The 57671-nt window shown below is 52.1% G+C and carries 49 protein-coding genes, 1 other RNA gene and 3 pseudogenes (2 of these 53 running past the window's edge); 21 read left to right on the plus strand and 32 right to left on the minus strand.

The features are described 5' to 3' along the window. From MON37_RS11705 to MON37_RS11715, 3 genes are all read left to right on the plus strand, one after another. A protein-coding gene (locus tag MON37_RS11705) for a hypothetical protein (RefSeq protein ID WP_039410300.1) crosses the window boundary here: on the plus strand, nucleotides 1–386 show its 3' portion. Its footprint begins 4 nt before the window's first position; the window shows 386 of its 390 coding nt (coding positions 5–390); the start codon falls outside the window, past its left edge; the stop codon is at nucleotides 384–386. Nucleotides 387–521: 135 nt separating this feature from the next. Further along, a complete protein-coding gene (locus MON37_RS11710; protein ID WP_242883537.1) occupies nucleotides 522–1487 on the plus strand; it encodes an IS30 family transposase in 966 nt (321 codons plus the stop codon). Nucleotides 1488–1538: 51 nt separating this feature from the next. Further along, a complete protein-coding gene (locus MON37_RS11715) occupies nucleotides 1539–2075 on the plus strand; it encodes a suppressor of fused domain protein (RefSeq protein WP_039410876.1) in 537 nt (178 codons plus the stop codon). Nucleotides 2076–2135: 60 nt separating this feature from the next. On the opposite strand, the gene MON37_RS11720 is transcribed toward MON37_RS11715, so the two are convergent. Further along, nucleotides 2136–3101 carry an IS30 family transposase gene (locus tag MON37_RS11720; RefSeq protein ID WP_242883537.1) on the minus strand — a complete coding sequence of 322 codons (966 nt, stop codon included), beginning with the start codon at nucleotides 3099–3101 and terminating at the stop codon, nucleotides 2136–2138. Nucleotides 3102–3250: 149 nt separating this feature from the next. Beyond that, nucleotides 3251–5398: a YccS family putative transporter gene (gene yccS, locus MON37_RS11725; RefSeq protein ID WP_039407084.1), complete on the minus strand. Its 2148-nt coding sequence runs from the start codon at nucleotides 5396–5398 to the stop codon at nucleotides 3251–3253. A gap of 205 nt (nucleotides 5399–5603) precedes the next feature. Here yccS and MON37_RS11730 point away from each other — a divergent pair, with 205 nt between their 5' ends. From MON37_RS11730 to MON37_RS11745, 4 genes are all read left to right on the plus strand, one after another. After that, nucleotides 5604–5798 (plus strand): hypothetical protein, encoded by a 195-nt coding sequence (locus tag MON37_RS11730; RefSeq protein ID WP_156122124.1) that lies wholly within the window; start codon nucleotides 5604–5606, stop codon nucleotides 5796–5798. A 47-nt stretch (nucleotides 5799–5845) separates the two neighbouring features. Then, complete coding sequence (gene pyrB / locus MON37_RS11735; RefSeq protein WP_003758865.1) at nucleotides 5846–6766, plus strand: aspartate carbamoyltransferase; 921 nt, start codon at nucleotides 5846–5848, stop codon at nucleotides 6764–6766. A gap of 9 nt (nucleotides 6767–6775) precedes the next feature. Further along, entirely contained in the window at nucleotides 6776–7234 is a 459-nt protein-coding gene (gene pyrI / locus MON37_RS11740; protein ID WP_039407081.1) for an aspartate carbamoyltransferase regulatory subunit, read from the plus strand. A 299-nt stretch (nucleotides 7235–7533) separates the two neighbouring features. Beyond that, a complete protein-coding gene (locus tag MON37_RS11745) occupies nucleotides 7534–8946 on the plus strand; it encodes an OmpP1/FadL family transporter (RefSeq protein ID WP_039407078.1) in 1413 nt (470 codons plus the stop codon). Between the two features lie 94 nt (nucleotides 8947–9040). On the opposite strand, the gene MON37_RS11750 is transcribed toward MON37_RS11745, so the two are convergent. Next, on the minus strand, nucleotides 9041–9526 hold the full coding sequence (locus MON37_RS11750; protein ID WP_039407075.1) for a dihydrofolate reductase: 486 nt from the start codon (nucleotides 9524–9526) through the stop codon (nucleotides 9041–9043). A gap of 209 nt (nucleotides 9527–9735) precedes the next feature. On the opposite strand from MON37_RS11750, the gene MON37_RS11755 reads away from it, so the two are divergent. After that, nucleotides 9736–10626, plus strand: coding sequence for a DegV family protein (locus tag MON37_RS11755; RefSeq protein ID WP_039407072.1), 891 nt, complete (start codon nucleotides 9736–9738; stop codon nucleotides 10624–10626). Nucleotides 10627–10927: 301 nt separating this feature from the next. Here the strand turns inward: MON37_RS11755 and prfB are convergent, their stop codons facing one another. From prfB to metG, 11 genes are all read right to left on the minus strand, one after another. After that, complete coding sequence (gene prfB, locus MON37_RS11760) at nucleotides 10928–12031, minus strand: peptide chain release factor 2 (protein WP_039407069.1); 1104 nt, start codon at nucleotides 12029–12031, stop codon at nucleotides 10928–10930. Nucleotides 12032–12165: 134 nt separating this feature from the next. Continuing rightward, nucleotides 12166–13515, minus strand: coding sequence for a calcium-binding protein (locus MON37_RS11765; RefSeq protein WP_242883689.1), 1350 nt, complete (start codon nucleotides 13513–13515; stop codon nucleotides 12166–12168). 30 nt (nucleotides 13516–13545) lie between these two features. Continuing rightward, nucleotides 13546–14403 carry a hypothetical protein gene (locus MON37_RS11770; RefSeq protein ID WP_039407067.1) on the minus strand — a complete coding sequence of 286 codons (858 nt, stop codon included), beginning with the start codon at nucleotides 14401–14403 and terminating at the stop codon, nucleotides 13546–13548. A gap of 41 nt (nucleotides 14404–14444) precedes the next feature. Then, nucleotides 14445–14669, minus strand: coding sequence for a hypothetical protein (locus MON37_RS11775; protein WP_039407063.1), 225 nt, complete (start codon nucleotides 14667–14669; stop codon nucleotides 14445–14447). Between the two features lie 20 nt (nucleotides 14670–14689). Next, nucleotides 14690–15559 carry a hypothetical protein gene (locus MON37_RS11780; protein WP_039407060.1) on the minus strand — a complete coding sequence of 290 codons (870 nt, stop codon included), beginning with the start codon at nucleotides 15557–15559 and terminating at the stop codon, nucleotides 14690–14692. A 72-nt stretch (nucleotides 15560–15631) separates the two neighbouring features. Then, nucleotides 15632–17329: a type IV secretory system conjugative DNA transfer family protein gene (locus MON37_RS11785; RefSeq protein ID WP_039407058.1), complete on the minus strand. Its 1698-nt coding sequence runs from the start codon at nucleotides 17327–17329 to the stop codon at nucleotides 15632–15634. Between the two features lie 116 nt (nucleotides 17330–17445). After that, nucleotides 17446–18699 (minus strand): UDP-N-acetylglucosamine 1-carboxyvinyltransferase, encoded by a 1254-nt coding sequence (gene murA / locus MON37_RS11790; protein WP_039407055.1) that lies wholly within the window; start codon nucleotides 18697–18699, stop codon nucleotides 17446–17448. A gap of 204 nt (nucleotides 18700–18903) precedes the next feature. Then, a complete protein-coding gene (locus MON37_RS11795; protein ID WP_039407052.1) occupies nucleotides 18904–19368 on the minus strand; it encodes a GNAT family N-acetyltransferase in 465 nt (154 codons plus the stop codon). Nucleotides 19369–19414: 46 nt separating this feature from the next. Beyond that, complete coding sequence (locus MON37_RS11800) at nucleotides 19415–19624, minus strand: hypothetical protein (protein ID WP_039407050.1); 210 nt, start codon at nucleotides 19622–19624, stop codon at nucleotides 19415–19417. Nucleotides 19625–19860: 236 nt separating this feature from the next. Then, a complete protein-coding gene (locus tag MON37_RS11805) occupies nucleotides 19861–20391 on the minus strand; it encodes a hypothetical protein (protein WP_039407087.1) in 531 nt (176 codons plus the stop codon). A gap of 81 nt (nucleotides 20392–20472) precedes the next feature. After that, entirely contained in the window at nucleotides 20473–22527 is a 2055-nt protein-coding gene (gene metG / locus MON37_RS11810) for a methionine--tRNA ligase (protein ID WP_039407048.1), read from the minus strand. Nucleotides 22528–22771: 244 nt separating this feature from the next. Between metG and MON37_RS11815 the strand changes: the two genes are divergently transcribed. Beyond that, complete coding sequence (locus tag MON37_RS11815; RefSeq protein ID WP_039407045.1) at nucleotides 22772–24796, plus strand: OPT family oligopeptide transporter; 2025 nt, start codon at nucleotides 22772–22774, stop codon at nucleotides 24794–24796. Between the two features lie 792 nt (nucleotides 24797–25588). Here the strand turns inward: MON37_RS11815 and MON37_RS11820 are convergent. The 3 genes from MON37_RS11820 to MON37_RS11830 form a co-directional block, all read right to left on the minus strand. Then, complete coding sequence (locus tag MON37_RS11820; RefSeq protein ID WP_039407041.1) at nucleotides 25589–26020, minus strand: hypothetical protein; 432 nt, start codon at nucleotides 26018–26020, stop codon at nucleotides 25589–25591. Between the two features lie 9 nt (nucleotides 26021–26029). After that, the gene (locus tag MON37_RS11825) at nucleotides 26030–26560 is read right to left on the minus strand and encodes an outer membrane protein assembly factor BamE (RefSeq protein WP_003743151.1); all 531 of its coding nucleotides are present in this window, start codon (nucleotides 26558–26560) and stop codon (nucleotides 26030–26032) included. A 336-nt stretch (nucleotides 26561–26896) separates the two neighbouring features. Beyond that, nucleotides 26897–27529: an MBL fold metallo-hydrolase gene (locus MON37_RS11830; RefSeq protein WP_003779657.1), complete on the minus strand. Its 633-nt coding sequence runs from the start codon at nucleotides 27527–27529 to the stop codon at nucleotides 26897–26899. Between the two features lie 146 nt (nucleotides 27530–27675). On the opposite strand from MON37_RS11830, the gene MON37_RS11835 reads away from it, so the two are divergent. The 3 genes from MON37_RS11835 (at nucleotide 27676) to MON37_RS11845 (ending at nucleotide 33330) form a co-directional block, all read left to right on the plus strand. Beyond that, entirely contained in the window at nucleotides 27676–28482 is an 807-nt protein-coding gene (locus MON37_RS11835) for a DNA ligase (protein ID WP_003743147.1), read from the plus strand. A 390-nt stretch (nucleotides 28483–28872) separates the two neighbouring features. After that, nucleotides 28873–31044, plus strand: coding sequence for a tetratricopeptide repeat protein (locus MON37_RS11840; RefSeq protein WP_039407033.1), 2172 nt, complete (start codon nucleotides 28873–28875; stop codon nucleotides 31042–31044). Nucleotides 31045–31314: 270 nt separating this feature from the next. Further along, a complete protein-coding gene (locus tag MON37_RS11845) occupies nucleotides 31315–33330 on the plus strand; it encodes a prolyl oligopeptidase family serine peptidase (RefSeq protein ID WP_039407030.1) in 2016 nt (671 codons plus the stop codon). A 113-nt stretch (nucleotides 33331–33443) separates the two neighbouring features. Here the strand turns inward: MON37_RS11845 and MON37_RS11850 are convergent, their stop codons facing one another. Beyond that, nucleotides 33444–34400, minus strand: coding sequence for a helix-turn-helix transcriptional regulator (locus MON37_RS11850; RefSeq protein WP_039407027.1), 957 nt, complete (start codon nucleotides 34398–34400; stop codon nucleotides 33444–33446). A 236-nt stretch (nucleotides 34401–34636) separates the two neighbouring features. On the opposite strand from MON37_RS11850, the gene MON37_RS11855 reads away from it, so the two are divergent. The 3 genes from MON37_RS11855 to tdfF all read left to right on the plus strand — a co-directional run bounded on the left by MON37_RS11855 (nucleotide 34637) and on the right by tdfF (nucleotide 39754). Then, entirely contained in the window at nucleotides 34637–35608 is a 972-nt protein-coding gene (locus tag MON37_RS11855; protein WP_039407024.1) for a siderophore ABC transporter substrate-binding protein, read from the plus strand. Between the two features lie 1452 nt (nucleotides 35609–37060). Continuing rightward, on the plus strand, nucleotides 37061–37384 hold the full coding sequence (locus tag MON37_RS11860) for a cupin domain-containing protein (protein WP_039407021.1): 324 nt from the start codon (nucleotides 37061–37063) through the stop codon (nucleotides 37382–37384). A gap of 189 nt (nucleotides 37385–37573) precedes the next feature. Continuing rightward, nucleotides 37574–39754, plus strand: a complete 2181-nt coding sequence (gene tdfF, locus MON37_RS11865) for a TonB-dependent iron piracy receptor TdfF (RefSeq protein WP_039407018.1) — start codon at nucleotides 37574–37576, stop codon at nucleotides 39752–39754. 367 nt (nucleotides 39755–40121) lie between these two features. Here tdfF and MON37_RS11870 read toward each other — a convergent pair. The 3 pseudogenes from MON37_RS11870 to MON37_RS11880 all read right to left on the minus strand — a co-directional run. Continuing rightward, nucleotides 40122–40598: pseudogene (locus tag MON37_RS11870) on the minus strand (IS5 family transposase); the annotation flags it as partial. Nucleotides 40599–40620: 22 nt separating this feature from the next. Continuing rightward, nucleotides 40621–41452 (minus strand): annotated as a pseudogene (locus MON37_RS11875) (IS630 family transposase); the annotation flags it as partial. Between the two features lie 67 nt (nucleotides 41453–41519). After that, nucleotides 41520–41819, minus strand: a pseudogene (locus MON37_RS11880) (transposase); the annotation flags it as partial. Nucleotides 41820–42195: 376 nt separating this feature from the next. Here MON37_RS11880 and MON37_RS11885 point away from each other — a divergent pair. Together MON37_RS11885 and MON37_RS11890 are read left to right on the plus strand one after the other, a co-directional pair. Continuing rightward, the gene (locus MON37_RS11885; protein ID WP_039410827.1) at nucleotides 42196–42558 is read left to right on the plus strand and encodes a cupin domain-containing protein; all 363 of its coding nucleotides are present in this window, start codon (nucleotides 42196–42198) and stop codon (nucleotides 42556–42558) included. Between the two features lie 124 nt (nucleotides 42559–42682). Further along, the gene (locus MON37_RS11890) at nucleotides 42683–43150 is read left to right on the plus strand and encodes a CinA family protein (RefSeq protein WP_039410825.1); all 468 of its coding nucleotides are present in this window, start codon (nucleotides 42683–42685) and stop codon (nucleotides 43148–43150) included. 96 nt (nucleotides 43151–43246) lie between these two features. On the opposite strand, the gene MON37_RS11895 is transcribed toward MON37_RS11890, so the two are convergent. Together MON37_RS11895 and rnpB are read right to left on the minus strand one after the other, a co-directional pair. Continuing rightward, entirely contained in the window at nucleotides 43247–44704 is a 1458-nt protein-coding gene (locus MON37_RS11895) for an oligopeptide:H+ symporter (RefSeq protein ID WP_039410823.1), read from the minus strand. Between the two features lie 203 nt (nucleotides 44705–44907). Continuing rightward, an RNA gene (rnpB, locus tag MON37_RS11900) (RNase P RNA component class A) lies at nucleotides 44908–45269 on the minus strand. Nucleotides 45270–45484: 215 nt separating this feature from the next. Here rnpB and MON37_RS11905 point away from each other — a divergent pair. The 4 genes from MON37_RS11905 to MON37_RS11920 all read left to right on the plus strand — a co-directional run bounded on the left by MON37_RS11905 (nucleotide 45485) and on the right by MON37_RS11920 (nucleotide 49452). Further along, the gene (locus MON37_RS11905; protein ID WP_242883691.1) at nucleotides 45485–47767 is read left to right on the plus strand and encodes a transferrin-binding protein-like solute binding protein; all 2283 of its coding nucleotides are present in this window, start codon (nucleotides 45485–45487) and stop codon (nucleotides 47765–47767) included. 133 nt (nucleotides 47768–47900) lie between these two features. Continuing rightward, a complete protein-coding gene (locus MON37_RS11910) occupies nucleotides 47901–48128 on the plus strand; it encodes an exodeoxyribonuclease VII small subunit (RefSeq protein WP_029609485.1) in 228 nt (75 codons plus the stop codon). Further along, complete coding sequence (locus MON37_RS11915) at nucleotides 48112–49008, plus strand: polyprenyl synthetase family protein (protein ID WP_039405051.1); 897 nt, start codon at nucleotides 48112–48114, stop codon at nucleotides 49006–49008. The genes MON37_RS11910 and MON37_RS11915 overlap by 17 nt, the downstream gene beginning before the upstream one ends. Nucleotides 49009–49035: 27 nt before the next feature. Then, nucleotides 49036–49452: a nuclear transport factor 2 family protein gene (locus tag MON37_RS11920; RefSeq protein WP_039405054.1), complete on the plus strand. Its 417-nt coding sequence runs from the start codon at nucleotides 49036–49038 to the stop codon at nucleotides 49450–49452. A 72-nt stretch (nucleotides 49453–49524) separates the two neighbouring features. Here MON37_RS11920 and MON37_RS11925 read toward each other — a convergent pair whose 3' ends face one another. The 9 genes from MON37_RS11925 to MON37_RS11960 form a co-directional block, all read right to left on the minus strand. Beyond that, nucleotides 49525–49803, minus strand: coding sequence for an IS3 family transposase (locus MON37_RS11925; protein WP_156122104.1), 279 nt, complete (start codon nucleotides 49801–49803; stop codon nucleotides 49525–49527). 118 nt (nucleotides 49804–49921) lie between these two features. After that, nucleotides 49922–50701 carry a DNA adenine methylase gene (locus MON37_RS11930; protein WP_082013576.1) on the minus strand — a complete coding sequence of 260 codons (780 nt, stop codon included), beginning with the start codon at nucleotides 50699–50701 and terminating at the stop codon, nucleotides 49922–49924. 79 nt (nucleotides 50702–50780) lie between these two features. Continuing rightward, complete coding sequence (locus MON37_RS12555; RefSeq protein WP_019272498.1) at nucleotides 50781–50897, minus strand: zinc finger domain-containing protein; 117 nt, start codon at nucleotides 50895–50897, stop codon at nucleotides 50781–50783. A 191-nt stretch (nucleotides 50898–51088) separates the two neighbouring features. Beyond that, nucleotides 51089–55654: a Sec-independent protein translocase family protein gene (locus MON37_RS11935; protein WP_039405060.1), complete on the minus strand. Its 4566-nt coding sequence runs from the start codon at nucleotides 55652–55654 to the stop codon at nucleotides 51089–51091. After that, entirely contained in the window at nucleotides 55647–56063 is a 417-nt protein-coding gene (locus MON37_RS11940; RefSeq protein WP_039405062.1) for a hypothetical protein, read from the minus strand. Before MON37_RS11940 ends, MON37_RS11935 begins: the two co-directional genes overlap by 8 nt. Nucleotides 56064–56065: 2 nt before the next feature. Continuing rightward, the gene (locus tag MON37_RS11945; RefSeq protein ID WP_039405064.1) at nucleotides 56066–56386 is read right to left on the minus strand and encodes a hypothetical protein; all 321 of its coding nucleotides are present in this window, start codon (nucleotides 56384–56386) and stop codon (nucleotides 56066–56068) included. After that, a complete protein-coding gene (locus tag MON37_RS11950) occupies nucleotides 56383–56631 on the minus strand; it encodes a hypothetical protein (RefSeq protein ID WP_039405067.1) in 249 nt (82 codons plus the stop codon). The genes MON37_RS11945 and MON37_RS11950 overlap by 4 nt, the downstream gene beginning before the upstream one ends. A gap of 2 nt (nucleotides 56632–56633) precedes the next feature. Further along, nucleotides 56634–57374, minus strand: a complete 741-nt coding sequence (locus MON37_RS11955) for a hypothetical protein (RefSeq protein ID WP_039405070.1) — start codon at nucleotides 57372–57374, stop codon at nucleotides 56634–56636. Between the two features lie 11 nt (nucleotides 57375–57385). Beyond that, nucleotides 57386–57671 carry the 3' portion of a phage tail protein gene (locus MON37_RS11960; RefSeq protein ID WP_082013577.1) on the minus strand. The gene runs 722 nt beyond the window's last position, so only the last 286 of its 1008 coding nucleotides appear in the window; its start codon lies off the right edge, out of view; its stop codon occupies nucleotides 57386–57388.

A 57671-nucleotide genomic window follows, 5' to 3' on the forward strand; every position in this document is an offset into this window, starting at 1 on the left:
GGAAAATCATAAAAGAAGATAGTTATGATTTAGGATTTGCAATTAAATGCTTATTCTCTCAATCTATTGATTTAAATGAATTCAAGTTATGGATTGAGCAAGTAATAAGAGATATGCCCATTGAGGACACCCCTTTTTATATTTTTGACTTGGCGGATTTTGATGGGGTAATTGCCGATATTGACAATATTGTAGGTTTTGTTTCGAGTTACAGCCTATCAAAATCGAAAAAAAATGCCTTGACGGGTATTGCCTTCTTAAGGGGTATAGATGTCTATGATCCGTCTATCTCAAAAGAAAAAGCGTTAAAAGCCTTAGAAAAACATCCTGAAATTTATCAGAAGTTTCAGCATTTCTTTCCGTTTGTAGAACTGCCTCCGCTTTAAAGGGTAAAAAGGTCGTCTGAAAAACCAACTTTGGTTTTTCAGACGACGGCGGATTCGCATTTGAAGTGCAACTTTCCATAACAGAAAAAGGCCAGTATGCGGTAGCATACGGCCTGTCCTGCAAGAAAGATTGCCATGAGCTACACACAACTGACCCAAGACGAACGATACCATATCCAATACCTGTCCCGCCACTGCACCATCGCCGAAATCGCCAAACAGCTCAACCGCCACAAAAGCACCATCAGCCGCGAAATCAAGCGGCACTGCATCCAAGGACAGCAATACAGCGCCGAAAAAGCACAGAAGCAAAGCCGGCTGACCAAACAGCACCGGCGAAAACCCTATAAGCTCGATTCGCAGCTGGTTCAACACATCGACACCCTTATCCGCCGCAAACTCAGTCCCGAACAAGTATGTGCCTACCTGCATAAACACCACGGGATCACACTCCATCACAGCACCATTTACCGCTACCTTCGCCAAGACAAAAGCAACGGCGGCACTTTGTGGCAACACCTCAGAATATGCAGCAAACCCTACCGCAAACGCTACGGCAGCACATGGACCAGAGGCAAAGTGCCCGACCGCGTCGGCATAGAGAACCGACCTGCTATCGTCGACCGGAAAACCCGCATCGGCGATTGGGAGGCCGACACCATCGTCGGCAAAAATCAGAAAAGCGCGTTATTGACCTTGGTCGAACGCACTACCCGCTACACCATCATCTGCAAATTAAAGAACTTAAAAGCCGAAGACACTGCCCGGGCGGCCATTAGGGTATTAAAGGCATATAAAGCCAGAGTCCACACCATCACCATGGATAACGGCAAAGAGTTCTACCAACACACCAAAATAGCCAAAGCATTGAAGGCGAAAACCTATTTTTGCCGCCCTTACCATTCTTGGGAAAAAGGGCTGAATGAGAACACCAATGGACTCATCCGGCAATATTTCCCCAAACAAACCGATTTCCGAAACATCAGCGATCGGGAGATACGCAGGGTTCAAGATGAGTTGAACCACCGGCCGAGAAAAACACTTGGCTACGAAACGCCAAGTGTTTTATTCTTAAATCTGTTCCAACCACTGGTACCCTAGTGTTGCACTTGAAATCCGAATCCAAGGACCTTTGAAAACAGGCTAAAAAGCATGGACTACAACCAAACTGTTTTATCTCACTTGCAAAGATTTTGGAAACATCATGATATTAAAAGATTTACTTGGGCTTTAGGAAGAATTGTTGAAGAACTTCCCGATTTCCAAGTTTTCCAAGTGATTCCTAACCATGCAGATGAGCCTTGGGTTTATGTCAGCTCTGGGATAGGTCCATTTTTAGGACAGGAGTTTTTTATCGTCAGCCCGTTTGAAACGCCTGAACATATTGAGACCTTGGCAATGCTGGCATCTGCAAGTATGCATTATCCTGATCAATTTCAATTAGGGAAAACCGTCAATATCGGCAGACCGTGGGTTGAGCAATCATCCTTCCAGCATTTTCTGATTTCTCTGCCTTATCCTTATGGGCAAGAGTTGGAATATATGGATAATGTCCGATTTTTTTGGTTATTGCCGATTACTCATCAAGAGAGGCTTTTTTTAGATACTCATTCGGTAGAAGAATTGGAAACAAGATTTGATGAGCTAGGTATTGATTATTTAGATATAAATCGTGCAAGTACTATATAGCAGGGTAGATTAAAAACCCAACAATCAAAAGGTCCTTGGATTCGGATTTCAAGTGCAACACTAGGGTACCAGTGGTTGGAACAGATTTAAGAATAAAACACTTGGCGTTTCGTAGCCAAGTGTTTTTCTCGGCCGGTGGTTCAACTCATCTTGAACCCTGCGTATCTCCCGATCGCTGATGTTTCGGAAATCGGTTTGTTTGGGGAAATATTGCCGGATGAGTCCATTGGTGTTCTCATTCAGCCCTTTCTCCCAAGAATGGTAAGGGCGGCAAAAATAGGTTTTCGCCTTCAAGGCTTTGGCTATTTTGGTGTGTTGGTAGAACTCTTTGCCGTTATCCATGGTGATGGTGTGGACTCTGGCTTTATATGCCTTTAATACCCTAATGGCCGCCCGGGCAGTGTCTTCGGCTTTTAAGTTCTTTAATTTGCAGATGATGGTGTAGCGGGTAGTGCGTTCGACCAAGGTCAATAACGCGCTTTTCTGATTTTTGCCGACGATGGTGTCGGCCTCCCAATCGCCGATGCGGGTTTTCCGGTCGACGATAGCAGGTCGGTTCTCTATGCCGACGCGGTCGGGCACTTTGCCTCTGGTCCATGTGCTGCCGTAGCGTTTGCGGTAGGGTTTGCTGCATATTCTGAGGTGTTGCCACAAAGTGCCGCCGTTGCTTTTGTCTTGGCGGAGGTAGCGGTAAATAGTGCTGTGATGGAGTGTGATCCCGTGGTGTTTATGCAGGTAGGCACATACTTGTTCGGGACTGAGTTTGCGGCGGATAAGGGTGTCGATGTGTTGAACCAGCTGCGAATCGAGCTTATAGGGTTTTCGCCGGTGCTGTTTGGTCAGCCGGCTTTGCTTCTGTGCTTTTTCGGCGCTGTATTGCTGTCCTTGGATGCAGTGCCGCTTGATTTCGCGGCTGATGGTGCTTTTGTGGCGGTTGAGCTGTTTGGCGATTTCGGCGATGGTGCAGTGGCGGGACAGGTATTGGATATGGTATCGTTCGTCTTGGGTCAGTTGTGTGTAGCTCATGGCAATCTTTCTTGCAGGAAAGGCCGTATGCTACCGCATACTGGCCTTTTTCTGTTATGGAAAGTTGCACTTCAAATGCGAATCCGCCGTCGTCTGAAAAACCTTGTTTCTGGTTTTCAGACGACCTTTCGTTTATCTGCCGATTAATATTACGCGACCTGCGGGATGGCTTCAATGTCGTGCAGGCTGCGGTAGCAGGGATCGAGCTGTTTGGCGATGAGGGTAAGCTGCCGGTGGAGGATATGGCTTTGGCGCGCGTCGCCGGCTTCTGCTTGCAGGGCTTCCAAGTCGGTTCGGATTTGGGAGAGGGTCGTCTGAAAATCTTGTTCGCTTGTTTGCGGGAGGCGTTCGAGCAGGTCGGCGATGCGGTAGCCGCTTTGGTAGAACTTGCGGACGAAGTCGGGGCTGCACGCGCCGTCCATTTCGCTGCGGTATGCGCCGAGTGCGGAGATGTAGCCGGTCAGGGCGTAGCTGGTTTTGAGGAGGGTGAAGCCGCTTTGCAGGTTGTTGCCGTATTTTTTGGGTTCGCTGCTCATGTCGGAGAGGGTGCTGCTGAGGGTGGCGGTGCGCTCGTGGGCTTGGCGGCGGACGGTGCGGTATTCGACGTCGTCGGCGATGCCGTATTGGAGCTGGTCGAGGATTTTTCTGAGGTAGGCGCCGTTACCGCCGACGGCTTGGGCGGCGGTTTTTTCGAGGGTGAGGTAACGCCAATCCGGCCAGAGGTAGGTGACGGCTGCCCACGCGAGGACGGAGCCGACGATGGTGTCGATGATGCGGACGGGCATGGCGGCATAGACGTCCAGCCCGGCGAGGGAGAAGCTGGTGAGGGCTTGGATGGTGATGAAGAAGGTGGAGAAGCTGTATTTGTAGCTTCGGGTCATGAAAAACAGGGTGGTGCTGGCGATGACGATCCAGAGTTTGGTTTCGACGGAGGGGGTGAAATAAGGCACGAGTGAGCCGACGATGACGCCGAGGATGGTGCCGGCGATGCGTTGGTACACGCGGCTTTTGGTGGCGGTGTAGTTGGGTTGGCAGACAAAGACGGCGGTCAGGAGTATCCAGTAGCCGAGGTTGAGATGGAGGATTTCGACGATGATGCAGGAGGCGGCAACGAGGATGGAGAGGCGCGTGGCGTGACGGAAAACGCCCGATTCGAAGTTGAGCTGGCTGCGGACGGTCTGCCAGACGTTTTTCAGGCTGCTGTTTTCGAGGGCGGCGATGCGGGTGTCGCTGCTGTTTTCGTTTTCGGCGGGCGAATCGCTGTGTTGGAGTTGGCGCAGTTGGTGGTCGACGCTGCCGAGGTTGTCGAGCAGGCGGCGGATGTGGTGGATGTTGCGGCTTTCGGGGTGGTCGTCGGTGTAGTGGGCGAGGGATTGGCGGCAGCCTTCCATCGCGCGTCCTAGGCGTTTGCTGTATGTGTAGTCTTTGCCGTTCCTCAGGGCGGCGGCAACATTGCGGCACGCCTGCCCCTGCATTTCGAGCAGGCGGCGGATGCGGAAGATGAGGTCGGTGTTTTTGAGGGTGTCGGTCAGCTCGGTGTAGTCGGCGTGGGCGGAGCTGACGCGTTCGTGTATGTCTTGGGCGGTGAAGTAGTAGCGCAGCATTTTGGCGGTGCGCGGGTGGCGGTGTTTGCCGCGCAGGCGGTAAAACAGGGCGGCGCGGCATTGGTTGAAGGCGCTAATGACGCCGGTGTTGCTCATGGCGAGGTCGATTTGGCGGTTGCCGAGCCAGGCGGCTTCGTCGGGATCGAAAAAGTCGGCTTTGGCGTCAAAATATCCGCCGAGCGCTTCGTAGGCGTTGGCGACGCTTTCTTGGACGGGGCGGTGCGGGAGGATGATTTGGAAAACGAGTGTGCAGGTGCTGTATAACACGGTCCCGAGCAGAATCATGACGGGATTGGTCAGCCAGAAGGTTTCGGGGGTGTAGGTGAGCGTGGTGTAGGTGGCGACGGCAAGTGCGCCGAACGCGAAGGTGCGGTATTTCAGCCCGACCGCGCCCAAAATGGTAAAGCCGAACGTCATCAGGGTCATGGCGAGGATGAAGGGCAGGCCGGTGCCGAGCGTGCTTTGGGCGACGAGCGACGAGAGGGTGAACAGGGCGACGGTGATGATGATGTTTTTCAGACGACCTGTCAGGCGGTTGTCCAAATCGACGAGGCCGCCCGCGATGATGCCGAGCACGAAAGGCATGGCGAGCTTGGGCGTGCCAAACCGCCAGACGAGGGTTGCGGCGATAAAGACGCTGGCGAAGACGGGCAGCGAGGTGATGATGAGGGGTTTGAGCGGCGGGAGTTTCATCGTATTGGGCGCAGCTTTAAATGGGAATGGTTTGATTATAGTGGCTTAACTTTAAACCAGTACGGCGTTGCCTCGCCTTGCCGTACTATCTGTACTGTCTGCGGCTTCGTCGCCTTGTCCTGATTTAAATTTAATCCACTATATCACTATATTATGAATGAAATGAAACGGTATTCTAACAGGATTTTGGAGCGGGACGGGGGCTATGGGGTCGTCTGAAAGCGCAAACTGTCGCCATTTTCAGACGACCCCTTTGCGCGAAAATCCGCAGCCTAGCCCCGTCAAATATGCGATAATACCGCCACCTCAAACCGATTTCAGACGACCCATGCGCCTTAACGCCCGCCCCGCCCGTTTTGCCCGTACCGCACGCCGCGGCGCGTCCGTCGTTGTTTCGTAAAACCCCGCCTTAGCGGGGTTTTTGCCGAATTGAAGAAAGGAAGCCGAATGCCCAACCCGCTTTACCGACAACACGTCATCTCCATTTCCGACCTGACGACCGAACAGCTCGAGCTGCTCCTGCAAACCGCCCTCAAGCTCAAAGCCGACCCGCGCGACGACCTGCTCGAAGGCAAACTCATCGGCTCATGCTTTTTCGAACCCTCCACCCGCACGCGCCTGTCGTTTGAAACCGCCGTGCAACGCTTGGGCGGCAAAGTCATCGGCTTTTCCGACGGCGCCAACACCAGCGCGAAAAAAGGCGAAACCCTCGCCGACACCGCCCGCATCATCTCCAGCTACACCGACGCCATCATCCAACGCCACCCCAAAGACGGCGCCGCGCGCGTGTCCGCCGAGTTTTCCAAAGTCCCCGTCATCAACGCCGGCGACGGCACCAACCAACACCCCAGCCAAACCCTGCTCGACCTCGTGACCATCTACGAAACCCAAGGTCGTCTGAACAAGCTCAAAATCGCCATGGCGGGCGACCTCAAATACGGCCGCACCGTCCACTCCCTCTGCCAAGCCCTCAAACGCTGGGACTGCGAATTCGCTTTCGTCTCCCCGCCCAGCCTTGCCATGCCCGAATACATCACCGAAGAACTCGAAGCCGCAGGCTGCCGTTACCAAATCCTGCCCGACCTCGAAGCCGCCGTCGAATGGGCGGACATCCTATACATGACCCGCGTCCAGCGCGAACGCTTCGACGAACAAGAGTTCGCCAAAATCCAAGGTAAATTCAACCTCAACGCCGCCATGCTTGCCAACGCCCGCCCCAACCTGCGCGTGTTGCACCCCCTGCCGCGCGTTGACGAAATCCACCCCGACGTCGATGCCACGCCGCACGCCTACTATTTCGAGCAGGCGACCAACGGCGTTTACGCCCGCATGGCGATTTTATCGCTGGTGTTGAACGAAGAAGTATAAGGAGCAAATATGGAAACCCCCAAACTCAGCGTCGAAGCCATCGAAAAAGGTACCGTCATCGACCACATCCCCGCAGGCAAAGGCCTGATTATCCTGCGCCAATTCAAACTGCTGCATTACGGCAGCGCCGTCACCGTCGGCTTCAACCTGCCCAGCAAAACCCAAGGCAGCAAAGACATTATCAAAATCACCGGCGTCTGGCTGGACGACAACGCCGCCAACCGCCTCGCCCTCTTCGCCCCCGAAGCCGTCGTCAACACCATCGACCACTTCAAAGTCATCAACAAACGCCGGCTCACCCTGCCCGACGAAATCGCCGAAGTGTTCCGCTGCCCGAACACCAACTGCGCCAGCCACGGCGAACCGGTGAAAAGCCGCTTCTACGTTCGCAAACAAAGCGGTCAGACCAAACTCAAATGCCACTACTGCGAAAAAACCTTCAGCCGCGATTCTGTGACGGAGGCTTAGTTTTAGTTATAAAGCTGAACCGGCATAAATGCGAAAGGTCGTCTGAAAACTTGAAATCAGGTTTTCAGACGACCTCTTTACATTTGGGAAGTGTTGTCGGTTTCACAACAAACGATAATTCAAAGGCATGAAAGAGAAATGACTTCCCTGCAACAATCGAATAGGATTAAAGCCGTGCAAAGAATCGAAAAGATTAGGCAAAAACGGTAAGGTGGTATAGAATCGAGCACCTATACTAATCGGATAGAGGCGTTTGTTTCAGACGACCTCTTTATTATTTGAATGTAGGTTTTAAGAAAATGACGAACTCACCTATTAAACAAACCGTAATCTTACTCAGCGCAGTCTTCTTCTCCGGCGCAGTCCACGCTTCGGGCTACCACTTCGGTACGCAGTCAGTCAATGCGCAAGGCACCGCCAACTCTTCCGGCGCGGAAGCCGCCGACGCATCGACCATCTTCTACAACCCTGCCGGCCTGTCCAAACTTGACAGCAGCCAAGTTTCCGTCAACGCCAACATCGTCCTGCCCAGCATCCGCTACGAAGCCGATTCCGCACAATACTATCAAGGCGGCGATGTTTCCGGCTCGAAAAGCGGCAAAATCACCAAAACCACCGTCGTTCCGCACCTCTACGGCGCATACAAAGTCAATGACGACGTAACTTTGGGCTTGGGCGTTTACGTCCCTTTCGGCTCTGTCACCGAATACGAAAAAGATTCCGTGCTGCGCCACAACATCAACAAACTCGGCCTTACCAGCATCGACATCGAGCCGGTCGTCGCTTGGAAAGCCAATGAAAATCATGCTTTCGGTGCCGGCCTGATCGCCCAATATTCCAAAGCCGAATTGCGCAAATATTCCGACTGGGATGCCTCCGGCGCTATTAGCCAACTCGCCAGCGGCCTTGCTTCACGCGCCGCCGGCCGCCCTGTATCCGTCAGCGCGCAAGGCAAATCTGACGGACACGCCGAAGTTAAAGGCCACGACTGGGGCTTCGGCTATCAACTTGCCTGGATGTGGGACATCAATGACCGCGCACGGGTCGGCGTGAACTACCGCTCCAAAGTATCACACACCCTCAAAGGCTCGGCAGAATGGGAAGCCGACGGCGCATACGCCCGTCGCGCTTGGGATTTGGGCGCGCTTGCCGCCCGCGGTTACGTTCCGCGTGAAAAAGCAAGCGTCAAAATCGTCACGCCCGAATCCTTGTCCGTTCACGGCATGTACAAAGCCACCGACAAATTCAACCTGTTCAGCGATGTAACTTGGACGCGCCACAGCCGCTTCAACAAAGCGGAACTGGTTTTTGAAAACACCAAAAACGTCGTCAACGGCAAATCCGACCGCACCGTCATCACGCCCAACTGGCGCAACACTTACAAAGTCGCGCTCGGCGGTTCTTACCAAGTGACCGACCCGCTGCAACTGCGCGCAGGCATCGCCTTTGACCGCTCGCCCGTCAAAAACGCCGGCTACCGCATGAACAGCCTGCCCGACGGCAACCGCATCTGGTTCTCGCTCGGCGCGAAATACCATATCGGCAAAAACCACGTCCTCGATGCCGCTTACAGCCACATCCACATCAACGACACCCGCTACCACACTGACCGCGCCACCGGCAACGATGTGGACAGCAAAGGCGCATCCGGCGCGCGTTTCAAAAACCACGCCGACATCGTTGGATTGCAATACACTTACAAATTCAAGTAAACCGTTTTGCGCCGACATCAAAAGGTCGTCTGAAAACCAATATCCAGGTTTTCAGACGACCTTTTTTAATATACGGATTCAAAGAAATGCTTGGTCAACGGCGGACATAGTGGACAAAGGCGTATCCGATACCTTTCGCGCTTATGTGTGTTTCACGCAACTGCTCTTTCCATTCATCCGATGAAAATTCAGGGAAAAAAGCGTCTCCGGATACATCGAGCGACACCTCGGTCAGGCGCAAATCGGTTGCATACGGTAGGGCTTGGGCGTAAATCTGTGCGCCGCCCATGATAATGATTTCTTCGGCATCCGCACACAATGCCAATGCTTCTTCCAGTCCGGGGACGGTTTCCGCCCCTTCGGCAAGATAATCCGACTGACGGGTAATAACGATATTGTAGCGGCCGGGTAAGGGTTTCTTAGGAAGGGATTCCCATGTTTTACGCCCCATGACGACCGGTTTGCCCGTGGTATAGGTTTTGAAGAAGGCAAAGTCTTCGGGCAGATGCCAAGGCATGGTATTGTTGATGCCGATACAACGGTGGGCGGCATAAGCGGCAATCAGAGTGATTTTTTGCATGAGCATCCTTGTTTGAGGCTGAAAGCCAGTATTGTAAACGATATGGCGTATGGAGCGGTTTTCTTCCTGGCATCCTAAAATATGACTTGAGGTAATAATCATATAGACAATAATAAATATACCGTTTATCATTTTAGAATGCCGTTTGTCTTGCGGCCAAATTATATAAGTAAGCAGATTTTCATTGTCGGATATTCAAGGGAGACAGTATGCCGGGTTCTTATGCTTTGTACCGCTGTGCGGTTTTATCGACATCCAGCGGTTCCATTGACAGTATGGCCGGACGCGACAGCACCATACATATTCTGCATTTAAACATTTCGTTTAATCATCAATGGCATGCAGACGGTTCAGATGTGAACAACAAAGAATATTGCGAATGGCGCACCAATCATCTGGATGACCCGATCAGCACGCTGCCACCTTGCGAAGACGAATTGTTCAAAACATTCAATTATCTGGTGGAGCAGGGCTATCACGAAGCCATCGTTACGACGTTGAGTCACAAATTGAGCGACTCGGCGGATGTTATCCGCAAAATGGCGGCGCAGTTTCCACAATTGAAAATCCATGTTATCGACACAGGTACCTGCTGTATGCCGGAAGGCTTTTTCGCCATGGAGGCGGAACGGCTGCTTCGGGCAGGCCTGCCTCCCCAAACGGTCGTCTCACACTTGGAAAGCCTCAAGCCTTATTGCCACATCGTATTCGGACTTTCTTCGCTCAAGTCCCTTTCTTTGGGCGGCACGCTTTCCCGCGTCGGCGCGTCTTTCGGCGATTGGATCGGATTGCGTAACGTCCTGCACTTTTCGCAAGACAATTTGGAACGCTTGGAAACCGTTACCGACGATGTCAAAATGTTTGATTCCATTATTGCCAATACCGTCAGCCTGATGAACGACAAGCCGAAAGACCAATTTATCCTCGGCGGCCTATACAGCGGCGACGAAGAACGCTACCGGCTTTTTGCCGAACGTTTTTTTGAAAAAACCGGAAGGCGGCTCGGGCAGGGCGTACCCGTATCACCCGTTGTCGCTGCGCACGTCGGTATCTGCGGCGTCGGCGTGGGAATGGTGGAACGCATTGCAGCCCCTGTCTGAAAATTTCAAAGCAAAGCCATATCTTAAAGACTATGGGCATTGCTTGTTTGAATTGACGGCCTGATGATTAAATAGATGTCGGTTGGAGATGATCTGAATATTCAGTGTAAGCTTTGCCGAAGGCCTGCCATGCCGACAAGAATTGGGTTTTATGCGCATTTATTTCGCAGGGAAACCCCATGTGTTGCGGTCGGTTATGCCATGACTTTGTGTCGGGGGCTAATTTGACGGATAGGAAACAAAAAGGTCGTCTGAAAACTGAAATCTCTGGTTTTCAGACGACCTTTTTGTATTTTAGGTTTTACACGCCTTGTTTCAGGCTGGCTTCGATGAAGCCGTCCAAATCGCCGTCCAATACGGCTTTGGTGTTGCCGACTTCGTAGCCTGTGCGCAAGTCTTTGATGCGCGATGAGTCCAAGACGTATGAGCGGATTTGGCTGCCCCAACCCACATCGGACTTGCCTTCTTCCAACGCCTGTTTCTCTTCGTTGCGTTTGCGCATTTCCAATTCATACAGTTTGGATTTCAACATTTCCATCGCAGCGGCTTTGTTGGCGTGTTGCGAACGGTCGTTTTGACACTGCACCACAATACCCGTCGGCTCGTGGGTAATGCGCACGGCAGAGTCGGTTTTGTTGATGTGCTGACCGCCCGCGCCCGATGCGCGATAAGTGTCGATACGCAAATCGGCGGGGTTGATTTCGATTTCGATGGAATCGTCGATTTCGGGGTATACGAACACGGATGAGAAAGACGTATGGCGTTTGTTGTTCGAGTCAAACGGCGAGTAGCGCACCAGGCGGTGAACGCCGGTTTCCGTGCGCAGCAAGCCGTAGGCGTATTCGCCTTCCACGCGGATGGTGGCGCGGTTGATGCCCGCGATTTCGCCGTCGTCTTCTTCGAGGATTTCGATTTTGAAGCCTTTGCGCTCGGCGTAGCGGCTGTACATGCGGAACAGCATGCCCGCCCAGTCTTCCGCTTCCGTACCGCCCGCGCCTGCGGTGATGTCGATAAAGCAGTTGTTCGGGTCGGCGGGTTGGTTGAACATCCGTTTGAACTCTAAATCCGCCATCTGTTTTTCCAGTCCCGCCACGTCTTCTTGCACGGCGGCGAAACCTTCTTCGTCGTTTTCTTCGACGGCCATTTCAATCAGCATTCGGTTGTCTTCGATGCCCGACGCGATGTTGTCGAGCGTCAACACGATGCCTTCGAGGATTTTGCGCTCTTTGCCGATTTCTTGGGCGCGTTTGGGGTCGTTCCACAGCTCAGGGTCTTCGGAAAGGCCGATGACTTCTTCCAATCGGTCCTTCTTGCCCTGATAGTCCATATAGACGCGGATGTCTTCGCTGCGCTTTTCCAAATCGTTCAGGGTGTTGTTGAGCTGGTTGATTACTTCGGCTTCCATGATTCTTGTGTGCTTTCAAAATTTTAGGGGCGTATTGTAAGGGATTTGCGGGCTTTTTTCTATGATAAAGGTCGTCTGAAAACCTGAATCTCAAGTTTTCAGACGACCTTTTAATTTCATTGCCGATTGTTAATTTAAGCAATACTTATCCCGCGCGATTGGGATTGCGCCAATTGCCTTTGTCGCGTTTCATATTCAAACTGTTGTTCCGTTTGCTTACTTTGAGCCACGCTGTCGGCTACCGGGGTTTGTGCCGCTTTGTGTGGATCCACGATGGCAACATCTAATTTCAGTGTATCATGGATAATGTGAAGTTTGCCGTCCATCCTACCGATAACGTCGGCATCGGTCATTTTCGCTTTTTGCATGGCGACGGTAATGAAGGCGGCGGTGTTGGCGAATTCCGTAGGGGATTGGTGGATATTTTCCCTTTGGTTGAGTTCGGTAAGCAGGATTCTGGCTTTTTCGTGCAGGCGTTGTACGTCGGAAGAGAAAGACAGTTGTGTGTGTCGATACGGCTCATCCCTTTCGTTCCAAGACATCATATTCGGATCTTTTTTGATAAGGTCACGGGTTTTTGGGTACATTTCGTTGGCATTCTGCTCAATGTCTCGCAAACGCCCCAGCAGGCTTTTATCATATAAGGCTGGTGATTTTTTCAGCTTGTCGATTAACCCTCTGCTTTGAAGAAGCAGAGGAATGCCTGTTTCTTCTATCAGAGTATCGGATATTTTTCGGTTCGATTTCTCCGACTGGAGTTTTTTGAAGTCCTTATCCGTAATATTGACAAACGGCAGTTTGTCGGTATCGGTATAGACGAGCGGGACCGACCTGCCTATCCTTTTCGGATCCAATACGGAATTGAACACAGAGTTTGCCGTATCTACCATCCATTTTTGCATCCTATCCGAAACATCTTGAGAAGATGAACCGCCGATGAAATCGAAGTTGTCGTTTTTAGGCGTGATTCTGAGGTTGCGAATTTCTCGGCTGCCGTCGGGTCGGACGAAGAATTGAAGTTTTCTAAGATCATCAGGTGTAACAACTACTTGTGTTGAACCGAAGATAAAAGCACGTTCGACGTAGTCTGAAGATGAAGTGTCGATTCCGTATTGAGAAACAGCGACAGTAAAACCTTTTCCTGGAGTCGTACTGTAGAAACCATTTTTCCAACTGTTAAATCTCTCTACCCCATAGATTTTATTGCCAATCTCATCGAAAGAATAAGGTGTATTTCTTGCAGGTAAATTCGAGGTTTTAAAAAAATTCTCAAACATCTTGAAATCTGCTGCCGTGGCATATCTGCCTGCACCATTTTTCATATAGTCGGTTGCGTCAATTTTTACTGGTGTACGATTAGCTGATGTTATCGATATTCCCATATCTTCTCTTTTGGGTGGTATCGGGCTGTTCCACAAATATTGGGATAAAATTCTATCTACTGTAACATCGGATACAGCTAAAGATTTTTGGTTATCTGACATGATAATGTTGCTCCTCGTTAAGAAGATAAGTTATTTGGCATAAAAAGGTTGCCACAAAACATCTCCGCAATTGTTCATGAATAATATTTCTGTAGCGTATTGTTGATACGTTCTCTCTTTATTTACATTCCATCTATGCAGGCCAGGATCTACACCAGTAAATTTAAAATAAAAATTACCTACTCCGTAATTTTGAATATTGATATTTTGGGGTATGTCATTTCCTGGAAAAATTGCTGCTCCTTCCAAATAGGTAATTAAAGCATCTTTTTTAATTATTGGTTCAGCTTCTTTTTTACTTAAAACTGTACAGCAATCAGAACCATACACATCGGCACCGTTCTTACTGGGACCTCTAAGAATCAAAGTAAAACCTTTATTGTCATATTGTTCCAAATAGTTTCTCAAATCATTTTCCTGTCTGATTTCCTTTTTGGGATATTTTGCCAGCAATGCCCCATCCATCGGGTCTTTCTCCGCCAAAAACATCCTATCCCATTGCTCGTTAGTGTAATCCTGCGGGACAAACCAGACGCTACAGGCTTTTTCGTGACGTACGCAGTCTGCTCCCGTAGAATAATCCCGTCCGCCCTGATTGGTGGTCATGTTGGCCTTATAGGCTTCTGTTTCTCCCAATAATCTACCTGCAAAACTGACCATTGCTTTCCTGTGTAATTCCTCAGGGGTGTAAAACTTCCTGTCCCGCCAGCAATAGCCTGCTCTGAGCTTTTCCCTGTATTCCTGTTCCGAAACTCCGTCAGGTTTGGGGTCTTTGGCAATCAGTTCTTTCCAGTATTGGTATTTGTCGGGTGCGGTATATTCATATATACCGAAGCCTGCTGCCGCCAATGCAGCGATTGCCAGTAGGTATTTGTAGATTTTATTCACTTGCTTGCCTTTAATTAATAATCAAGGTCGTCTGAAACTTTTCAGACGACCTTTTTGCTTGTAAGAAGTTCCAATACAGCATATTGGTTTGCACCATTTTGCATATAGTCGGTTGCGTCAATATGAATAGGTTTTCGTTCGGTAGATGTCACCGCAGTAAGCATATCTTCTTTCTTTGGAAGCATTGCAGTATTCCATAAATAATGAGATAAAACTCTATCTATGGTTACTTCTGATACCCTTAATGATTTTTGCTTGTTCTCCATCAACTTACTCCTTAGTTAGATTAAATCTCATATACAATAGAAGGTAACCATAATATATCACCACAGTTATTCATCATCAGTATAGTTGGAAATTTTGATTGATAAGTTTTTTTCTTATCTTTTCCCCAATCAGTTTGATTCATTGGAACAACATCCCTAAAATTAAAATAGAAATTTCCAATGCCATAATCCTGGATATTAACTCCTTTTGGAATATTATTTTCAGGGAAAACAGAAGATAGCTCAAAATAACCACTCCACTCCTTACCCCCTAAGACTGGAGCTACCATCTTTTTATCTAACACTCGACAACAATCAGAACCGTAAACAGACGCACCTTCTTTACCCATCCACCTATCAATCAAAGAAAACTTCTTATTTCCATGTTCTGATAAATATCTTTCCAAATCTTTAGTCTGCTTGATTTCTTTGTCTAAATATTGCTCAAGAAATTTGAAGTCAGCCGGTCTTTTTTCTGCTAAAAATTGTTTATCCCATTGATCATTAGAATATCCCTTTGTAGAAAACCAGATGCTACAGGCTTTTTCTGCCTGATATGCTCTGCACTGTCCTCCTGTAAAACTGATTTCTCCCTGAAGTGTAGTCGAATCTGTCCGAAAGGCTTCAGCCTCTCCCAACAACCTACCTGCAAAACTGACCATTGCTTTCTTGTGTAATTCCTCAGGGGTGTAAAACTTCCTGTCCCGCCAGCAATAGCCTGCCCTGAGTTTTTCCCTGTACTCCTGCTCCGAAACCCCGTCAGGCTTGGGGTCTTTGACAATCAGTTCTTTCCAGTATTGGTATTTATCGGGCGCAGTATATTCATATATACCGAAGCCTGCTGCCGCCAATGCAGCGATTGCCAGTAGGTATTTGTTTGTTTTCTTCATAAACTACTCCTTTCTATAGATAGATCGTTTGAAAATCAAATCCTAACCCGTTTTCAGACGACCTTACTTTACTTATTGCTGCCCGCCTTTCAACGAAGCCACCTTCACCGCCCCTTTCAGCCGCTTGGTAAACATTCCATCCTGATAGTAGCGAATCTTATTCACCTTCGCCGGATGTGCCATGCCTTCGTAAATGATGATTTCGCTTTCCTGACTCATTCCTTTCAATTCCTGCGGCAGCATCAGCGCGCGGCGCTCTTCGCTTTCCGAAACGCTGCGTTCGCGTCCGCGGCTGACGTTCCTCCTTTTCACCGTGGTATAGCCCAGCATTTCCGAGTATTCGTTCGCATCCTGCTGCTCCCGCGGGGTATAGATGATTTGTAGAGCGTGGTTGGTGATGATCGTGCGGGCGTATTCTTTGCCGTAAACGGCATCCAGTTGGGCGACGGATTGGATAATCGGAAACAGGCGGATGTTGTAGCCCGCCATGTAGCTGACGGAATGGGCGATGATTTCTACTTTGCCAATGCTGGTAAATTCGTCCATCAGCAGCAGGCACTGGTGTTGCAGATCAGGATTATCCTGCGGTAACTCTTTGGTGTTTTGGTTGATCAGTTGAGAGAAGAACAGGTTGACGATGATCCTCGATTCGGCAAGTTTATTGGGCAGGATGCCGATATAGACGGTCATTTTCTTTTTACGCACGTCGGTCAGCAGGAAATCGTCGGCGGAAGTTGCGGCGTCAATGACGGGGTTGATCCACGGGTTGAGGGGTTCTTTAAACGTACCCATGATGGAGCCGAAGGTTTCCTTCTCTTGGGAGATTAAACCGGAAAAAGCAGTTTTGGCAGCTTCACTCAGGAAAGGTTCTTGAGACAGGGAAGTAAAGTATTCTTTGAGTTCGGTACCGTTGCCTGAAGAGAGACGGTAGATTTTTCCCAGAGTACATGGGGGGTGTTCGTTGGACAATAACCCGTTGCTTGCATTTTTTCGGTATGCATGTTTATCAAACAGATATAACGAAAACGCCAAAAACGCATTCCTTGCCTGCGCCACCCAGAACTTGTCCCGGCTGTCTCCGTCCGGATACAGCATCGCCGCTATCGACATCAAATCCGATACCCGCTGGTCGGGATCGGAAGAAACATAGGTAAACGGATTCCAGCGGTGCGTCCTACCGTCTTCGGCAAAGGGGTTGAACAGATAGACTTCCTGACCCAATACCTCTTTGCGGTAGCCGCTGGTCAGGTTGAAGTTTTCCTGTTTGATATCCAAAACTACGACCGAACTTTTGTAACTCAACAGGTTCGGTATCACGATACCGACACCTTTACCCGAGCGGGTCGGTGCCGCCAGCAGTGCAAACTGCTGGCCGCTGTAATGCAACAGCTTGCCGTTGTATTTGCCGACGACTAACGATGTATCGGATTGCTTGAAAAAGCCTGCCTTTACCAGGTCCGACATTCCTGAAAACCTTGCTTCTCCGTGCAGGCTGGGGGAAGCTGTCCTCCATATTGGAACGAGGCTGAACAGGTAGGCCAGCAGCGGCAGACCGAAGCCGGCTATACCTGATGTCTTAATTTGTAAAGAATACGCTGCAACCCGAGGAAGATGCAGCGTATTGAAATATTTGAACCATGTCGTCAGTACCAGCGGGGTTTTGTCCAGTCCCAGCCATTGCAGTAAGATAAAGCCGGAAAGGTAGCTGCCGGCAACCAAGGAAAGCAGCAATAAAATTGCCGTAATGATGAATTTGTTGCGTAGGGTCATTTTTATATGCCTCTTAACTTTAGATGATTAAATCGGTTTTAGAAATCAATAAGCAATCTTTAGCAGTAAAGGTCGTCTGAAAAAGCTTTCAGACGACCTTTTTTATACAAGGGTTCTTAACCGCGTACCCGCTCGATTTTCGCGCCGACTTTGCCGAGTTTTTTCTCGATGTGTTCGTAGCCGCGGTCGAGGTGGTAGATGCGTTCGACGATGGTTTCGCCGCCGGCGACCAAGCCTGCCATGACGAGGCTGGCGGAGGCGCGCAGGTCGGTCGCCATCACGACGGCGCCGGAGAGTTTTTCCACGCCTTTGACGAAGGCGGTGTTGCCTTCGGTGGTGATGTTCGCGCCCATGCGGTTGAGTTCGGGAACGTGCATGAAGCGGTTTTCAAAGATGGTTTCGACCACGCGGCTGTCGCCTTCGGCAACGGCGTTCATCGCCATAAACTGCGCCTGCATGTCGGTCGGGAAGCCGGGGTGGACGACGGTGCGGATGTCCACTGCTTTGGGACGCTGCTGCATGTCGATGGAAATCCAGTCGTCGCCCGCTTCGATGATGGCGCCCGCTTCGACGAGTTTGTCCAATACGGCTTCCATGGTTTTGGGAGCGGCGTTGCGCAGGACGACTTTGCCGCCGGTCATGGCGACGGCGCAGAGGAAGGTGCCGGCTTCGATGCGGTCGGGTACGACGCTGTGTTCGCAGCCGTGCAGCTCTTTTACGCCTTCGACGGTCATGGTTGATGTGCCGATGCCGCTGATTTTCGCGCCCATTTTGACGAGGCATTCCGCCAAATCGACGACTTCGGGTTCGATGGCGCAGTTTTCGAGGATGGTCGTGCCTTCGGCGAGGGTTGCCGCCATCAGCAGGTTTTCCGTACCGCCGACGGTAACGACGTCCATGACGACACGCGTGCCTTTCAGACGGCCTTTGGCTTTGACGTAGCCGTGTTCGATGGTGATTTTCGCACCCATGGTTTCGAGGCCTTTGAGGTGCTGGTCGACGGGGCGCGAACCGATGGCGCAGCCGCCGGGCAGGCTGACTTGGGCTTCGCCGAAACGTGCCAGCGTCGGGCCGAGCACGAGGATGGAGGCGCGCATGGTTTTCACCAGTTCGTAGGGGGCGCAGGTGTTGTTGACGGTGCCGCCGTTGATTTCGAATTCGTGAATGTTGTCGGTCAAAACGCGCGCGCCCATGCCTTGCAGCAGTTTTTGGGTGGTTTTGACGTCGGCGAGCATGGGTACGTTTTTCAGGCGCAGGGTGCCGGAGGTCAAGAGTCCGGCGCACATCAGCGGCAGGGCGGCGTTTTTTGCGCCGGATACGGTGATTTCGCCGTTGAGCGGGCCGTTGGCGGTGATTTTGAGTTTGTCCACAGTGTTTCTTTCGTTGTTAAGACAAGTCCCGTCGGCGGCTGCCGGCAGGACGGGATTCGTTTAGATTCGGAATTATAAGGGATTTTGACGGTTTTTGCGGGTGTGTGGGGAGAATTCTTCCGAAGGGTGTTTACAGGGTATGAATGGTCGGAAGGGTCGTCTGAACATATCGGGTGCAACCTTGCGATGTCTGTTTCTACGTTTTCAGACGACCTGTAAATCCAGTTTCATCACGGAGACGGTTTCGCCGTTGTGCCATTGCGTCGCAATTTCCCGCCAGCCGTATTTGGCATAAACCGCCTGTACGTCGGGCGTATAGAGGTAAAGGGCGGGCAGGCGTAAGGAGCGGGCGGTTTTTAGACAATGGGCGATGAGCGCGTGTCCGATGCCTTTGCCTCGATATTCGGGCAGGACGAATACGTCGCCCAGCCAGTATTCGTATTGCGGAAATTCTTCCATGTCGAAGCGTTTGAGCGCGGCGGAACCGAGCAGCTGTCCGTCTTCCGAAACTGCGGCAAAGGCGAGTGGCAAACCATCCCCGTCCAGACATTTTCGGTAATAGACACGAATTTTTTCAAGCGACGACCACGGGGCGAAGTCGTGCCATTCTTGGTAGAGCGCACGGGTAAGCGGCTCGATGTGGCAGGCTTGCAATGAAGTGATGTTCATGACGCGTTATCGTGTAGAAAGGTCGTCTGAAAGATTATGCCGAAATTTATAAACCACGGGATAGCGAACGGGATGGGGCTGGTTTTTCTGCCGGAGCCAATTGTTTGATGATTATTTCTAAATCAATGTCTTGTGACGAATTGAGCTCAAGCGGATATTTTAAACGCATATAATTAATAATACTGTTGAATGAAAGTCCTGCTTTATTTAAAGTCTTTATTTCCTCAATAATATGTAAAGGTAGCTGATGCATCATTTTTCTCCTTTGGATTTTATCTATTGGGCAAATTCTTAGTTTAGACTGTTTTTAAGCAAACCGTCGTAAAATGAAGGCGGTAAAAACCAGATACAAGCAATTATCCCAATTCATATTTTTATTTTTACATATGTAGGAATAATCAAATTTGAATTTCTTGTTATTGTACCCTCCAAATGCAAGAAAGGGTCGTCTGAAAACCAATATTCAAAGTTTTCAGACGACCCCGTCCATCCTTATCTGCCATCCTTCTGACGGATGAAGGCATCGGCTTTGGCGCGGCGTTCGGTTTCTTCGGCAACGGTTTGACGCAGCAATTCATCAACGGGGATACCTCGGCGCGGCGCTTCTTCTTCCGCATACTGTTTTATCTTACTGTCCATATACGCCTCTACTTGGCGGCGCAAACGGTCACGTTCTTCACGGCTTTCCGCGCACAGGCGCTTCAACTCCTTATCTTCGAGATGGTGAAAGCTTTGTTTTTTGAATTCCTTCTCCAGTCTCGAATATTGTCGGCACTGATCGACTTTCGGATGGCTAAACAACAAAGCCATAGACAAAAAGTTGAAATATTCGGAGGCCTCTTTATTGTCCCGATAACAAAGCGAACCGTTCGCCAAAGTATTGGTATCTTCAAACAATTGCTGACACTCAGCGGCAAGCTTTTTATCTGCCGCAGGATCGGATGGCGCACCGGTTTGATTTTGTGCGGCGGCAGAAGCGGACAAACCGGCGAGCAGCAAAGAAAATACAAAGGCTTTTTTCATCAGTTTTTCCTTGGTTTTAAGATACAAAAAAAGCTGTCCGAACATCTTGCATGATGGTTTCAGACAGCTTTTTTCAGCGTTTTAGCCCACTTTATCCCCGGGCTGCGCGCCGGCATCGACATCGAGCAGCTTCAGTTTCCCGTCTGCCGTGGCGGCGGAGAGGATCATGCCTTCGGATACGCCGAATTTTGCCATTTTGCGCGGGGCGAAGTTGGCGACGGCGATGACCATGCGGCCGTTCAATTCGGCGGGGTTGGGATAAGACGCGGCGATGCCGGAGAAGATGATGCGTTTTTCAAAACCGAAATCGAGGTCGAATTTTAAGAGTTTGGTGCTGCCTTCGACGGCTTCGCAGTTCAATACTTTGGCTACGCGCATGTCGATTTTCATGAAGTCGTCGAAGCTCGCTTGTTCGGCGACTTTTTCGTATTTGCTGTCTTCAACAGGCGCAGGGGTCGTCTGAATGCTTTGTTTGTTGGCTTCGACTAAATCGTCCACTTGTTTTTGCTCCACTCGTTGCATTAAATGTTCGTATTTGTTGATGGCGTGTTCGCCTAGGGTTTCACGCGTGTTCGCCCAGGTAATCGCGTCCAGATTGAGGAAACGCGCGGCGTTGGCGGCGGTTTGCGGCAATACGGGGGCGAGGTAGGCGGTCAGCATGGTGAAGGCGTTGATGAGTTCGCTGCATACTTCGTGCAGGCGTGCGTCTTGACCTTCCTGCTTGGCGAGTTCCCACGGTTTGTTGGCATCGACGTATTCGTTCACGGCGTCTGCCAATGCCATGATGTCGCGCAGGGCGCGGGCGTATTCGCGGTTTTCGTATTGCTCGGCGATGGTGTCGCTTTCGGCAGCGAGTTTTGCCAGCAATGCGCTGCCTGAAACGTCTTTCAGACGACCTTCAAAGTGTTTGGCGATGAAACCTGACGCGCGGGCGGCGATGTTGACGTATTTGCCGACGAGATCGCTGTTGACGCGGCTGATAAAGTCTTGCAGGTTCAAATCGATGTCTTCGATTTTGCTGTTGAGTTTGGCGGCGATGTAGTAGCGCATCCACTCGGGGTTCAGGCCTTGTTCCAGATAGGATTTGGCGGTGATGAAGGTACCGCGCGATTTGGACATTTTTTGTCCGTCCACGGTCAGGAAACCGTGTGCATACACGCCGGTCGGGGCGCGGTGGCCGGAGAAATGCAGCATGGCGGGCCAGAACAGGGCGTGGAAATAGAGGATGTCTTTGCCGATGAAATGGTACATCTCGGTTTGGCTGTCGGCTTTGAAGTATTCGTCGAAATCGACGCCGATGCGGTCGCACAGGTTTTTAAACGACGCCATGTAGCCGACGGGCGCGTCCAGCCAGACGTAGAAGTATTTGCCCGGCGCGTCGGGGATTTCGAAACCGAAATACGGCGCGTCGCGGGAAATGTCCCAGTCGGACAGGGTGGTTTCTTCGCCTTCGCCCAGCCATTCTTTCATTTTGTTGAGGGCTTCGGGTTGCAGATGGGGCTTGCCGTCGTGCGGGTTGTTGCCGGAAGTCCATGCTTTCAAGAAGTCGGCGCATTCACCCAGTTTGAAGAAGAAGTGTTCGGATTCGCGCAATTCGGGTTTGGCACCGGAAACGGCGGAATACGGGTTGATCAGTTCGGTCGGGGAATAGGTCGTGCCGCAGACTTCGCAGTTGTCGCCGTATTGGTCTTGGGCGTGGCATTTGGGGCATTCGCCTTTGACGAAGCGGTCGGGCAGGAACATTTGTTTTTCGGGGTCGAAAAGCTGCTCGATGACGCGGCTCTCAATCTTGCCGTTGGCTTTCAGCGCGCGGTAAATGTCTTGGGAAAACTGTTTGTTTTCAGGGGAATGGGTGCTGTAATAATTGTCGTAGCCGATGAAAAAGCCGGTGAAGTCGGCGAGGTGTTCTTCGCGCACTTTGGCAATCATGTCTTCAGGCGCGATGCCTTGTTTTTGCGCAGCCAGCATCACGGGCGTGCCGTGGGTGTCGTCGGCGCAGCAGTAGTGGCACTCGTGGCCGCGCAATTTTTGAAAGCGCACCCAAACGTCGGTTTGGATGTGTTCGACCATGTGGCCGAGGTGGATGCTGCCGTTGGCATAGGGCAGCGCGGAGGTAACGAGGATTTTGCGTGTCATGGTTTATGCTTAGGAAAACAATGGATAAAGATGGGGAATTATACCGTAAATCGTGCGGGCGAGACGGGGGAAAGGTCGTCTGAAAAGGGGATTTAAGGTTTCAGACGACCTTTTGCCTTTCCGTTTTCTTTGCATATTCTTTGTCTAACTTGACATTTCCTTGCTGTCGCAACACCATAAAGGCAGATTCGGCAGCCGGTTCGAGTCTGCCGTACGTTTTTTCTTAACAGAAAGGCTATCTACGATGACACAATCCACTCACGATCCTTATGCGGACTACCGCGAGCTGACGCTTCGGGGCATGATACTCGGTGCGCTGATTACCGTTATCTTTACCGCGTCGAACGTTTACCTCGGTTTGAAAGTCGGTCTGACCTTTGCTTCGTCGATTCCGGCTGCGGTGATTTCGATGGCGGTTTTGAAATTTTTCAAAGGCAGCAATATTTTGGAAAACAATATGGTGCAGACGCAGGCTTCGGCGGCGGGTACGCTTTCGACCATCATCTTCGTCCTGCCCGGTTTGCTGATGGCGGGCTACTGGAGCGGTTTCCCGTTTTGGCAGACGACGCTTTTATGTATTGCCGGCGGGATTTTGGGGGTGATTTTCACCATTCCGCTGCGTTACGCGATGGTGGTGAAAAGCGAGTTGCCTTATCCCGAAGGTGTGGCGGCGGCGGAGATTTTGAAAGTCGGCAGCCACGAGGAAGAGGAAGGCCGTCAGGGCGGCAGCGGCATTAAAGAGCTGGCGGCAGGCGGCGCGTTGGCGGGCTTTATGAGCTTTTGTTCTAACGGTTTGCGCGTGATTGCCGACAGTGCGAGTTATTGGTTTAAAAGCGGCACGGCGATTTTCCAACTGCCGATGGGCTTTTCGCTGGCATTGTTGGGCGCGGGCTATCTGGTCGGTCTGACGGGCGGTATCGCCATCCTGCTGGGTATTTCGATTGCTTGGGGCATTGCCGTGCCGTATTTTTCATCGCACATTCCGCAGCCTGCCGATATGGAAATGGCAGCGTTTGCGATGAAGCTGTGGAAGGAAAAAGTACGCTTTATCGGCGCGGGTACCATCGGTATTGCGGCGGTTTGGACGCTTTTGATGCTGCTCAAGCCGATGCTGGAAGGCCTGAAAATGTCGTTCAAGAGTTTCGGCGGCGGTGCGCCCGCTGCGGAACGCGCCGAACAGGATTTGTCACCTAAAGCCATGATTTTTTGGGTATTGTCCATGATGCTGATTTTGGGCGTGTCGTTTTATCACTTTATCGGCGATTCGCACATTACGGGCGGCATGGCTTGGCTTTTGGTGGTTGTTTGTACGCTTTTGGCTTCCGTCATCGGCTTTTTGGTCGCCGCCGCCTGCGGTTATATGGCGGGTTTGGTCGGCTCGTCTTCCAGCCCGATTTCGGGCGTAGGCATCGTTTCCATCGTCATCATTTCGCTGGTGTTGTTGGTTGTGGGCGAATCCGGCAGCTTGATGGCGGATGAAGCCAACCGCAAATTCTTGTTGGCACTGACCTTGTTTTGCGGCTCGGCGGTGATTTGCGTGGCTTCGATTTCCAACGACAACCTGCAAGACTTGAAAACCGGCTACCTGCTCAAAGCAACGCCTTGGAGACAACAGATTGCGTTGATTATCGGCTGTATCGTCGGCGCGTTCGTCATCTCGCCCGTGTTGGAACTGCTCTACGAAGCCTACGGCTTTACCGGTGCAATGCCGCGCAAAGGCATGGACGCGGCGCAGGCTTTGGCGGCTCCGCAAGCGACTTTGATGACGACCATCGCGTCGGGTATTTTCGCCCACAACCTTGAATGGGCGTACATCTTCACCGGCATCGCGATTGGCGCGGTGTTGATCGTCGTTGATTTGGTGTTGAAAAAATCGTCCGGCGGCAAACGCGCACTGCCTGTCCTCGCCGTCGGCATGGGCATCTACCTGCCGCCGTCCGTCAATATGCCCATCGTGATCGGCGCAGTGTTGGCCGCGGTGTTGAAACACATCATCGGCAAGAAAGCGGAAAACCGTGAAGGCCGTCTGAAAAACGCCGAACGCATCGGAACCTTGTTCTCCGCCGGTTTGATTGTCGGCGAAAGCCTAGTCGGCGTAGTGATGGCATTCATCATCGCCTTCTCCGTGACCAACGGCGGCTCCGACGCCCCGCTCGCGCTGGGTTTGGAAAACTGGGAAACCACCGCATCCTGGCTGGGACTGGCGTTCTTCATCACAGGCATGGTGTTCTTCGCCCAACGCGTGTTGAAAGCAGGACGCGTCAAGTAAGCTGGGTTTGAAAATAAAGAGGTCGTCTGAAAACTTGGGATTCGGGTTTTCAGACGACCTTGTTTTTATCTGCGGCCTTCACCCTCTTTCGTTTGGCTGGGGAGGTGGGCTACAGGCTGAACGAATTTAATTTTACCCAAAGCTATAGAACCACCCCCATCCTAACCTTCCCCCGCCGGACGGGGGAAGGAACAGATTGCCGTTGAAGCAAACCGTAGCGTGGGCTTTGCTCACGATATGAATGCCAAAATGAAAGCACATTCGGCTATTGTCTGATTTTGATTACTTAAATGATGGATTTCGTGGGCAAAGCCCACGCTACTTGAGTTATCCAAAATCTGTATTGATTGAATACACGGGTCACGGGTATGAACGGGTTTGTTTCTTTAAAACCCGAATCTTAAAGTTTCAGACGACCTCGTTTTTATCCGAAAACCGCCCCCTCTCCCGTCTGGCGGGAGAGGGCTGGGGAGAGGGTGGCTCTACGGGGCAAACGAATTTGATTTTACCCAGAGCCATAGAACCACCCCCATCCTAACCTTCCCCCGCCCGACTGGGGAAGGGACAAGTTGCCGTTGAAGCAACGAGTAGCGTGGGCTTTGCCCACGAGATGAATACACGGAAACAGATAACTGATTCAGATTATTAAACGGCAGATTTCGCGGACAAAGCCCACGCTACGGGTTCGGTTGCTCCGAGCATGTATCGATTCAATACAAAGGTCGTCTGAAACCTTGAATTTCAAGTTTTCAGACGACCTTTTTCATGCCTGCTATATTATGGTGAAACCCGTCAAATCACTTCCAAAACAAAATATTGGCGCAATTTGTCGTACACTTTGTCGGTTACGTTGATGCAGCCGTTGGTGATGATGCGGTCGGAGACGACGTTGGAAGCGATGCGCTGCATACGGCGCTCGGAGGGTTTGAGCGTCCAGACGCGGTGCAGGGCGAAGAGGAAGTCTTTTTCCTGCTTGAAGCCGATGATTTCGCCGCCGTAGCCGGGTTTGGAAGTCTTCATCAACTGCATATCAAATGTGCCTTTCGGCGTGGTTTTGCCGATGAGCACGGGGTAACACTGGGCATCGTCGGTGAAACACAGCTCGGCTTTGGCGGTGTTGACGATGACTTTTTTGCGTTGCATGTATTCTTTGGCGGCATCGGCTGCGACAAAGCTGTTCAGCCCTGCCAGCAGCGATACGCCGAGGATGATTCTTTTAAACATGTTTTCCTGTTATTTGCGGATGCGGTGGTGAGTTTCGGGCGCAACCTCGCGGATGATGATTTGAGGTTCAGGCGCGGGTTGTGGGGCAACTTCTTGTACGGGCGGGCAGACGGCGTCTTCCGGGAAGACGGCTTTCCAATGGAAGCTGCGGGCGTATTTATGTTTGTCAAACAAGACTTTGTATTGGCAGGTGGTAATGCCTTCTACGCCGGAGCCGATGTCGGGATTGGCGGGAACGCCGGGAGTGCGGAAGTGGAAGAGATAGTTCCATTCGCGCACGCCGAACATACCTTCATCGTAGTGCGGACGACCGAGGATTTTGTAAATGTCGTCTTTGCTCAGACCCGGTTTCATCTGTTCGAGTTCATCGGCGGTCGGGAATGTGCCTTGGTTTTTGTTAAAGGTTACGGAGTAGGGTTTCGGAAAGACGGGGTTGTCCGTCGTTCCGTCGGCTTTAACGTGGCTTTTGCCGGCGCAGGCGGACAATACGGCTGCGGCAGCGAGGTAAAGGGCGGTTTTGGCGATGCGGGACGTTTTCATGGTTAATCCTTTTTCATGTTGGCGGCTTCGGTTATGCCTCTGCCGCATGGAAAAATACGATTTACCCGCACGCTGCCCTTTGTGCAGATGCCGTTTATTGTCACTTTGTAACAATTTCATACGGATATAATTGGAAATGATGGTACATCGGCTTCAGGCAAGCGTGTGTCCGGGTCGGGTAAAATCGCGTTACTGGTTGTTTATTTTGATGTTTAATCAAATTTAAGGCGAAATGTTAATTTCTTGTTCAGATTCCATGCAAGTTTTATGCCAATTTTTTAAAAAGGTCGTCTGAAACGCTTATCCGTGTTTCAGACGACCTTTCGCTTTCAGGATTTAAAAAAACGGATTGTGCCGTTTTTCATGCCCGATGTCGGTCATTCTGCCGTGTCCCGCGATGACGCGGGTATCTTCGGGCAGGACGAACAGTTTGGTGCGGATATTATGGATGAGATCGGCGTGGTTGCCGCGCGGGAAGTCGGTTCTGCCTATGGTTTCGTAAAACAATACGTCGCCCGCGATGAGCAGCCCCGCTTCGGCGCAGTAGAAAACGACGTGGCCGGGCGTGTGGCCGGGGATGTGCAGGACTTGGAAGGCGTGGCTGCCGACCTTGAGCGTTTCGCCTTCGGTCAGCCAACGGGTCGGCTCGAACGCGGGGGAAACGGGAAAGCCGTATTGGGCGGTCGTTTCGGGCAGGGCTTGGAGCAGGAAACCGTCGTCTGCATGAGGGCCGATGACGGGGACGGGGCGGTGTTCCCGCAATTCCACCACGCCGCCGGCATGGTCGAGGTGTCCGTGGGTCAGCCAAATGGCGGTCAGGGTGAGGTTTTTCGCGTCCAGCTCTTGCAGCAGGTAGGAAACGTCGCCGCCGACATCGGTCAGGACGGCTTCGCGGGTTTCGTCATCCCACAAAAGGGTACAGTTTTGGCGGAAAGGGGTAACGGCAATGATTTCGGCTTGAAGTGCCATGAGGCGGGATTCCTTGGGTAGTGGTTGGACGGGGGCTTGAACTTCGTTGAAATGATGTTTTCAGACGACCTTCGATCTGTTTATGCGGTATCATTATTATATTTGAAATAATCACTCACATTATTGGAACGTTTATGAGAACTTCAATGCAGGGCATGATACCGATTTTTGCCGCTTTTTTCATCCAAACGGCGCTCGGCGCGGATTTGATGCTGGCGCAGGAATACAAAGACCAAGACATTACAGGCTGGGCGATGAGCGAAAAGCTCGACGGCGTGCGCGCGTATTGGGACGGGCGGCAACTGGTCAGCAGGCAGGGCTACGCGTTTACCCCGCCCAAAGGTTTTACCGCGCAGTTCCCGCCCTATCCGCTTGACGGCGAGCTGTATAGCGGACGCGGACAGTTTGAACAGATTTCCGCCGCCGTGCGCTCGTCTTCCGGCGATTGGCGCGGCATCCGCCTGCACGTTTTTGACGTCCCCAAAGCGCAGGGTAACCTCTACCAACGCCTCGCAGTCGCGACGCAATGGCTGAAAACGCATCCGAACGCTCCGATTACCATCATCCCGCAAACCAAAGTCCGCGACCGGCAGCACGCGATGGACTTTTTAAAACAAATCGAAGCGCAAGGCGGCGAAGGCGTGATGCTGCGCCAACCCGAATCGCGTTACAGCGGCGGCAGAAGCAGCCAATTATTGAAGCTGAAAAGCCAATACGACGACGAATGCACGGTAACGCGGCATTATGAAGGCAAAGGGCGCAACGCCGGACGGCTGGGCGCGGTCGGCTGCAAAAACCAACACGGCGAATTCCGCATCGGCAGCGGCTTCAAAGACAAAGACCGCGACAACCCGCCCAAAATCGGTGCGGTCATCACATACCGCTACCGCGGCTTCACACAAAAGGGCACGCCGAAATTTGCGACGTTTGTGCGGGTCAGGACGGACAGGTAAGAGCCGATGGTCGAAAGGTCGTCTGAAAACCGGATTTTTGGGTTTTCAGACGACCTTTTCACAAGTTTGAGGGATACTGAAACGGTTTTCTGCTTTGGGGGCAGGAAGAGGGAACTTTGGTATATCGCGGATAATTTAACCTTTGATACAGCAGCTTATTTAGCCTCGTCATTCCCTTTAGCCCCGTCATTCCCGCGCAGGCGGGAATCCAGTCCTATCCGTACGGAAACTTATCGGGCAAAAAGGTTTCCTCAATTCCGCATCCTGGATTCCCGCCTGCGCGGGAATGACGGCAGCGGTAAACAACGTATCGGAGTAAGTTAATTGATTATTATCATGTACAATTTCCGCCTGATTGATTTTTAATGGATTGGTTTGATAGAGGGATAAATGATGGATGTTAATGATTTGATTAGTGCAGCAGTCCAATTATTTAATGAGAAAAAATACGCTGAAGCGATTGAAATACTTCATCAGGCTTGGGACGGGATTACGGATAAAAATACTCAAATTCCAGAGCAAATTAAGATTCAAAATCGGCTTGGCGGTTGTTATTTGGAACAAGCCATAAATGCCAAAGATACGGATAAAGCAGACGGACTATTCGAACAGGCCGTTTGGCATTTTCAGGAATTATTGCAGCTTACCAAACAGCTGGAAGATGAACAGAACAAGATTGAGGAGCAAATTATTGCCCAATTTCGGCTTAGCTTTTGTTATTTGAAACATGCCCAAAAAACCAAAGATACGGACAAAGCAGACAAACTATTCGGACATGCCGTTGAATATTCTAGGAAACGGTTGGAGCTTACCAAACAGCTAAAAGATGGACAGGACAAGATTCATAAGCAAATTGTTGCCCAATTTCGGCTTGGCAGCTGTTATTTCGAACAGGCCAAAAAAACTAAAGATACGAATAAAGCAGACAAACGGTTCGGGCAGGCTGTTGAAGATTTTAAGAAGGAATTGGAGCTTACCGAACAGCTGGAAGATAAACAAGCCAAGATTCAGTATCAAATCCTTGCACAATATGAGCTTGGCACTTGTTATTTAGAACAGGCTCAAAAAACCAAAGATACGGATAAAGCAAATAAACTGTTTGAAAAAGCTGTTGAACACCTTCGAGAATTGTTAAAACTTACCAAGCAACTGACGGATAAACAAGATCGTATTCAACAACAAATCTATGCCCAATCTGGGCTTGGAGGTTGTTATATTGAACAGATTAAGAGAAGTAAAAGCACATCCGAAGCGGAAATATTTGTTAAACAGGCTAGCGAAAATTTTTTAGCCGCCTACGAACAATTACCACAATTAAGTGATGAAAAAGAAAAAAAGGTATGGGAAAAAATAATCCGTCTAGGTTTAAGGGAGATTGATTACCTCAATGAAGACTGGAATTCCTATTTCGAAAAGAAAAAACAAGAAATACAGGAATCGCTTTTCAAAGAGGAAACTTCACAATCGCAAGACGCCGTTGCAACCGTATTGGCGGTTCTCCATATTACGCCGATAGAGTTGGGCTTTACCCCGATGGCGCATTACACTTCGCCCCATGTATGTCATATATTATTCGGCATCGGCGGCAACGAAACCGCCAGTCCGATGCGGCTCGGCAGTTCTACCTATATGAACGACCCGTCTGAAGGCAGGGCACTGCTGGACTTGCTGAACCAACAGGAATTGGAGTTGGAGAATAAGGAGGATGGCGCGTCCCACAATCACAATGCCTTTTTTACCTGCTTCTCCAGCCGCGTCAACGATTTGAATCAGTTCCGCCTGTATGGCAAAGAAGGCGGCGTGGAGGCTTCGGGCTGCTGCTTGGTGTTCAATAAAAACGGAGATTGGCTGAGAGAAGCAGATGTTTCCGCTTCGTTCCATAACCCGTCCCCCAAAAAAACTAGACAGGATTCAGACGACCTGACGGGAGCCGATGATCCAGATAATAAATACAAAAAGCTACCGCTTTATCAAGTCGCTTATATCGCATACAAAGATGAATATATTGCGGAAAAGAAATGCGGGATATGGCTTTCTGCACCCAATAAGGTTTTCAACCTTCATCAAAATTTAGCACAAGAAAAGTTGGGCTCATCTATTCGATTTACATTAGATGCAAATATCAGTCGATTCGGTATCCGCCTGAAACCCGTCGGCAATGAAGAATGGCATCAGTTCCGCTTGGAAAAATTAAAAGAAGCGTTGGAAGAGCTTATCGGGTTTTTCAGGGACAAATCCGCCTTCCGCGACGACGATAAAGAAGCCTTGGAATACATCCGCTATCTGTTTAAAGACTTTGCCTTCCGCGACGAAGAAGAGTTCCGCCTGTTGGTCATCAAGCCAATCGATTCGGAGGAAATCGAATATTGCGAGACTACCCAATCCGTCTATATCCCTTATGCCGATATACGGAATCGGGCGGACGAGGTGATTTTGGGTACGAATTACGAAAAAACCGGCAATCAACGCAAGGCAGAAGTATTCCGCTATCAGATGAAGCAAAAATGCCCCGACGTCAAAGTCTCCCGCTCGACGCTGCCGATTAATCCGCCGAATAAGTAGATGGGTTTGCTTAATTCCCGATACGGGTACCTATTATCAGCCGTCATTCCCGCGCAGGCGGGAATTCAGTCCTGTCGGCACGGAAATCTGTCGGGCAAAAAGGTTTCCTAAATTCTGCGTTCTGGATTCCCGCCTGCGCGGGAATGACGGACGGTGTATCGGAAGTAGTAGTGAAACCCGCCGCCCCGTTTTCAGACGACCTTTTCATCTGTCTGCAAGCCTTTCCCGCTATAATTCCCGCTTTCGCTATTTTCAGACGGCCTCTCTTCTATGAAATCCTACCCCGATTCCTATCTCCATTTCGAAAACCTCGACGCCCCCGAAACGCAAAACTTTGCCGCTGAGGCGCATGCCGAAACGCGCGCTCGTTTTTTGGAAAACGATAAGGCGCGTGCGCTGTCGGACGGGATTTTGGCGCAGATGCAGGACACGCGGCAGATTCCGTTTTGTCAGGAACACCGCGCGCGGATGTACCATTTCCATCAGGATGCGGAGTATCCGAAGGGCGTGTACCGCGTGTGTACGGCGGCGACCTACCGTTCGGGCTATCCCGAGTGGAAAATCCTGTTTTCGGTGGCGGATTTCGACGGGCTGCTCGGCGACGATGTGTATCTGGGCGGGGTGTCGCACTTGGTGGAGCAGCCCAACCGCGCGCTGTTGACCTTGAGCAAATCGGGCGGCGATACGGCTTATACGTTGGAAGTGGATTTGGAAGCGGGCGGGCTGGTCGAGGGCGGCTTTCATTTTCCGGCGGGGAAAAACCATGTGTCGTGGCGCGATGAAAACAGCGTGTGGGTGTGTCCGGCCTGGGACGAGCGCCAGTTGACCGAATCGGGCTATCCGCGCGAAGTGTGGCTGGTGGAGCGCGGCAAGAGTTTCGAGGAAAGCCTGCCGGTGTACCAAATCGGCGAAGACGGGATGATGGTGAACGCGTGGCGTTACCTTGATCCGCAGGGTTCGCCGATTGATTTGATTGAAGCGTCGGACGGTTTTTACACCAAGACGTATTTGCAGGTGTCGTCGGAAGGCGAGGCGAAACCGTTGAATCTGCCCGCCGATTGCGACGTGGTCGGCTATCTGGCGGGGCATCTTTTGCTGACGCTGCGCAAGGACTGGAACCGCGCGAACCAAAGCTATCCGAGCGGCGCGCTGGTGGCAGTGAAGCTGAATCGGGGCGAACTCGGGGCGGCGCAGCTTTTGTTTGCGCCCTATGAAACGCAGGCATTGGAAAGCGTGGAAACGACCAAGCGTTTTGTGGTGGCGAGCCTGCTGGAAAACGTACAGGGCCGTCTGAAAGCATGGCGGTTTGCCGACGGCAAATGGCAGGAAGCCGAGTTGCCGCGCCTGCCTTCGGGCGCGCTGGAAATGACCGACCAGCCTTGGGGCGGCGACGTGGTTTACCTTGCCGCCAGCGATTTCACTACGCCGCTGACGCTGTTTGCGCTGGATTTGAACGTGATGGAACTGACCGTCATGCGCCGCCAGCCGCAGCAGTTTGTTTCAGACGGCATCGAAGTGCGGCAGTTTTGGGCGGTTTCGTCCGACGGAGAACGCATCCCTTATTTTCATGTCGGCAAAAACGTCGCGCCCGACACGCCGACGCTGGTCTATGCTTACGGCGGTTTCGGCGTGCCCGAGCTGCCGCATTATCTGGGCAGCATCGGCAAATACTGGCTGGAAGAGGGCAACGCCTTCGTGTTGGCGAACATACGCGGCGGCGGCGAGTTCGGCCCGCGCTGGCATCAGGCGGCGCAGGGAATCAGCAAACACAAAAGTGTCGACGATTTGCTTGCCGTCGTGCGTGATTTGTCCGAACGCGGCATGAGTTCGCCCGAACACATCGGTTTGCAGGGCGGCAGCAACGGCGGCCTGATTACCGCCGCCGCCTTCGTGCGCGAACCGCAAAGCATAGGCGCGCTGGTGTGCGAAGTGCCGCTGACCGACATGATCCGCTATCCGCTGCTCTCCGCCGGCGCAAGCTGGACGGACGAATACGGCAACCCGCAAAAATACGAAGTCTGCAAACGCTGGCTGGGCGAATTGTCGCCGTATCACAATCTTTCAGACGACGTGCCATACCCGCCCGCACTCATCACCACCAGCCTCAGCGACGACCGCGTCCATCCCGCCCACGCGCTCAAGTTCTACGCCAAACTGCGCGAAACCTCCGCGCAATCTTGGCTTTACGCTCCGGACGGCGGCGGCCATACCGGCAACGGCACGCAACGCGAATCTGCCGACGAACTCGCCTGCGTGTTGCTGTTTTTGAAAGAATTTTTGGGGTAAGGGCAGGTAGCGACACTGCTGCCGCGAATGAAAAAAGGTCGTCTGAAACTGCTTTTTCAGACGACCTTTTTTAATGGTTGTTTCAAATCAAAATATCTATGCCGCCGGCCCCATCAGCACTTCTTCGCATCCGAAGGCAAAAATCCGTAATGCCGCCTGAATGCTTCGTTGAACCGTCCCGCGTGTCGGTAGCCGCAAAAGTGCATGGCGGCTTGGACGGTGCTGCCCGATTCGATGAGGGCGAGCGCGTGTTCCAGCCGCAGGCGGCGCAGGCGTCCGGCGACGGTTTCGCCGGTTTGCGCTTTGAAATAGCGTTTCAGGTAGCATTCGTTCAGCCCGACTCGGCGAGCGATTTCGGCGATGGTCAGCGGGCGGGCGAATTCGCTGTTCAAAATATCGGCGGCTTCATCTATGCGCCGGCGGCGGTAGCCGTTGTCGTGGCGGCGGAAGGTGAAGCGCAATAATCGGGCGGAGAGTTCCAGCGCGGCGGCTTCGTCGGCGAGCAGGCCGAAGCCGTCCGATTCGAACGGGCGTTGCAGCAGGGGGCAGGCCGCCGCCGTCAGTGCCGCCGCGTTTTGCGCCAGCCGTTGCAGGGCGAATCGGCCTATCGTTTGAGGCGAAAACAGGCGTTCGTCCAGCAAGCCTTCGTCGTGCCAGCGGCGCAGTTTTTCCAGCGAAAAATCCAAATGCAGCGCGCGCATGCCGCCGTTGTCGGGCAGCAGGGTTTCGGACACGTCCGCCAGTTCGCCGCGCACCAGCCAGATTTCGCCGCCAGACGGGCGGTATTCCCTGCCGCCCATTTGTAACCGGTTCTGCCCCGACACCATGACGAACAGGGCGCAGTTGTGGCTGAAATTGTGGATTTCGGTGGGAAACGCGCCCGTTCCGCCGCCGCGCATCCGCGACAGGGTAATGCCCGAGTCGAAGCGGTTGATGCACATTTCCAGATGTAAACCGGGCTGTTTTGCCTGCGCCATGAGCGCGCTGTCGGAACAGCCGTCCAACGCCCAGCCGGATTTATCGGAGCGGACATAGGTTTGGTACTGGCGGTAGATGGCGGCGGTGTTCATGGTTAGATGGGAACGGGTTGTCTGATAAGGGGATTAAATAGGAATTATTGCCAATAATCAAGCGTAGGGATTGGTTGAAACGGGAAAGGTCGTCTGAAAGGGTGTTTCAGACGACCTTTCCCGTTTCGGGAATTTGTTTTGCCGTTTCGGGAATTTTGCGTTTTGCAGCATGGTTTCTGCGGGTTAGTTATTTAATAATAAATATTCTTATTCGCACAACAAAGGAACCGCACATCGTGAAGCCACGTTTTTATTGGGCAGCCTGCGCCATCCTGCTGGCCGCCTGTTCGCCCGAACCTGCCGCCGAAAAAACTGTACCCGCCGCATCCCAAGCCGCATCTGCCGCCACGCTGACCGTGCCGACCGCACGGGGCGATGCCGTTGTGCCGAAGAATCCCGAACGCGTCGCCGTGTACGACTGGGCGGCATTGGATACGCTGACCGAATTGGGCGTGGACGTGGGCGCAACCACCGCACCGGTGCGCGTGGACTATTTGCAGCCTGCATTTGACAAGGCGGCAACGGTGGGGACGCTGTTTGAGCCCGATTACGAAGCCCTGCACCGCTACAATCCGCAGCTTGTCATTACCGGCGGGCCGGGCGCGGAAGCGTATGAACAGTTGGCGAAAAACGCGACCACCATAGATCTGACGGTGGACAACGGCAATATCCGCACCAGCGGCGAGCAGCAGATGGAGACCCTGGCGCGGATTTTCGGCAAGGAAGCGCGCGCGGCGGAATTGAAGGCGCAGATTGACGCGCTGTTCGCCCAAACGCGCGAAGCCGCCAAAGGCAAAGGGCGCGGACTGGTGCTGTCGGTTACGGGCAACAAGGTGTCCGCCTTCGGCACGCAGTCGCGGTTGGCCAGCTGGATACATGGCGACATCGGCCTGCCGTCCGTGGATGAATCTTTACGCAGCGAGGGGCACGGGCAGCCCGTTTCCTTCGAATACATCAAAGAGAAAAACCCCGACTGGATTTTCATCATCGACCGTACCGCCGCCATCGGACAGGAAGGGCCGGCGGCTGTCGAAGTGTTGGATAACGCGCTGGTACGCGGCACGAACGCTTGGAAGCGCAAACAAATCATCGTCATGCCTGCCGCGAACTACATTGTCGCGGGCGGCGCGCGGCAGTTGATACAGGCGGCAGAACAGTTGAAGGCGGCGTTTGAAAAGGCCGAACCCGTTTCGGCGGGGAAAGAATAGGGGTCGTCTGAAAACGGAGCTGCAAAAGAAGTGAAAAGCAGCCTGCACGTTGAAAATGCTGCCAAAGCAAACCTTCGGTTTGCCGCCCTCTCCCTAGCCCTCTCCCACGGGGAGAGGGGATGGGGTTGCAGGCTGCTTTTAAGGTTCAGGCAAATTTTAACTCTTGTTGAAGCTGTACTTTAGCTTCGCAGAAACTCGACTTCCTTCGGAAACCTTGTTTTCAGACGACCTTTTGGAACACCATAGGCACACGCATTGAGCGGCTGAGTCAAAGATTCAGACCAATGGCAGTCCGCACCCGAGTTTATGCGGCAAACAGCGAGGCTACGGTAGCCCGTCCCCTCTCCCCGTGGGAGAGGGTTAGGGAGAGGGCAGTAAGCCGCAGGCTTACATCAAAGCCGATAACGCTTTCACAAAGCCTGTGCACTGAAAACGGAAAGGTCGTCTGAAAACGGAGCTTCTGAAGGAAGCGGAGTTTCTGCGAAGCTAAAACCGAAGCTGCAAAAGAAGTGAAAAGCAGCCTGCACGTTGAAAATGTCACCCAAGCAAACCTACGGTTTGCCGCCCTCTCCCTAGCCCTCTCCCACGGGGAGAGGGGATGGGGTTGCCGGCTGCTTTTAGGGTTCAGGCAAATTTTAACTCTTGTTGAAGCTGCACTTTAGCTTCGCAGAAACTCGACTTCCTTCGGAAACCTCGTTTTCAGACGACCTTTTGGAACACCATAGGCACACGCATCGACCGTCTGAATCAAAGATTCAGACCGATAGCAGTCCGCACTCGAGTTTATGCGGCAAACAGCAAGGCTGCGGCAACCCGTCCCCTCTCCCAATGGGAGAGGGTTAGGGAGAGGGCAGTAAGCCGCAGGCTTGCATCAAAGCCGATAACGCTTTCACAAAGCCTATGCACTGAAAACAGAAAGGTCGTCTGAAAACGAGGTTTCCGAAGAAAGCGGAGTTTCTGCGAAGCTAAAACCGAAGCTGCAAAAGAAGCAAAAAGCGATCTGCACGTTGAAAATGCCGTCCAAGCAAACCTGCGGTTTGCCGCCCTCTCCCTGACCCTCTCCCACGGGGCGAGGGGATTGGGTTTAGGGTTCAGGCAAATTTTAACTCTTGTTGAAGCTGTACTTTAGCTTCGCAGAAACTCGACTTCCTTCGGAAACCTTGTTTTCAGACGACCTTTTGGAACACCATAGGCACACGCATTGAGCGGCTGAGTCAAAGATTCAGACCAATGGCAGTCCGCACCCGAGTTTATGCGGCAAACAGCGAGGCTACGGTAGCCCGTCCCCTCTCCCCGTGGGAGAGGGTTAGGGAGAGGGCAGTAAGCCGCAAGCCGCAAGCTTCCATCAAAGCCGATAACACTTCCGTTACAACTCCGCCCACTGAAAGAAGCCTGCAACGAAACCAAAACGACAAACCACATCGTAAACCACCCAACCCATAGGAGAACCCCATGCAAAACGAAACCATCAACCTGAAACAGCACCTTGCCGCCATCAAAGAATATTGGCAGCCCGAAATCATCAACCGCCACGGGTTCCAATTCCGCCTGGTCAAACTTTTGGGCGATTACGGTTGGCACACGCACGGATACAGCGACAAAGTGCTGTTTGCCGTGGAGGGCGATATGGCGGTGGACTTCGCCGACGGCGGCAGCATGACGATACGCGAAGGCGAGATGGCGGTTGTGCCAAAGTCGGTGTCGCACCGCCCGCGTTCGGAAAACGGCTGCTCAGTGGTGCTGATTGAGCTGCCCGACCCGTCCGAGGCCGCCTGAAAACGAAGTTTCCGAAGGAAGCTGAGTTTCTGCGAAGCTAAAACGAAGTTTCCGAAGGAAGCTGAGTTTCTGCGAAGCTAAAACGAAGTTTCCGAAGGAAGTCGAGTTTCTGCGAAGCTAAAAGCAGCCTGCACCTTCAATATGCCGAAAGCACAACCCCACCGCACACCAACACACAAAGGAAATCCCATGACACGCTTCAAATACTCCCTGCTGTTTGCCGCTCTGCTGCCCGTGTACGCGCAGGCCGATGTTTCTGTTTCAGACGACCCCAAACCGCAGGAAAGCACCGAATTGCCGACCATCACCGTTACCGCCGACCGCACCGCGAGTTCCAACGACGGCTACACCGTTTCCGGCACGCACACCCCGCTCGGGCTGCCCATGACCCTGCGCGAAATCCCGCAGAGCGTCAGCGTCATCACATCGCAACAAATGCGCGACCAAAACATCAAAACGCTCGACCGCGCCCTGTTGCAGGCGACCGGCACCAGCCGCCAGATTTACGGCTCCGACCGCGCGGGCTACAACTACCTGTTCGCGCGCGGCAGCCGCATCGCCAACTACCAAATCAACGGCATCCCCGTTGCCGATGCGCTGGCCGATACGGGCAATGCCAACACCGCCGCCTATGAGCGCGTGGAAGTCGTGCGCGGCGCGGCGGGGCTGCTGGACGGCACGGGCGAGCCTTCCGCCACCGTCAATCTGGTACGCAAACGCCCGACCCGCAATCCCTTGTTTGAAGTCCGCGCCGAAGCGGGAAACCGCAAACATTTCGGGCTGGGCGCGGACGTATCGGGCAGCCTGAACGCCGAAGGCACGCTGCGCGGCCGCCTGGTTTCCACCTTCGGACGCGGCGACTCGTGGCGGCAGCGCGAACGCAGCCACGATGCCGAACTCTACGGCATTTTGGAATACGACATCGCACCGCAAACCCGCGTCCACGCAGGCATGGACTACCAGCAGGCGAAAGAAACCGCCGACGCGCCGCTCAGCTACGCCGTGTACGACAGCCAAGGTTATGCCACCGCCTTCGGCCCGAAAGACAACCCCGCCACAAATTGGGCGAACAGCCGCCACCGTGCGCTCAACCTGTTCGCCGGCATCGAACACCGCTTCAACCAAGACTGGAAACTCAAAGCCGAATACGACTACACCCGCAGCCGCTTCCGCCAGCCCTACGGCGTAGCAGGCGTGCTTTCCATCGACCACAACACCGCCGCCACCGACCTGATTCCCGGTTATTGGCACGCCGACCCGCGCACCCATAGCGCCAGCGTATCATTGACCGGCAAATACCGCCTGTTCGGCCGCGAACACGATTTAATCGCGGGTATCAACGGCTACAAATACGCCAGCAACAAATACGGCGAACGCAGCATCATCCCCAACGCCATCCCCAACGCCTACGAATTTTCCCGCATGGGCGTCTATCCGCAGCCATCATCGTTTGCCCAAACCATCCCGCAATACGGCACCAGGCGGCAAATCGGCGGCTATCTCGCCACCCGCTTCCGCGCCGCCGACAACCTTTCGCTGATTTTGGGCGGACGATACACCCGTTACCGCACGGGCGGAAGCTACGACAGCCACACCGGAGGTACGCCCACCATCCGTGCCAACCGTTTCACCCCCTACACAGGCATCGTGTTCGACCTGACCGACAACCTGTCGCTTTACGGCTCGTACAGCAGCCTGTTCGTCCCACAATCGCAAAAAGACGAACACGGCAGCTACCTGAAACCCGTAACCGGCAACAATCTGGAAGCCGGCATCAAAGGCGAATGGCTTGAAGGCCGTCTGAACGCATCCGCCGCCGTGTACCGCGCCCGTAAAAACAACCTCGCCACCGCAGCAGGCCGCGACCCGAGCGGCAACACCTACTACCGCGCCGCCAACCAAGCCAAAACCCACGGCTGGGAAATCGAAGTCGGCGGCCGCATCACACCCGAATGGCAGATACAGGCAGGCTACAGCCAAAGCAAAACCCGCGACCAAGACGGCAGCCGCCTGAACCCCGACAGCGTGCCCGAACGCAGCTTCAAACTCTTCACCGCCTACCACTTCGCCCCCGAAGCCCCCAGCGGCTGGACCATCGGTGCGGGTGTACGCTGGCAGAGCGAAACCCACACCGACCCTGCCACGCTCCGCATCCCCAACCCCGCTGCCAAAGCCCGCGCCGCCGCCAACAGCCGCCAAAAAGCCTACGCCGTCGCCGACATCATGGCGCGTTACCGCTTCAATCCGCGCGCCGAACTGTCGCTGAACGTGGACAACCTGTTCAACAAACACTACCGCACCCAGCCCGACCGCCACAGTTACGGCGCACTGCGGACAGTGAACGCAGCGTTTACCTATCGGTTTAAATAAGGTCGTCTGAAACGGGGTTTCCGGAGGAAACGGAGTTTCTGCGAAGCTAAAGTGCAACTTTTGAAAGTACAGCTTCAACAAGAGTTAAAAATTGCCTGAACCTTAAAAGCAGCCTGCAACCCAATCCCCTCTCCCCGTGGGAGAGGGACAGGGAGAGGGCGGCAAACCGCAGGTTTGCTTGGACAGCATTTTCAACGTGCAGGCTGCTTTTCACTTCGTTGAAACTTCGTTTTAACTTCGCAGAAACTTGACTTCCTTCGGAAACCTCGTTTTCAGACGACCTTTTGGAACACTGCAGGCACACGCATTGAGCGGTTGAATCAAAGATTCAGACTGATGGCAGTCCGCACTCGAGCTTAGAGCGTGTTCATAGTCTTCGTAGCAGGACTCCCAAGAAAGCCAAAGCTACCATTTGCAGACTGGTACTCAACTTACGCTCGCAGTTTTTCCAAAGCCGCCTGTTCTTTTCCAACCAGGAAAAGCTGCGCTCTACTACCCATCGCTTCGGCAATACTGCAAAACGGTGCAATTCGTTTCGTTTGGCAATCTCTACCTCCGCACCAATCAACTCCTGTACCGACGAAGCAAATGCCTTACCCGTGTAACCACCGTCAGCAAGGATTTTTTGTATCGCACCAAGATTATCCCGCCCACGTTCCAATGCCACCAGGCAGCCTTTTCTATCCGTAACATCCGCCGTCGTTACCGCAAGGGCATGCGGCAAACCTTGCGTGTCAACCGCTATATGTCGCTTGATACCGCTAACCTTCTTGCCCGCATCGTAGCCTTTTTCCATGGCGGTATCCGTGTTCTTCACACTCTGCGCATCAATAATCAGGAAAGTATAGTCAATTAAAATCAAAATAGGACAGTAACGCATCGTCAAATCGGGCGTAATCAGACAATACGGTTCGCAGATACCGCTTAATATTCGCCCACACCTTCTCAATCGGGTTGAGCTCAGGTGAATAAGGTGCAAGAGGCAATACCTTATGTCCCAATTTTTCCGCCATTTCCCGTAAAACACCCATACGGTGAAATCGTGCATTATCTAAAATAATCACCGATTTTTGAGTCAATGCGGGCAGTAGGCATTGCTGAAACCACGCTTCAAAAAAGACCCCGGTCATCGTATTTTGATAAACCATCGGAGCGATCAGCCGGTTGCCGACTTGTGCGGACACCAAAGATAAGCGTCGGTATCTTTTTCCACTTATCTGCGCTTTCACTATTTGCCCTTTCGGGCTGCGGGCATAGGGACGGAAAACAGGTAGCGGTCAAATCCTGTTTCATCCAAATAAACACGTTGGTAGCCGGAAAATTCGGCCAGCTGTGTCAAATAATGCGTTACTTTGGCCGGATCTTGTTCTTTGTAAGTGGTGGTCTTTTTTTGCGCGTCATCCCCATCTGTTTGAGTGCATAGCAAACGGCGGCTGGCGTACAATCAAAATGTTTGGCGATTTCATGCAGATAGGCATCCTGGTGCTGCTCAACATATTGAGCCAGTTTTTGCCTATCCAATTTTACGGCATTTAGACCGGTAACTTGATGTTTTAGGCTGCCTGTTTGTTTTTTAAGGCGAATCCACAGGTAAAGCGTGTTTCTTGACAAATTAAACGTTGCTGCGGTTTGGCTGATATTTTTGCATTGTTCGTAATAGTTTAAAGCTTTGTTTCTTAAGTCCGCAGAGTATGCCATGGTTAGACCTTCAAAGTTGAGTATTGTACTATTTTATTTTTAATTGACTATAGTTGCTTCATGGCGCCCCTGCTTGCGGTGCTCCGCAACTACCTGATTTTTTTAATGCTTCCTCAAGGATGCTGATGCCACTCTCGCGTGGTTCGGTCCATCTCTGGAAGTAGGAATGCACGGTGCGCCATTTGGGGAAGTCGCCCGGCAAAGCGCGCCAGGAGCAGCCAGTGCGTTGCAGGTAGAGAATGGCACAAAAGACATCGTACAAGTCCACCTGGCGTGGCGCTGTGCGTTTACGGGCACTTTCCAGCAGGGGAAGGAGAGGCGCAAATTGCTCGCGACTGATATCGCTTGGGTAGGTTTTTCTGTTCATGCCGATAGTTTACAGCAGAGGCTGAGACAATGAACACGTTCTTATGCGGCAAACAGCGAGGCTGCGGCAACCCGTCCCTTCTCCCCGTGGGAGAGGGTTAGGGAGAGGGTAGTAAGCCGCAGGCTTGCATTCGGAACGAAACGAAAACCGCCATACGGAGTCTAATCAAACCGGTTACGAAAACAAATAACGCGGCTATATTCCACTTTCAGACGACCCAAACCGACCGAAACAGATAGTGGATTAAAATAAAAATGAGACAAGGCAACAACGCCCGCTGTGTACAGAGAGTACAGTACATAAGGGTGTTGACAACGCCGTATCATTGCAATTTTGATCTGCCATAAATTTTGTCTGCAACCAAAGGAAAACCATCATGAAAAACATCAAAACCCAACTTTTCGCCGTTCTCCTCGGCCTCTCCGCCGCTGCCGCGCCTGCCGCCGAAATCGCCCAAAGCACGTGTAAAGTCTTTGAAGGCGTCAACTACACCGTCATCCGTGAAACCCTGCCCAAAGGCAAGGAAATCCCCCGCCACAACCACCCCGGCCACACCCTGCTGGTTACCCAAACCAAAGGCAGCTCGGTATTTTTGTTTGACAGCGGAAAAAGGCAGGAATTGCGGCAGGGCAGCGTCCTGAAGGCGGATGGTAGCGAATACGTTGCCATCAAAATAACCGACGACAGCGAATTGGTGATTGTGCTGGTGAAGGACGGGAAGAAGGCGGGTGCGGAATAGAATGTCCTTCAGATCGTCTGAAAACGCAGTTGGAGACGACCTTCCGCCACCATCGGCAATCGACCTATAATCTATTTCCTGTCCGCCCCCGACGAATCCGCCGCCATTGAAGAAAGAAAGTCCCATGACCGCGCTGCAAACCATCGCCGAACACCTCACCCGACACCGACAAACCGTTACCTGCGCCGAATCCTGCACGGGCGGCCTGCTTGCGGGCGCATTCACCAGCATCGCGGGCAGCTCGCAATGGTTTCATCAAAGTTTCGTGACTTACAGCAACCAAGCCAAAGAAGAACGCCTCGGCGTCATGCCCGACACGCTGCTGAAACACGGCGCGGTCAGCCGTGAAACCGTGTACGAAATGGCACGAGGTGCCAAAGCCGTCGCACAAGCCGACTACGCCCTGAGTATTTCCGGCATCGCAGGCCCCGGCGGAGGCAGCGCGGCAAAACCCGTCGGCACGGTGTGGTTCGGGTTGTCCACGCCGACCGAATCGCTGGAGCAAATGAAAATCTTCAGCGGCGACCGAGAGGCCGTCAGAAATCAGGCCGTCGCCTTCGCCCTTGAATTTTTGGCGGAACATTTGGTTTGACGGTTCCCAGCGCAAGAACGGCAAACCGCGTTCATGCAAAAGGTCGTCTGAAAAATTTTTCAGACGACCTTTTGCATGTCTTGCTCAGAGCGGTTTTTAATCCGCGCCTTTGAGCATTTTATTCAAAACGGGAACAAGCAATAACAATACCACACCGGTTATCACGCCTATGCCGCAAAGCATCCAGTAGAAATCCAGCGGTGCTTTATCGTTGAATCCTTCTTTAAACAGCACGCCGCCCAAAGTGAAGCCCAATGAGAGCCCTAAGAAATTGAGCGCGACCATTTGGGTTTTGAACATGGGTGGGGCGATTTTGGTGGAAACGGAAAGCGAAATCGGAGAGATCATGAGTTCGCCTATGGTGATGGCAAGCAGGATCAGCGCGAAAACGATGATCGGCATGGGCGTGCCGGATGAGATATACGGTACAAACCCAAGATAGGATACGCCGACGACAATCATCGCCAATGTAAATTTCAATGGGGTTTTCGGCTGGTGTTTGCCCATTTTCGTCCAAATCGCCGCCATCACGCCGGAAAAGAGAACGACCCACATGCTTTGGATGGAATCTTTCCAGGCAACGGGGACAGTCCAGCCGCCTATGGTTCGGTCAACCGTTTCGTCAAAGTACACCGTTGCCACAGTATAAACTTGGAACCAGACAGCCCAAAACAGGCAGATGGTCAGAAACAGCGGAATATAGGCGGTGATGTAGCGTTTGTTTTCAGACGACACATGGCTGCTGCCGAGCAGTCGCGCGAAATAGGCGATGACGGTGAGGATGACCGTGCCGAGCAGGAATTTGGAGAAGTTGTCCAAATTGAGCGTGTCTGACGCAATCAGGCTGCCGACAATTAAGACAATCAACACACCTATTGCCGCAGCGGTTTTCACTTTTTCAGGACGCAAAGGATTGGGCGCAGGCGTGTGCGGCAGCAGTTTGCGCCCGACGGAGTAACGCCACAGCCCCAAAGCCATACCGACTGCCGCCGCGCCGAAACCATAGTGGAAACCCATCTCGGTTTGCAGCAAGCCGGTCAGGAGCGGGCCTAAGAAGCCGCCGATGTTGATGGAGATATAGAAAATCGAAAAACCCGCATCGCGCAGGGGCTTCATATCGTCCGCCTCATAAAGCGAGCCGACCATCGAGCTTGCCGACGATTTCACGCCGCCGCTGCCCAATGCGATAAGTACCAAGCCGCACAGCAGACCGTAGAGACCCGGTGCGATTGCCAAAACGATGTGTCCGAGCATGACCACGATGCCGGAAATAAACAGCGTTTTTTCCGCGCCCCAAATCCGGTCGGCAAGCCATGCGCCGAGTATGGTGGACAAATAAACACTGCCGCCGTACGCGCCGACGATGCCGCCGGCGAGCGACTTGTCTATGCCCAAACCACCTTTGTCGGCAGTGTAATACAGATAAATCAATAAGATACCCTGCATACCGTAAAACGAGAAACGTTCCCACAATTCGATGTGGAACAGAGTAGAAAGCTGGATGGGATGCCCGAAGAAGGTTTTTCCCTTGCGGGCGGAGTAGTTGTCAGACATAAAAGTTCTCCAAAGGCGTTGAAACCGCCTTTTATTTTCAGTTGCGGCACATTTTGCACCGTCCATTTTTCAGCCATATATGGCATAACCTTTTTTAACGTAATATTAAAAAACTGTCAAACTGATAGATTGCCCGGATAAAGCAAAAGGTCGTCTGAAAAACAGATTTCTATTTTTCAGACGACCTTTTTCAATAATCGGGACATACAGGCCGGACGGTAAGCCGGGTTCTGTCTCGGACAGTCATTCCTCTAGGCACACCATTACTGATGCACTCCAGCAACCTACCCGAACGCTCGGCGAGCAGCGTCAATGCGTTCTGTTTGGTCTTGCTCCGGATGGGGTTTAGCCTGCTGCGCCTTGTTACCAAGTGCACGGTGCGCTCTTACCGCACCTTTTCACCCTTACCCGTGCCGCCCGAAGGTGGCCGTCGGCGGTATTGCTTTCTGTTCCACTTTCCGTCGCGTTTCCGCGCCCGGCCGTTAGCCGGCATCCTGCTCTGCGGAGCCCGGACTTTCCTCCCCGTATGCCTTACGCGATACGCGGCGACTGTCTGTCCGACCTGTATGAAGTGCGGATTATAACACAATAAAAACATACCGTTTGAGTATAAAAAACGACCATTTATCGCGCTTTTTGCATATTTTACACTAAAAAAATGCAAATAAAATAAACCGTTTAACTAAAAATGATACCTTTCGTCGCAAAAATCAGATGACATAAAAATGAAAAACGCATAGAATGATTTTCACATAACTACTTTAAATTGAGAACATTACGATGAAAACGCCTTACCCTCATATCTTATCTTGTATTGCCGTTTCAATATTAACAGCCTGTGGAGGAGGTGGCGGAGGCGGTACACCGTCTGTCGCTCCAACCCCGACTTACCCGATTGTCCAGCCGGGCAATATTCCGAATCCATCCGGACAAACGGAAAGAACGGCAACCCCTCCTGCCGGTAATCAAGCTGATGCAAATAATGCTTTAGAAGCATCTGAAGAAAATATCCATAAAGAAGTCGAAGATTCCGTAAATTCAACACAAACGTCGTCTGAAAACCAGAATCAAGACGTAAAAGCGGATAGCAACGACAAAGCCGAAGCGGAACGAAAAGCTGCGGAAGAAGCCGCCAAAGCTAAAGCCGAAGCCGAACGTAAAGCTGCTGAGGAAGCTGCAAAAGTTAAAGCTGAAGAAGAACGCAAGGCCGCTGAAGAGGCTGCCAAAGCTAAAGCAGAAGCCGAGCGCAAAGCTGCGGAAGAAGCTGCTAAAGCCAAAGCTGAAGCCGAACGTAAAGCGGCAGAAGAGGCTGAAAAAGCTGCAAAAGCCAAAGCTGAAGCTGAACGCAAAGCGGCTGAGGAAGCTGCAAAAGCCAAAGCTGAAGCCGAGCGCAAAGCTGCCGAAGAAGCTGCCAAAGCTAAAGCTGAAGCTGAACGTAAAGCTGCCGAAGAGGCTGCTAAAGCCAAGGCAGAGGCTGAACGTAAAGCCGCTGAAGAAGCTGCTAAAGCCAAAGCTGAAGCGGAACGTAAAGCTGCGGAAGAAGCTGCTAAAGCTAAAGCAGAAGCCGAGCGCAAAGCTGCAGAAGAAGCAGCCAAAGCTAAAGCAGAAGCCGAACGCAAGGCCGCTGAAGAGGCTGCCAAAGCTAAAGCAGAAGCCGAGCGCAAAGCTGCTGAAGAAGCTGCAAAAGTTAAAGCTGAAGAAGAACGCAAGGCCGCTGAAGAAGCCGCTAAAGCTAAAGCTGAAGAAGAACGCAAAGCTGCCGAAGAAGCTGCCAAAGCTAAAGCCAAGGCTGAAGCGGAACGAAAAGCTGCGGAAGAAGCTGCAAAAGCCAAAGCTGAAGCCGAGCGCAAAGCTGCCGAAGAAGCTGCCAAAGCTAAAGCAGAAGCCGAACGTAAAGCTGCTGAGGAAGCTGCAAAAGTTAAAGCTGAAGAAGAACGCAAGGCCGCTGAAGAGGCTGCCAAAGCTAAAGCCGAAGCTGAACGTAAAGCTGCTGAAGAAGCTGCAAAAGTTAAAGCTGAAGAAGAACGCAAGGCCGCTGAAGAAGCCGCTAAAGCTAAAGCTGAAGAAGAACGCAAAGCTGCCGAAGAAGCTGCCAAAGCTAAAGCCAAGGCTGAAGCGGAACGAAAAGCTGCGGAAGAAGCTGCAAAAGCCAAAGCTGAAGCCGAGCGCAAAGCTGCCGAAGAAGCTGCCAAAGCTAAAGCAGAAGCCGAACGTAAAGCTGCTGAGGAAGCTGCAAAAGTTAAAGCTGAAGAAGAACGCAAGGCCGCTGAAGAGGCTGCCAAAGCTAAAGCTGAAGCTGAACGTAAAGCTACTGAAGAAGCTGCAAAAGTTAAAGCTGAAGAAGAACGCAAGGCCGCTGAAGAAGCCGCTAAAGCTAAAGCTGAAGAAGAACGCAAAGCCGCTGAAGAAGTTACCCCAAAAGCGGAGGTTGCTCCGGCTATGCAATCAATCGGCGGTTTTTACACCATGTTGTCGGTTGACGGTGCCGATAACAAAGTGATTAACAGAGTGGGTAATCCTGATGTCCTCGAAGTCAACGGACAAAAAATCAACCTGCTGCCACAAACATTTGACGCGGCAAACGGTATGCTGTCCTTATCGGATAACAAAATTATCCGCGCCATCGGTACGCATCTGCAATACGGCCATTACGGTTTTTACGGAAGCAAAAAGGACAACGGCGAGCTCAATTCATCCCTGGTGTTCTACCAAGGCCTGATGACGCCTGTCGAAGCCATGCCGCAAACCGGTTCGGCTATCTACCAAGGCAATGCGTTCTACAATGACGCATCCAACATCAACACTGTCGGCTCATCCTTGTTCAATGTTGATTTTGGTGAAAAATCGCTGACCGGCGGTGTTTATTCGGCAGAAGGACGTTTTAACCCCGTAATGCTCCAGGCCAATATCGCCGGTAACCGTTTTGTTTATGTGGACGGGACAACTAAAAACAGTATGTCGGGCATTTTCCTGGGTCCGCAGGCGGAAGAAATGGCCGGCCGCTTCGACCATCCGAGCGAAGGCAAGAGCGGTACGTTCGGCGCCGCCATGCTGAAAGACTGATTTTTACCGTATCATCAGCTCAAAAGGTCGTCTGAAAACTTGGAAATCAGGTTTTCAGACGACCTTTTTCCGTTCCTGACCAAGAAGCAGCCCATAAAATGCTACAATACCGCTTTGATTTTTTGCCCGCATCATCATGAAAAAAGCCCCCAAATCCTTTGAAGAAGCCCTCGCCCGCCTCGAAACCCTGACCCAGTCCATGCAAAGCAGCGAAATGCCGCTGGAAGATGCTCTGGCAGCCTATCAGGAAGGCAACGAGCTGGTCAGATACTGCCAAACCAAGCTGGCGGAAGTCGAACAAAAACTGCAAGTATTGGACGCGGGCGAACTGAAGGAGCTGAACCTTGAACCCGGCGAATGAATTGAAAGCATGGCAGCAAAAAGCCCAAGCGCAGACAGAATTGCTGCTGGAGCGTTTCCTGCCGTCTGAAAACCAAGTGCCGCACACGCTGCACGAAGCCATGCGTTACGTTACCCTCGGCGGCGGCAAACGGCTGCGCCCGCTCTTGGTGCTCGCCGCGTCCGAATTGGACGATGCCGACCAAAACGCCGTCGAACAAGCCATGGCGGCGATTGAAATGGTGCACGTCTATTCCTTGGTTCATGACGATATGCCCGCAATGGACAACGACAGCCTGCGGCGCGGCAAACCGACCTGCCATGTGAAATACGACGAAGCCACCGCCCTCTTGGTCGGCGACGCGCTGCAAACCCAAGCCTTCGACGTATTGAGCCGTCCGACCGGACTGCCCGCCGAACGCCAAATCGCCATGTTGTCCACGCTCGCCAAAGCATCCGGCAGCCTCGGCATGGCGGGCGGACAAGCCATCGACTTTGCCAACGTAGGCAAAGCCATGAATCAGGCGCAGTTGGAGCAGATGCACAGCCTCAAAACCGGTGCCCTTATCCGCGCCGCTGTTGTACTGGGCGCGCTTGCCTGCCCCGTTTTGGATTCAGACGACGTCCGCACCTTAGACAACTACGCTGCCAAACTTGGCTTGGCGTTCCAAGTCATCGACGACGTGTTGGACTGCGAAGCCGACACCGCCACCCTGGGCAAAACCGCCGGCAAAGACAGCGACAACGACAAACCGACCTACGTCAAACTGATGGGCCTGCAAGCCGCCCGCGCCTACGCCGAAACCCTGACTGCCGAAGCCGCCGCCCTGCTCGAACCCTTCGGCGCAAAAGCACTGTATTTGCGGCTGCTGGCAGAATTTGTTACTGCGCGGAAAAATTAGAGTCAGGCAGACCGAAAAACGGCCTTTATGAACGATTTCGAACGCATTTACAACGACTGGCACGAGTTTGCCAAAAACCGCGACACCGCCCGACTGATCAGCCTGTATGACGACAACGCCGTTTTCGAAAGCCCGCTCGTTCCCCTTATCATGCAGCGGCAAAGCGGCATTTTGCGCGGCAAAGCCGACATCCTGGCTTTTTTAGAAGAAGGAACGCGCCGCCGACCGAATGAATTGGTACGCTGGTATCGCAACGGCACGCATTTCACGACGGGGGACACGCTGGTTTGGGAATACCCGCGCGAAACGCCCGACGGCGATCAAGTAGATATTTTGGAACTCATGCAGATTGCCGGTGGAAAAATTGTCCATCACCGCATTTACTGGGGCTGGTTCGGCACGCAGATGCTGATTCGTTCGGCACTGAACCGTGTGGCGGAATAACCCGCGAAAAGAAGAAGAGGTCGTCTGAAAGCTGAACTGGCCCCCAAATCTTGGACACTCATAAAAGCCTTTTCAGGCGCTCTGTGTAAGCTGGGTTCTGTATGCGACAGGACTCAGCTTTTTCAATTTCAAACTGCAACGCTCCCGGTTGTAGTAATCCATATAGTCATCTATCTGCTTCATCAATTCGTCCACCGTCAATTCACCTGCGTTATAGAAACACTCCGTCTTCAACACCGCAAAGAAGCTTTCCATCGGCGCATTGTCCCAGCAGTTCGCCTTTCGCGACATGCTTTGAACCATGGAATGCTCCGCAAGCAATTCCCTATACCCCGCCGTACGGTACAGCACGTGAAGCCGCTCGCGAAAAACCGACGCAATTTTTGAGATAATCTGCTCGGTTTTTTATTGCAATATTTGCAACTAATTTTCACTTTTTAAAAAAGCGACGTCACCGTCGCTTTTTATTTTACCAATTACATATGGCCAGCTCGCCGCTGGTTTTACCGGTTTTGTCTCTGCCGACCGTATAGGCAAGCTCAAGCGGGGTGATGCGGAAGTCTTTGAACAACTCCCTTATATCAGAATGGTCATTGATGGACAGCATGAATTTGCCCTTGCTCTCCGCCATTGCTTTGGCCAGCAGCTCATACTGCGTCCAATCGAATGCGTGGGCGTAACCTGCGGTTTGCCAGTACGGCGGGTCTGCGTAGAAGAAGGTATGCTCTCGGTCATACCGTTTGAAGCATCGATCCCACGTCTCGTTTTCGACGAACACACCTCTCAGCCGGACTTGGGCTGCTGTCAGTTTTGCTCTAATTTGCGACGCATCCCACGCTTTTGACGTGGTAGCCGTGCCAAAATGTTGATGGACGGTCTTGCCACCGAAGGCATTGTGCTGCAAATAAAAGAACCGGGCAGCTCGTTGAATATCGGTCATGCAATCAGGCGGGGTGCTTTGCAGACGGGCAAAGACCTCTCGACTTGTCAGTGACCACTCAAACTGGCGGACGAACTCGTCAAAGTGGTGTTGTACCACGCGGTACAGGTTGATGAGCTGTCCGTTGATGTCGTTGAGTACCTCCACTTTAGCAGGCGTTGGGCGCATGAAGAACAACGCCGCGCCACCTGAAAACAGCTCAACATAACAAGAATGCTCGGGGAACATGGGCAACAGGTGTTTTGCCAATCGGCGTTTACCACCCATCCAAGGGATAATCGGTAGAGTCTGTTGTGTTTTTTGCATCATATATATACTCCTAATTTGCGGCATTCGGGACGCTCGGAGTCAGATAAAATGAGATGCTCAACGGCACTCTGCTGATTTTTTAGTTACTGAATGAATTGATGTTTTTACAGCGTGCACATTTGATTTGCACGTATCCGCTGCCTTTGGCAAGCAGTTTGCCGCAGTATTTGCAGCGCATTTCGCGGAAAATTTGCATTTGCACTCACTCCCATATCACGGATAGAATGCCTCCGTCTCTAGAGACTAAGGCGGCCTAGAAGTCAATGCAGGGTTGCTCTGCTTGGCTGGCGTAGCGGTGTTCCCGCACCGCTACGTCGCCGTCCCACTTTATTTTTCAATCTCCTTTCTAAGGTCGCCTGTTTTCAGACGACCTTTTATTTTTAACCATTACAAATAATGTAACTCTTTTGCTTTGGCAATAATCTTGCCAGCGATAACAGCCTCGACAGCAGGCAAGAAATGTGCACCGCCGTCATAAGACAGAGATAACGGCATAATCCCGTCTTTTTGAGCCTGTTTGTCAGCCTCATTTGGCGTGATGCCAGTATCCGCCCAAATCTGCTCTGACAACATATACGACTCAATGTCATATACGTTTTCGCCGTACGTTGTGCGTATCCACTTGTTTAGCTCATCTTTAAGCTGGTGGCGGTAAGGATGTTCTTCTTTCGCCCATCCAGCCTTGTTATCAGCCCAAATAGGCAAGACAATATATCGAGGTGCATCTTTTGGCTGTACAAGGGCGATACACTTTTGAATGTACCCTTTAACACGCTCTAACGCTGCCTGCCAATTGCCCCAGTTAGCACCGTTAACATCGTTTTTGCCAGTGGCAAGGACGCAAATGCCATCGACGCCGCCACTATTTTTGAGACGTACAGGATATTTATCGCCTACAACGACACTATGGGACTGGTTGTCGCGCGGAAAGATTTTGACATTTGCAGTTTGCCCTACGATAGAGGCTTCAATCCCATCACCTATCATGACAACAGTTGAATGCAAGCTGAATGGCGTCACATTTTCGCCGTAAACCAATTCTCCCTCTACAAACACATTCTGGCCTTTTGCTGGAATGGTATCGACATTAAATTTAACATCAACAGGAGACCCGTCCATCGACATAAGCGCATAGGATGCCAAGCTGCCGCCTTGGGCATTGTTGATAACTGGGATGTTATCGTCTTTTGCTACTTTTATTGCGTGGTCGCCAATGCGCGCATTTGTTGAGTCGCCAAAAAAGCTGATACTGCGTTTGAGGTTGGCAAACCGATTAGCGGCTGGCTGGCTTTGCGTAGCTCCATCGCTATTTGTTGCTGACGTAGCTGGAGCTGGTGTTGTCGGTTGTGCAGCACTTGCACCGCCTTGACTAGTCCCGCTACTTGCTGGCGGATTACCTTGTGAGCCACTGTCAGATTGCGGTGGAGTGGCAGGGCTTGGAGTAACAGGCGCATCGTTGCTGTATTTAGCTATCAATGCTGCTGCTTTATCAGCCGCCTTACTGATGTCCCCTTGAACAAACTCGATGCCTGCACCAATCGTTACGCTACGTCCCGAGTTGCCCGCATGGTTAAGGCCAAATCTTACTTTATCAAATCGACGGTCCTCGCCTGATTTTATGGTGATAACGGCAACATGCCATTTATCGTATTCGTAGATTTTGCCGGCGGAAATTGGTTGTCCGTTAACGGTCGTACCGTCAACAGGTCGCAACTTAAATCCGCCATCTGCGTCCGTCACCAGCAGACCTGAGTTGACGATATTGCGGCCATTAAGGACTACCGCCGCAAAAGACCCGCCGTTACTTGCAACTGATGAGACCTTAATCGGCACAATGATTGCACTATCTGATGATCCATCAGACGCAATGCCATCACTCTCAATATAGCGTACGCCTTTATCAGTACCAGCCGCACTCGCAAACATGACTTTATGCCCATCAACCTCTCCAAACGCGCCAACCCAGCCTTCAGGCTCGCCCGATTTGATGGAGTTGTTTAAGGTTTTCAGCTTCGCTGTGTCGTTGCTGCTGACAGCCTCCGTAGCCGTCGTTTCCACACCGTCGAATGTAAATTTGATGGACGTTTCGGGCTTGGCCGCAGGCTGGCTTTGCGCCTGATCGCTATTTGCCGGTGGGTTAGCTGGCGTTACAGGTGCCGGTGTTGTCGGTGCCGGAGCCACAGGCGTTGTCGGTTGTGCAGTAGCTGCACCGTCTTGTCCACTGCCGCTGTCAGCATTTTGAGGCGGTTGCGGTTGAGCCGGACTCGGTGTAGTTGTGGCTTTAAGTTTCATATTAGCCACCTCTTCTTGCAACGCGGCAAGTTGCATCTCAAGAGCCTTAAACTTGACAGCATTAAGGACATCTTGATGACCGGTAGGCAGGTATTTTGTATGTACACTGCCTTTTGCATTGTCGCCAGTCCAAATTTCAAGTTTATCGGTTAATTGGTCAAAAACAAAATTACCCCAAACCTCGCAAGTTTCGAGCGCGCCACCGTAAAAACCTAAACTACCGATGCCGTCCCGATACTTGATAGAGTTGCTTACATACGGATCCCCAAACGGCTTTTTCGCCCTAGACACACTTGAGTACGGTGTCACATCCGCAAAGTTACACGCAAAAATTGACCCTCTTAAATTACCAATCACAAATTGCCGAATAAAATTACCGTCCGGTGAGTTTTGCACGTAATTACCCGTAATATTGGACCCTAACATCGTCCCGTAATTACCCTCCGCACCGATTTGCATACCATATGTAAAAGTATTCACGTATGCCTCGGCAGTAGCTCCGCTGCCACCGCCACCCACCAGCGTAACGGTTGGCGGCTCGGTATAGCGGCTACCCATGCGCTCCACGATGATGTCGATGACCTTACCGTCCTTAATCTTGGCACGACCAGCCCCGTCAAAGGCCTCTGCACCACCGCCGGTAATCACTACTTTGGGAGGAGACGTATAACCGCTACCGCCATTGGTCACCCTGATTTGCGAGATTTGGTGTAAGCCGTAAAAGATTCCAAAAGGCAAGGCGAAGGTAAACATGTTGTTTTTGACCACAAAGTGGTTATGGCCAAAATTACATAACATGCCGCGCGGGGCGTAGACAATGTTTCCTTCCCATACTTGGTGGCAGCGTAAGAACCATTTGCCCTCATCCTTACGGGTTTTAACGCCTTTCGCGCCGTTGACCGGGTGCAACCCAAACAACCCACTCACGATGACGTTTCCGCGCACCTCAATATTACAATCTTGATAATAAAAGCTGTTTGGGTCGGCTGTGTCCTTACTTGTATTCGGCTTGGTATGGTCAATTAATTGACCGGCAAAAATCTCTTCGATTACCGTACTGATGCCGTAATACATCGCGCGGCCGCTGTTGTTTACAATCTTAACGTTGTTGCCAACATGGATATCCATGACTTTGCGCATTCCTAATCCGAAGACATTGTCGTGGATGTACAGATTGTCCATCGGCAGATATCGGGATGTACATTGCTGGTATCCCGGATCAAGAGACGTACCACCGCCGATTCCGCGTGTATGCTCAAGATGCGCGTCGGGATGGCCGACGACGGAGTCGGGCGCGTATATCCCGCACAACTCATAGCCTGATACCCTAATGGCCTCGACACCGCAGATATAGTTGTGTGTAAAATAACCGCCGGAGATTTTGGTATTGACGGCAACGATACCGTTTTCATACGCCTTGACCGAGTCTCGCGCACCGATGTCTTCGCCCTTCGGCGTACCATACAAACCACAGACTACCGCGCCGCCGTTAAAACCTCGGACGTCGAAATACTCAACGCGTGTATTTTTGGTACCGAAGATACGCCAGCCATACCCTCGGCTACCCGCTTGGCAGCCGCGCCAGTTGCCCCAACTGCGGGAGGTTGTCCCATCGGGCTGCGGGAATGCTGACTCACCGTTTTCGTCGAAATACCCGCCCGCGCTGAGATACCGTTCGCCCGACTCGGAGCGAATCAGGTCGAAAATTTTGTCCTTGTTGAAGCCTGGGAACTGGGTAATATGCTCAGTAATTAGGCTGTTGTTAAGAAAACAAGCATTATCGACTATCGGATAGGTCGTGCTATTAAGACCGCCCTCAAACGCACCCTTTTCGCCCAATCCGGTACCAATGTGCGGACGCTCTTTCGTCCACCCATCAATGGGGCGGAACAGCATCTTATCTAAATCAGCCCCGCGAACGTAACCATATTTGAGATACGCCCGGGTACGGATGTTACCGCCGTGAATAATACGGTTACCCTCAGACCAGTCGCACAGGTGGAATACGTCCTGCCCCATCTCCTCGGCGATAAACCACGCCTTACTAAAGTCGATGGTATTAAACATAAATCGTCGAAGCGACAAACACGATTGACCACCATGCAGGGTCATTGTGATGGTATGAGGCTGACCATTAAGCTTAACGCCACGGCTGACCGTACGGTTGTCCGCTCCATAAAAATCCGGTGCATAGCCTTTGTTTTTGGTCGTCGGGAACACGCCCCCGCGCGAGCTTATGTATACGTTTGACGGCAGCTTATCCAAAAACGCCTGGATCAACTGCACAATTTTCAGGGCTTCTTCCGGCCGCTCATTGGTTTCATACCATCGCGTACGCACCTTGTTTTTTAAATCAGCGGGCAGCGCGTCCTCGATGTAGTACACGCCGTTTTCCAACGCAATACGCGTGTTTGCGTTGACTTGTTGCGTTTCAAACTCGCTTTGTTCTTGGTACAGGCGCGAGGCGGTTTCGTCGCTGCCCAAAGCCTGCGCGACATTAGCAGACAAAGTAGACGGCATGATGAGCGTAGCCAGTTTTTTGCCGTTAAACAGCAAATGACCCTCTTCGTTAACGGTAGGTCCGGTTTCGGCCAGTTTTTTGGCTTCATCTACTGTTCTTGTAATCTCAATAACAGCGAGATCAAGGTTTGATTTAGTCATTCTTTTTTTTCCCTAAAATTTTATAAACTTCGGCCAAGGTCTCATCAGAAATATCTGCATTGGCCGCAGGTTTCGGCGCGGGCGAAACGGGCTGCTCCGGTTGCGGTTGCGGGCTGGGCTGCACCGGTGCGACATTTCCCGGCCCGATTAATTTGAGCTGGGCTACCGCTGCTGCTACCGCAGCGTTAACTTTATTATCCAAATCCGCAGCGACCGCCTCTTTGACGGCCTTTTTAAGCTCGCCCGGCTTGACTGCCAAAAGATCTAAAAATTGCTCATAAGTCGTATCAGGCTCTATCAAACCTCTTTCGATAGCCTCGGTGTACAGGCTTGTACGCCCGTCGAGGATGACCGGCATACTGTCAACGCTGCCGCCGTGGACGGTAATACCGCCTTTTATCTCTGCCATTACTAAGCTCCCAACTCTGTTTCGAGCGTCAAATTACCCTCGTAAATCACAGCGGCGACGCCTTTGACGGTAACGCGCACGCTGTACCGCGCCCACCGCCATCGCCATCCGCGTGTCTGCTCTGCCGTCAAGAGCGTACCGATGCCGCCCGGCTTGACGGAGAGGGGCAAGGCAAAAGCCTCTGCGGCTGTCGGGGCAATGGTCAAAACTGCACTGTCCAGATGTTTAAGCGATGGATGCGGCTTTCCCTTGCCGTCAAGTACGGCAAAGGTCAGCGGTACGGTGGTACCTTGTTTGACGGCAAAATCAGCGCGGGCAGTCATTGCAGCTCATCCGGTAAGTGCGCCCGCTGCTTTTCTCTCAGGTAGGCCGCACGGCAATGGTCGTCCTGCCAAAAAAACAGTGCATTTATTGCGCGATACGCCATTCGGGCAACGCGGGTCGGCTGTGCCGCCAACACTGCACCTCGATAGACACGGCTGCTGACGGTTTCATCCGGACTGCCTGCAATCATGGCGTTGACGAGCTGGTCGGCGGCGATGGCGATATTTTTAAAATATGCTTTCATGTTCAGACGACCTTAAATCTAGGACTTACCGCACGGACCGCTTCGACGGTTTCAGCCATTTCGATCTGTTTTTCCATTGCCTGCCGTTGCCCTGCAACGGTTGCACACAATGCCTCATATGCGAGGGTTTTGCGCAGGGCGGCAGCTTTGAGCTCGGCCGGGTCCATGCCGCGCGACGCGGCAATTTGGTCGAGTAGCGGCGTTTGGGCATTGTTATCCGCCTGCCATGCGTGAGCCTCAGCAGCTTGCAGCGGCCAAGTACCCACCTCAAAGGCGGGCAGCTTGTCCATACCTGACTTTTCGGCAACGATGCCTTGAGCCGCTTTGGCGATGTCGTTAAGAGCCATCGTCTTGACAAGATTGAGATAGCGTTGCTCCGCCTCCGCTTTTTTGGCCGGGTTCGCAACCCATTTATCGCCATCCCAGTCGCAGTATGGCGACGGTGGCGGCAGCAGGGTTAGGGTGTCCGGCAGCGCGCCGACTTTGAGGACTACAATCTCCTCGCCGTCGTCTTTCTTGTACGCAACCTTGCCGCGGTGGTCTTCGACGAACTCCCACTTATTACCCGTCCAGCGGGCGACATTATTGGCAGGGATTTCGGGCGGGGTGGTATCGATGCAGCCGCCCGGGATGATATAGCTGCCGTCGCGGGCATAGATGTTGAGGTCGGCAGTGGCTTGGCCGACATATAAATTGTCGCCATCCAATTGACACACAGATTTACTCCATTGGATATTACTCATTTTTAGTTTCCTTAGATTTTGATAAGCGCAGATAAACTGATATTGCGTGGGCGGGTTTCCACCCCGCCATCCATAGCGGTAGTCACTCGGTCTCCGCCATCGTCAAATCTGCCGTCGCCATCATAGAGGGTTGCATTACGGTCTCCAGACGCCTCAATCCGCTCCCAGTCAACCGTATTGGCAATGTGCCCGCGGCGATAGACATGGCTGTGACTACGCAGTTGGTCTTCCTGCAAACTACCTAACGTGCGTCCTAAATCAACACCCTTGCCGTCATCCCAGCCGCGAATAAATTCG

It is taken from the genome of Morococcus cerebrosus (genome assembly GCF_022749515.1).
Taxonomy (GTDB): Bacteria; Pseudomonadota; Gammaproteobacteria; order Burkholderiales; family Neisseriaceae; genus Neisseria; species Neisseria cerebrosa.

Bases quoted from the DNA above. Each gene is read 5' to 3' on its own strand.
- MON37_RS11920 (WP_039405054.1), top strand. From the start codon at position 49,036: ATGAACGATTTCGAACGCATTTACAACGACTGGCACGAGTTTGCCAAA.
- MON37_RS11815 (WP_039407045.1), top strand. From the start codon at position 22,772: ATGACACAATCCACTCACGATCCTTATGCGGACTACCGCGAGCTGACG.
- MON37_RS11945 (WP_039405064.1), bottom strand. From the start codon at position 56,386: ATGACTGCCCGCGCTGATTTTGCCGTCAAACAAGGTACCACCGTACCG.
- MON37_RS11780 (WP_039407060.1), bottom strand. From the start codon at position 15,559: ATGAAGAAAACAAACAAATACCTACTGGCAATCGCTGCATTGGCGGCA.
- MON37_RS11895 (WP_039410823.1), bottom strand. From the start codon at position 44,704: ATGTCTGACAACTACTCCGCCCGCAAGGGAAAAACCTTCTTCGGGCAT.
- MON37_RS11905 (WP_242883691.1), top strand. From the start codon at position 45,485: ATGAAAACGCCTTACCCTCATATCTTATCTTGTATTGCCGTTTCAATA.
- MON37_RS11745 (WP_039407078.1), top strand. From the start codon at position 7,534: ATGACGAACTCACCTATTAAACAAACCGTAATCTTACTCAGCGCAGTC.
- MON37_RS11820 (WP_039407041.1), bottom strand. From the start codon at position 26,020: ATGTTTAAAAGAATCATCCTCGGCGTATCGCTGCTGGCAGGGCTGAAC.
- yccS (WP_039407084.1), bottom strand. From the start codon at position 5,398: ATGAAACTCCCGCCGCTCAAACCCCTCATCATCACCTCGCTGCCCGTC.
- MON37_RS11885 (WP_039410827.1), top strand. From the start codon at position 42,196: ATGAAAAACATCAAAACCCAACTTTTCGCCGTTCTCCTCGGCCTCTCC.
- MON37_RS11795 (WP_039407052.1), bottom strand. From the start codon at position 19,368: ATGAACATCACTTCATTGCAAGCCTGCCACATCGAGCCGCTTACCCGT.
- MON37_RS11775 (WP_039407063.1), bottom strand. From the start codon at position 14,669: ATGGAGAACAAGCAAAAATCATTAAGGGTATCAGAAGTAACCATAGAT.
- MON37_RS11715 (WP_039410876.1), top strand. From the start codon at position 1,539: ATGGACTACAACCAAACTGTTTTATCTCACTTGCAAAGATTTTGGAAA.
- MON37_RS11800 (WP_039407050.1), bottom strand. From the start codon at position 19,624: ATGATGCATCAGCTACCTTTACATATTATTGAGGAAATAAAGACTTTA.
- MON37_RS11710 (WP_242883537.1), top strand. From the start codon at position 522: ATGAGCTACACACAACTGACCCAAGACGAACGATACCATATCCAATAC.
- prfB (WP_039407069.1), bottom strand. From the start codon at position 12,031: ATGGAAGCCGAAGTAATCAACCAGCTCAACAACACCCTGAACGATTTG.
- MON37_RS11955 (WP_039405070.1), bottom strand. From the start codon at position 57,374: ATGAGTAATATCCAATGGAGTAAATCTGTGTGTCAATTGGATGGCGAC.
- MON37_RS11730 (WP_156122124.1), top strand. From the start codon at position 5,604: ATGGGGTCGTCTGAAAGCGCAAACTGTCGCCATTTTCAGACGACCCCT.
- MON37_RS11765 (WP_242883689.1), bottom strand. From the start codon at position 13,515: ATGTCAGATAACCAAAAATCTTTAGCTGTATCCGATGTTACAGTAGAT.
- tdfF (WP_039407018.1), top strand. From the start codon at position 37,574: ATGACACGCTTCAAATACTCCCTGCTGTTTGCCGCTCTGCTGCCCGTG.
- MON37_RS11930 (WP_082013576.1), bottom strand. From the start codon at position 50,701: ATGATGCAAAAAACACAACAGACTCTACCGATTATCCCTTGGATGGGT.
- MON37_RS11830 (WP_003779657.1), bottom strand. From the start codon at position 27,529: ATGGCACTTCAAGCCGAAATCATTGCCGTTACCCCTTTCCGCCAAAAC.
- MON37_RS11750 (WP_039407075.1), bottom strand. From the start codon at position 9,526: ATGCAAAAAATCACTCTGATTGCCGCTTATGCCGCCCACCGTTGTATC.
- MON37_RS11720 (WP_242883537.1), bottom strand. From the start codon at position 3,101: ATGAGCTACACACAACTGACCCAAGACGAACGATACCATATCCAATAC.
- MON37_RS11890 (WP_039410825.1), top strand. From the start codon at position 42,683: ATGACCGCGCTGCAAACCATCGCCGAACACCTCACCCGACACCGACAA.
- MON37_RS11935 (WP_039405060.1), bottom strand. From the start codon at position 55,654: ATGACTAAATCAAACCTTGATCTCGCTGTTATTGAGATTACAAGAACA.
- MON37_RS11940 (WP_039405062.1), bottom strand. From the start codon at position 56,063: ATGGCAGAGATAAAAGGCGGTATTACCGTCCACGGCGGCAGCGTTGAC.
- MON37_RS11850 (WP_039407027.1), bottom strand. From the start codon at position 34,400: ATGAACACCGCCGCCATCTACCGCCAGTACCAAACCTATGTCCGCTCC.
- pyrI (WP_039407081.1), top strand. From the start codon at position 6,776: ATGGAAACCCCCAAACTCAGCGTCGAAGCCATCGAAAAAGGTACCGTC.
- MON37_RS12555 (WP_019272498.1), bottom strand. From the start codon at position 50,897: ATGCAAATTTTCCGCGAAATGCGCTGCAAATACTGCGGCAAACTGCTT.
- MON37_RS11840 (WP_039407033.1), top strand. From the start codon at position 28,873: ATGATGGATGTTAATGATTTGATTAGTGCAGCAGTCCAATTATTTAAT.
- MON37_RS11845 (WP_039407030.1), top strand. From the start codon at position 31,315: ATGAAATCCTACCCCGATTCCTATCTCCATTTCGAAAACCTCGACGCC.
- MON37_RS11805 (WP_039407087.1), bottom strand. From the start codon at position 20,391: ATGAAAAAAGCCTTTGTATTTTCTTTGCTGCTCGCCGGTTTGTCCGCT.
- MON37_RS11835 (WP_003743147.1), top strand. From the start codon at position 27,676: ATGCAGGGCATGATACCGATTTTTGCCGCTTTTTTCATCCAAACGGCG.
- MON37_RS11950 (WP_039405067.1), bottom strand. From the start codon at position 56,631: ATGAAAGCATATTTTAAAAATATCGCCATCGCCGCCGACCAGCTCGTC.
- MON37_RS11860 (WP_039407021.1), top strand. From the start codon at position 37,061: ATGCAAAACGAAACCATCAACCTGAAACAGCACCTTGCCGCCATCAAA.
- metG (WP_039407048.1), bottom strand. From the start codon at position 22,527: ATGACACGCAAAATCCTCGTTACCTCCGCGCTGCCCTATGCCAACGGC.
- MON37_RS11785 (WP_039407058.1), bottom strand. From the start codon at position 17,329: ATGACCCTACGCAACAAATTCATCATTACGGCAATTTTATTGCTGCTT.
- MON37_RS11755 (WP_039407072.1), top strand. From the start codon at position 9,736: ATGCCGGGTTCTTATGCTTTGTACCGCTGTGCGGTTTTATCGACATCC.
- MON37_RS11825 (WP_003743151.1), bottom strand. From the start codon at position 26,560: ATGAAAACGTCCCGCATCGCCAAAACCGCCCTTTACCTCGCTGCCGCA.
- pyrB (WP_003758865.1), top strand. From the start codon at position 5,846: ATGCCCAACCCGCTTTACCGACAACACGTCATCTCCATTTCCGACCTG.